This window comes from Pseudomonas sp. NPDC089547 (genome assembly GCF_050280665.1).
Classification (GTDB): domain Bacteria; phylum Pseudomonadota; class Gammaproteobacteria; order Pseudomonadales; family Pseudomonadaceae; genus Aquipseudomonas.
The window spans coordinates 1-55,343 of the sequence record NZ_JBNNVS010000010.1 but is presented as its reverse complement, the minus strand read 5'-3'; the positions used below and the strand labels follow the sequence as shown (position 1 = coordinate 55,343).

Annotated in this window: 56 protein-coding genes and 1 pseudogene (1 of these 57 running past the window's edge); 35 read left to right on the top strand and 22 right to left on the bottom strand. The window is 60.9% G+C overall.

Annotation, left to right across the window (positions count from 1 at the left end; genetic code table 11):
• The 3 genes in view from recF to dnaA are tightly spaced (at most 40 nt apart) and all read right to left on the bottom strand, a layout consistent with a single transcriptional unit that may run on beyond the window.
• Window positions 1–734, bottom strand: the 5' portion of a protein-coding gene (gene recF, locus ACQKPZ_RS09590; protein ID WP_403200383.1) for a DNA replication/repair protein RecF. 370 nt of this gene lie to the left of the window's left edge; 734 of the gene's 1,104 nt are visible here — the first part of the coding sequence; it begins with the start codon at window positions 732–734; the stop codon falls past the left edge of the window.
• Between the two features lie 15 nt (window positions 735–749).
• Window positions 750–1,853 (bottom strand): DNA polymerase III subunit beta, encoded by a 1,104-nt coding sequence (gene dnaN, locus ACQKPZ_RS09585; RefSeq protein ID WP_016497344.1) that lies wholly within the window; start codon window positions 1,851–1,853, stop codon window positions 750–752.
• Between the two features lie 40 nt (window positions 1,854–1,893).
• The gene (gene dnaA, locus ACQKPZ_RS09580; RefSeq protein ID WP_391131841.1) at window positions 1,894–3,426 is read right to left on the bottom strand and encodes a chromosomal replication initiator protein DnaA; all 1,533 of its coding nucleotides are present in this window, start codon (window positions 3,424–3,426) and stop codon (window positions 1,894–1,896) included.
• 594 nt (window positions 3,427–4,020) lie between these two features.
• Here dnaA and rpmH point away from each other — a divergent pair.
• The 17 genes and pseudogenes from rpmH to ACQKPZ_RS09495 form a co-directional block, all read left to right on the top strand.
• A complete protein-coding gene (rpmH, locus tag ACQKPZ_RS09575) occupies window positions 4,021–4,155 on the top strand; it encodes a 50S ribosomal protein L34 (protein WP_003253163.1) in 135 nt (44 codons plus the stop codon).
• Window positions 4,156–4,168: 13 nt separating this feature from the next.
• Window positions 4,169–4,573, top strand: a complete 405-nt coding sequence (rnpA, locus tag ACQKPZ_RS09570) for a ribonuclease P protein component (RefSeq protein ID WP_391132041.1) — start codon at window positions 4,169–4,171, stop codon at window positions 4,571–4,573.
• The gene (gene yidD / locus ACQKPZ_RS09565) at window positions 4,566–4,811 is read left to right on the top strand and encodes a membrane protein insertion efficiency factor YidD (RefSeq protein WP_075046823.1); all 246 of its coding nucleotides are present in this window, start codon (window positions 4,566–4,568) and stop codon (window positions 4,809–4,811) included. The genes rnpA and yidD overlap by 8 nt, the downstream gene beginning before the upstream one ends.
• Window positions 4,812–4,813: 2 nt before the next feature.
• Window positions 4,814–6,496: a membrane protein insertase YidC gene (gene yidC, locus ACQKPZ_RS09560; protein ID WP_391131839.1), complete on the top strand. Its 1,683-nt coding sequence runs from the start codon at window positions 4,814–4,816 to the stop codon at window positions 6,494–6,496.
• Window positions 6,497–6,584: 88 nt separating this feature from the next.
• Window positions 6,585–7,955: a tRNA uridine-5-carboxymethylaminomethyl(34) synthesis GTPase MnmE gene (mnmE, locus tag ACQKPZ_RS09555; RefSeq protein WP_427537182.1), complete on the top strand. Its 1,371-nt coding sequence runs from the start codon at window positions 6,585–6,587 to the stop codon at window positions 7,953–7,955.
• 621 nt (window positions 7,956–8,576) lie between these two features.
• Window positions 8,577–10,469, top strand: a complete 1,893-nt coding sequence (mnmG, locus tag ACQKPZ_RS09550; protein ID WP_391131157.1) for a tRNA uridine-5-carboxymethylaminomethyl(34) synthesis enzyme MnmG — start codon at window positions 8,577–8,579, stop codon at window positions 10,467–10,469.
• A complete protein-coding gene (rsmG, locus tag ACQKPZ_RS09545; RefSeq protein ID WP_427537180.1) occupies window positions 10,466–11,116 on the top strand; it encodes a 16S rRNA (guanine(527)-N(7))-methyltransferase RsmG in 651 nt (216 codons plus the stop codon). The genes mnmG and rsmG overlap by 4 nt, the downstream gene beginning before the upstream one ends.
• Before the next feature lie 18 nt (window positions 11,117–11,134).
• Window positions 11,135–11,926 (top strand): ParA family protein, encoded by a 792-nt coding sequence (locus ACQKPZ_RS09540; protein WP_012274913.1) that lies wholly within the window; start codon window positions 11,135–11,137, stop codon window positions 11,924–11,926.
• A gap of 9 nt (window positions 11,927–11,935) precedes the next feature.
• A complete protein-coding gene (locus ACQKPZ_RS09535) occupies window positions 11,936–12,808 on the top strand; it encodes a ParB/RepB/Spo0J family partition protein (protein ID WP_427537178.1) in 873 nt (290 codons plus the stop codon).
• A gap of 149 nt (window positions 12,809–12,957) precedes the next feature.
• On the top strand, window positions 12,958–13,365 hold the full coding sequence (locus tag ACQKPZ_RS09530; protein ID WP_011536507.1) for a F0F1 ATP synthase subunit I: 408 nt from the start codon (window positions 12,958–12,960) through the stop codon (window positions 13,363–13,365).
• Window positions 13,366–13,381: 16 nt separating this feature from the next.
• Window positions 13,382–14,251, top strand: a complete 870-nt coding sequence (gene atpB, locus ACQKPZ_RS09525) for a F0F1 ATP synthase subunit A (protein ID WP_167063655.1) — start codon at window positions 13,382–13,384, stop codon at window positions 14,249–14,251.
• A gap of 144 nt (window positions 14,252–14,395) precedes the next feature.
• Complete coding sequence (gene atpE, locus ACQKPZ_RS09520) at window positions 14,396–14,653, top strand: F0F1 ATP synthase subunit C (protein ID WP_003097235.1); 258 nt, start codon at window positions 14,396–14,398, stop codon at window positions 14,651–14,653.
• A 56-nt stretch (window positions 14,654–14,709) separates the two neighbouring features.
• Entirely contained in the window at window positions 14,710–15,180 is a 471-nt protein-coding gene (locus tag ACQKPZ_RS09515) for a F0F1 ATP synthase subunit B (RefSeq protein WP_003253189.1), read from the top strand.
• Window positions 15,181–15,192: 12 nt separating this feature from the next.
• A complete protein-coding gene (locus ACQKPZ_RS09510; protein ID WP_003253191.1) occupies window positions 15,193–15,729 on the top strand; it encodes a F0F1 ATP synthase subunit delta in 537 nt (178 codons plus the stop codon).
• A 21-nt stretch (window positions 15,730–15,750) separates the two neighbouring features.
• Window positions 15,751–17,295, top strand: coding sequence for a F0F1 ATP synthase subunit alpha (atpA, locus tag ACQKPZ_RS09505; RefSeq protein ID WP_016712768.1), 1,545 nt, complete (start codon window positions 15,751–15,753; stop codon window positions 17,293–17,295).
• Window positions 17,296–17,343: 48 nt separating this feature from the next.
• Entirely contained in the window at window positions 17,344–18,204 is an 861-nt protein-coding gene (atpG, locus tag ACQKPZ_RS09500; protein WP_003253195.1) for a F0F1 ATP synthase subunit gamma, read from the top strand.
• 27 nt (window positions 18,205–18,231) lie between these two features.
• A pseudogene (locus ACQKPZ_RS09495) lies at window positions 18,232–18,771 on the top strand (F0F1 ATP synthase subunit beta); the annotation flags it as partial.
• 124 nt (window positions 18,772–18,895) lie between these two features.
• Here ACQKPZ_RS09495 and ACQKPZ_RS09490 read toward each other — a convergent pair.
• Window positions 18,896–19,828: a FecR domain-containing protein gene (locus ACQKPZ_RS09490; RefSeq protein WP_427537176.1), complete on the bottom strand. Its 933-nt coding sequence runs from the start codon at window positions 19,826–19,828 to the stop codon at window positions 18,896–18,898.
• Complete coding sequence (locus ACQKPZ_RS09485; RefSeq protein WP_427537173.1) at window positions 19,825–20,352, bottom strand: sigma-70 family RNA polymerase sigma factor; 528 nt, start codon at window positions 20,350–20,352, stop codon at window positions 19,825–19,827. Before ACQKPZ_RS09485 ends, ACQKPZ_RS09490 begins: the two co-directional genes overlap by 4 nt.
• Before the next feature lie 259 nt (window positions 20,353–20,611).
• On the opposite strand from ACQKPZ_RS09485, the gene ACQKPZ_RS09480 reads away from it, so the two are divergent.
• The 3 genes from ACQKPZ_RS09480 (at window position 20,612) to ACQKPZ_RS09470 (ending at window position 23,419) form a co-directional block, all read left to right on the top strand.
• Window positions 20,612–21,205, top strand: a complete 594-nt coding sequence (locus tag ACQKPZ_RS09480; RefSeq protein WP_427537376.1) for an N-acetyltransferase family protein — start codon at window positions 20,612–20,614, stop codon at window positions 21,203–21,205.
• Window positions 21,202–21,561, top strand: coding sequence for a cupin domain-containing protein (locus tag ACQKPZ_RS09475; RefSeq protein WP_427537171.1), 360 nt, complete (start codon window positions 21,202–21,204; stop codon window positions 21,559–21,561). The genes ACQKPZ_RS09480 and ACQKPZ_RS09475 overlap by 4 nt, the downstream gene beginning before the upstream one ends.
• Window positions 21,562–21,910: 349 nt before the next feature.
• Window positions 21,911–23,419 carry an ABC transporter substrate-binding protein gene (locus ACQKPZ_RS09470; RefSeq protein ID WP_427537169.1) on the top strand — a complete coding sequence of 503 codons (1,509 nt, stop codon included), beginning with the start codon at window positions 21,911–21,913 and terminating at the stop codon, window positions 23,417–23,419.
• A 342-nt stretch (window positions 23,420–23,761) separates the two neighbouring features.
• On the opposite strand, the gene ACQKPZ_RS09465 is transcribed toward ACQKPZ_RS09470, so the two are convergent.
• Window positions 23,762–24,067: an NIPSNAP family protein gene (locus ACQKPZ_RS09465; RefSeq protein ID WP_427537167.1), complete on the bottom strand. Its 306-nt coding sequence runs from the start codon at window positions 24,065–24,067 to the stop codon at window positions 23,762–23,764.
• Between the two features lie 157 nt (window positions 24,068–24,224).
• On the bottom strand, window positions 24,225–24,785 hold the full coding sequence (locus ACQKPZ_RS09460) for a hydrolase (protein ID WP_427537165.1): 561 nt from the start codon (window positions 24,783–24,785) through the stop codon (window positions 24,225–24,227).
• A 201-nt stretch (window positions 24,786–24,986) separates the two neighbouring features.
• On the opposite strand from ACQKPZ_RS09460, the gene ACQKPZ_RS09455 reads away from it, so the two are divergent.
• From ACQKPZ_RS09455 to ACQKPZ_RS09445, 3 genes are all read left to right on the top strand, one after another.
• Complete coding sequence (locus ACQKPZ_RS09455; RefSeq protein ID WP_427537163.1) at window positions 24,987–25,964, top strand: threonine/serine dehydratase; 978 nt, start codon at window positions 24,987–24,989, stop codon at window positions 25,962–25,964.
• The gene (locus ACQKPZ_RS09450; RefSeq protein WP_427537161.1) at window positions 25,961–26,908 is read left to right on the top strand and encodes an ornithine cyclodeaminase family protein; all 948 of its coding nucleotides are present in this window, start codon (window positions 25,961–25,963) and stop codon (window positions 26,906–26,908) included. The genes ACQKPZ_RS09455 and ACQKPZ_RS09450 overlap by 4 nt, the downstream gene beginning before the upstream one ends.
• A gap of 158 nt (window positions 26,909–27,066) precedes the next feature.
• The gene (locus tag ACQKPZ_RS09445; protein ID WP_391136161.1) at window positions 27,067–27,576 is read left to right on the top strand and encodes a ProQ/FinO family protein; all 510 of its coding nucleotides are present in this window, start codon (window positions 27,067–27,069) and stop codon (window positions 27,574–27,576) included.
• A gap of 48 nt (window positions 27,577–27,624) precedes the next feature.
• Here ACQKPZ_RS09445 and ACQKPZ_RS09440 read toward each other — a convergent pair whose 3' ends face one another.
• The 3 genes from ACQKPZ_RS09440 to ACQKPZ_RS09430 form a co-directional block, all read right to left on the bottom strand.
• Window positions 27,625–28,131 carry a GNAT family N-acetyltransferase gene (locus ACQKPZ_RS09440; protein ID WP_391136241.1) on the bottom strand — a complete coding sequence of 169 codons (507 nt, stop codon included), beginning with the start codon at window positions 28,129–28,131 and terminating at the stop codon, window positions 27,625–27,627.
• 119 nt (window positions 28,132–28,250) lie between these two features.
• The gene (locus ACQKPZ_RS09435) at window positions 28,251–29,435 is read right to left on the bottom strand and encodes a M20 aminoacylase family protein (protein ID WP_427537159.1); all 1,185 of its coding nucleotides are present in this window, start codon (window positions 29,433–29,435) and stop codon (window positions 28,251–28,253) included.
• A 1-nt stretch (window position 29,436) separates the two neighbouring features.
• Window positions 29,437–30,738 carry an MFS transporter gene (locus ACQKPZ_RS09430; protein WP_427537157.1) on the bottom strand — a complete coding sequence of 434 codons (1,302 nt, stop codon included), beginning with the start codon at window positions 30,736–30,738 and terminating at the stop codon, window positions 29,437–29,439.
• Window positions 30,739–31,112: 374 nt separating this feature from the next.
• Here ACQKPZ_RS09430 and ACQKPZ_RS09425 point away from each other — a divergent pair, with 374 nt between their 5' ends.
• Window positions 31,113–32,243: a porin gene (locus ACQKPZ_RS09425; protein WP_427537155.1), complete on the top strand. Its 1,131-nt coding sequence runs from the start codon at window positions 31,113–31,115 to the stop codon at window positions 32,241–32,243.
• Here the strand turns inward: ACQKPZ_RS09425 and ACQKPZ_RS09420 are convergent.
• The 3 genes from ACQKPZ_RS09420 to ACQKPZ_RS09410 all read right to left on the bottom strand — a co-directional run bounded on the left by ACQKPZ_RS09420 (window position 32,220) and on the right by ACQKPZ_RS09410 (window position 33,960).
• Window positions 32,220–33,158, bottom strand: a complete 939-nt coding sequence (locus tag ACQKPZ_RS09420) for a LysR family transcriptional regulator (RefSeq protein WP_427537153.1) — start codon at window positions 33,156–33,158, stop codon at window positions 32,220–32,222. The genes ACQKPZ_RS09425 and ACQKPZ_RS09420 overlap by 24 nt on opposite strands.
• Window positions 33,159–33,215: 57 nt before the next feature.
• The gene (locus ACQKPZ_RS09415; protein WP_427537151.1) at window positions 33,216–33,716 is read right to left on the bottom strand and encodes a peroxiredoxin; all 501 of its coding nucleotides are present in this window, start codon (window positions 33,714–33,716) and stop codon (window positions 33,216–33,218) included.
• A gap of 103 nt (window positions 33,717–33,819) precedes the next feature.
• Window positions 33,820–33,960, bottom strand: a complete 141-nt coding sequence (locus ACQKPZ_RS09410; protein ID WP_427537150.1) for a hypothetical protein — start codon at window positions 33,958–33,960, stop codon at window positions 33,820–33,822.
• Window positions 33,961–34,376: 416 nt separating this feature from the next.
• On the opposite strand from ACQKPZ_RS09410, the gene ACQKPZ_RS09405 reads away from it, so the two are divergent.
• The 7 genes from ACQKPZ_RS09405 to ACQKPZ_RS09375 all read left to right on the top strand — a co-directional run bounded on the left by ACQKPZ_RS09405 (window position 34,377) and on the right by ACQKPZ_RS09375 (window position 42,394).
• Complete coding sequence (locus ACQKPZ_RS09405; protein ID WP_427537148.1) at window positions 34,377–35,306, top strand: LysR family transcriptional regulator; 930 nt, start codon at window positions 34,377–34,379, stop codon at window positions 35,304–35,306.
• Between the two features lie 405 nt (window positions 35,307–35,711).
• Entirely contained in the window at window positions 35,712–37,121 is a 1,410-nt protein-coding gene (locus tag ACQKPZ_RS09400) for a circularly permuted type 2 ATP-grasp protein (RefSeq protein WP_427537146.1), read from the top strand.
• Window positions 37,122–37,124: 3 nt separating this feature from the next.
• The gene (locus ACQKPZ_RS09395; protein WP_391136188.1) at window positions 37,125–38,075 is read left to right on the top strand and encodes an alpha-E domain-containing protein; all 951 of its coding nucleotides are present in this window, start codon (window positions 37,125–37,127) and stop codon (window positions 38,073–38,075) included.
• A complete protein-coding gene (locus tag ACQKPZ_RS09390; RefSeq protein WP_427537144.1) occupies window positions 38,072–38,851 on the top strand; it encodes a transglutaminase family protein in 780 nt (259 codons plus the stop codon). The genes ACQKPZ_RS09395 and ACQKPZ_RS09390 overlap by 4 nt, the downstream gene beginning before the upstream one ends.
• A gap of 71 nt (window positions 38,852–38,922) precedes the next feature.
• Window positions 38,923–39,645 carry a peptidase gene (locus tag ACQKPZ_RS09385; protein ID WP_427537142.1) on the top strand — a complete coding sequence of 241 codons (723 nt, stop codon included), beginning with the start codon at window positions 38,923–38,925 and terminating at the stop codon, window positions 39,643–39,645.
• A 217-nt stretch (window positions 39,646–39,862) separates the two neighbouring features.
• Entirely contained in the window at window positions 39,863–40,999 is a 1,137-nt protein-coding gene (locus ACQKPZ_RS09380) for an MFS transporter (protein WP_427537140.1), read from the top strand.
• 45 nt (window positions 41,000–41,044) lie between these two features.
• Window positions 41,045–42,394 carry a D-serine ammonia-lyase gene (locus tag ACQKPZ_RS09375; RefSeq protein ID WP_427537138.1) on the top strand — a complete coding sequence of 450 codons (1,350 nt, stop codon included), beginning with the start codon at window positions 41,045–41,047 and terminating at the stop codon, window positions 42,392–42,394.
• A gap of 177 nt (window positions 42,395–42,571) precedes the next feature.
• Here the strand turns inward: ACQKPZ_RS09375 and ACQKPZ_RS09370 are convergent, their stop codons facing one another.
• From ACQKPZ_RS09370 to ACQKPZ_RS09330, 9 genes are all read right to left on the bottom strand, one after another.
• Complete coding sequence (locus ACQKPZ_RS09370; RefSeq protein ID WP_427537374.1) at window positions 42,572–43,186, bottom strand: hypothetical protein; 615 nt, start codon at window positions 43,184–43,186, stop codon at window positions 42,572–42,574.
• A gap of 578 nt (window positions 43,187–43,764) precedes the next feature.
• The gene (locus ACQKPZ_RS09365; protein ID WP_427537136.1) at window positions 43,765–44,718 is read right to left on the bottom strand and encodes a PDR/VanB family oxidoreductase; all 954 of its coding nucleotides are present in this window, start codon (window positions 44,716–44,718) and stop codon (window positions 43,765–43,767) included.
• Window positions 44,715–45,746: a Rieske 2Fe-2S domain-containing protein gene (locus ACQKPZ_RS09360; RefSeq protein ID WP_391136210.1), complete on the bottom strand. Its 1,032-nt coding sequence runs from the start codon at window positions 45,744–45,746 to the stop codon at window positions 44,715–44,717. Before ACQKPZ_RS09360 ends, ACQKPZ_RS09365 begins: the two co-directional genes overlap by 4 nt.
• A 28-nt stretch (window positions 45,747–45,774) precedes the next feature.
• Window positions 45,775–46,590 (bottom strand): SDR family NAD(P)-dependent oxidoreductase, encoded by an 816-nt coding sequence (locus ACQKPZ_RS09355; RefSeq protein WP_427537134.1) that lies wholly within the window; start codon window positions 46,588–46,590, stop codon window positions 45,775–45,777.
• A 27-nt stretch (window positions 46,591–46,617) separates the two neighbouring features.
• Window positions 46,618–47,034 (bottom strand): VOC family protein, encoded by a 417-nt coding sequence (locus ACQKPZ_RS09350; RefSeq protein ID WP_427537132.1) that lies wholly within the window; start codon window positions 47,032–47,034, stop codon window positions 46,618–46,620.
• Window positions 47,035–47,066: 32 nt separating this feature from the next.
• Window positions 47,067–48,122: a C45 family autoproteolytic acyltransferase/hydolase gene (locus ACQKPZ_RS09345; protein WP_427537130.1), complete on the bottom strand. Its 1,056-nt coding sequence runs from the start codon at window positions 48,120–48,122 to the stop codon at window positions 47,067–47,069.
• Window positions 48,119–48,958: a polysaccharide deacetylase family protein gene (locus tag ACQKPZ_RS09340; protein WP_427537128.1), complete on the bottom strand. Its 840-nt coding sequence runs from the start codon at window positions 48,956–48,958 to the stop codon at window positions 48,119–48,121. Before ACQKPZ_RS09340 ends, ACQKPZ_RS09345 begins: the two co-directional genes overlap by 4 nt.
• Window positions 48,959–49,062: 104 nt before the next feature.
• A complete protein-coding gene (locus tag ACQKPZ_RS09335; protein ID WP_427537126.1) occupies window positions 49,063–50,691 on the bottom strand; it encodes an APC family permease in 1,629 nt (542 codons plus the stop codon).
• A 408-nt stretch (window positions 50,692–51,099) separates the two neighbouring features.
• On the bottom strand, window positions 51,100–51,567 hold the full coding sequence (locus tag ACQKPZ_RS09330) for an Lrp/AsnC family transcriptional regulator (protein ID WP_264359558.1): 468 nt from the start codon (window positions 51,565–51,567) through the stop codon (window positions 51,100–51,102).
• Between the two features lie 202 nt (window positions 51,568–51,769).
• Here ACQKPZ_RS09330 and ACQKPZ_RS09325 point away from each other — a divergent pair, with 202 nt between their 5' ends.
• The 4 genes from ACQKPZ_RS09325 to ACQKPZ_RS09310 form a co-directional block, all read left to right on the top strand.
• Window positions 51,770–53,134, top strand: a complete 1,365-nt coding sequence (locus tag ACQKPZ_RS09325) for a glutamine synthetase family protein (RefSeq protein ID WP_427537124.1) — start codon at window positions 51,770–51,772, stop codon at window positions 53,132–53,134.
• Between the two features lie 22 nt (window positions 53,135–53,156).
• Window positions 53,157–54,467, top strand: coding sequence for an NAD(P)/FAD-dependent oxidoreductase (locus tag ACQKPZ_RS09320; RefSeq protein ID WP_427537122.1), 1,311 nt, complete (start codon window positions 53,157–53,159; stop codon window positions 54,465–54,467).
• On the top strand, window positions 54,467–55,246 hold the full coding sequence (locus ACQKPZ_RS09315; protein ID WP_427537120.1) for a gamma-glutamyl-gamma-aminobutyrate hydrolase family protein: 780 nt from the start codon (window positions 54,467–54,469) through the stop codon (window positions 55,244–55,246). The genes ACQKPZ_RS09320 and ACQKPZ_RS09315 overlap by 1 nt, the downstream gene beginning before the upstream one ends.
• Window positions 55,233–55,343: hypothetical protein (locus ACQKPZ_RS09310; RefSeq protein ID WP_427537371.1), on the top strand; the 111-nt coding region annotated here is incomplete at its 3' end. The genes ACQKPZ_RS09315 and ACQKPZ_RS09310, both read left to right, overlap by 14 nt.

Below are 55,343 nucleotides of genomic sequence, written 5' to 3'. Positions count from 1 at the left end.
TGCTGATCGCGAAGGAGAGAGGAGGCGAGTACTTCTTGCAGTTCCCGGTCCTTGTCCCAGCCTCGGTAGTAGCTCAGGGTCAACCCGTCCAGCTCGACCAGTTCGCTCAGGGTTCGCTCGAAGACGGGCTTCAAGGCCTTGATGTAATTGCGACGGTATTCATCTATTTCCGCGCTGGCCAGGCACAACTCCCGGTCCCAGGCGGCTTGCGAAGCTGGGTCAAGTGTACCATGCCGCAACCATGAGTTCCGCTGCCGCAGCGCCTTCTGCAGCCGTTGCCAGGCTGGCAGAAAACGAGGTTCCACGTGGAACACACCCCAATCCAGGAATTGGCGGCGGATCTTAGGGGCGCCTTCCAACAGGCGGAAACTGTCTGGATTGATAAGCTGAAGCGGTAGCAACTCCGCCAGTTGCGCAGCGCTGCGAGCATTTTGCCCATCAATTCGAATCGAGAACTCCCCCTGGCGCTCCCGAGACACACCCAGTTTACTGGTGCCTCCCTCGGTCAACTCCACTTCGCCGAATACGGTACACGCAGGCTGTTCGTATTGAATAACCGGATTCAGACGGGTACTGCGAAATGAGCGAGCCAGCCCAAGCAGATGCACGGCTTCAAGCACGCTGGTCTTGCCACTGCCGTTGGCGCCGTAAAGGATGTTGATGCGGGGGGAGGGTGAGAGTGTCACCGGGTGCAAGTTGCGCACCGCGGTGACCATGATACGTCGAAGGGACATGTCGCCTGCTACAGGTTACAGGCGCATCGGCATGACAACGTAGGAAGAATCGTCATTGCCAGCTTCCTGCAGCAGGGCACTGCTGTTGGAATCAGACAGAATCAGACGAACTTGCTCAGTAGTCATAACGCCCAGCACGTCCAGCAGGTAGCTGACGTTGAAGCCGATTTCCAGCGAGCTACCTTCGTAGTCCACGCTGATTTCTTCTTCCGCTTCTTCCTGCTCGGGGTTGTTGGCCTGGATCTTCAACTGGCCAGCAGCCAGTTGCAGGCGAATACCACGGTATTTCTCGTTGGAGAGAATCGCAGTACGGCTGAAGGCTTCACGCAGGGCCTGACGGTCACCGACCACCAGTTTGTCGCCGCCTTTGGGCAGTACGCGCTCGTAGTCCGGGAACTTGCCGTCCACCAGCTTGGAGGTAAAGGTGAATTCACCGGTAGTGGCACGAATGTGATGTTGGCCCAGAACAATGCTGACCATGCCTTCCGGGTCGGTCAGCAGGCGCGCCAGCTCCAGAATACCTTTGCGCGGCACGATGACCTGGTGGCGATCTTCCTGCTCGATCGGCGCGGTCATGGAGCACAGCGCCAGACGGTGACCATCAGTGGACACTGCGCGCAGGGTATTACGGGAAACCTCCAGCAGCATGCCGTTGAGGTAGTAACGCACATCCTGCTGAGCCATGGCGAAGCTGGTGCGCTCGATAAGGCGGCGCAGCTTGCTCTGTTCAAGATTGCAGGTCAGCGACCCCGGGCCTTCTTCCACAGTCGGGAAGTCATTGGCTGGCAGGGTCGACAGGGTAAAGCGGCTGCGGCCGGCCTTTACCAACAGTTTCTGCTCGTCGACCTTGATATCGATCAGGGCGTCGTTCGGCAGGCTTTTGCAAATGTCCATCAGCTTGCGCGCCGGCACAGTGATTTCGCCAGGCTCGGCCGGCTCTTCCAGTTGTACGCGGCCTACCAGTTCGACTTCCAGGTCGGTACCGGTCAACGACAGTTGCTGGCCTTGCACGACCAGCAGTACGTTGGACAGGACCGGCAAGGTCTGACGGCGCTCTACGACACCGGCGACCAGTTGCAGGGGTTTCAACAGGGCTTCGCGTTGAATGGTGAAATGCATGGTCTAGTCCCTTGCCTTCAATTAGCTGCGCAGACGGCCATCAGGTCGTCAGCGTCCGCAGCAGGTTCTTGTAGTCCTCGCGGATGTCCGCGTCGGATTCCTTCAATTCGTTGATCTTGCGGCAGGCATGCAGCACGGTCGTGTGGTCGCGGCCACCAAACATGTCGCCGATTTCCGGCAAACTGTGGTTGGTCAGCTCCTTGGAAAGGGCCATGGCCACCTGGCGCGGGCGTGCGACAGAGCGCGAACGACGCTTGGACAACAGATCAGAGATCTTGATCTTGTAGTACTCGGCGACGGTGCGCTGAATGTTATCCACACTGACCAGTTTGTCTTGCAGCGCCAACAGGTCTTTCAGCGACTCGCGGATCAGCTCGATAGTGATATCGCGGCCCATGAAGTGCGAGTGCGCGATGACCCGTTTCAGTGCACCTTCCAGCTCACGTACGTTGGAACGAATACGTTGAGCAATGAAGAAGGCCGCATCATGCGGTAGCTCGACCTTGGCCTGGTCAGCCTTCTTCATCAGGATGGCCACGCGGGTTTCCAGCTCTGGTGGCTCGACAGCCACCGTCAGGCCCCAACCAAAGCGCGACTTCAAGCGCTCTTCCAGGCCTTCGATCTCCTTTGGATAACGGTCAGAGGTAAGGATTACCTGCTGGCCACCCTCAAGCAGGGCGTTGAAGGTGTGGAAAAACTCTTCCTGAGAGCGCTCTTTGCGGGCAAAGAACTGGATGTCGTCGATCAGCAACGCATCCACCGAGCGGTAGAAGCGCTTGAATTCGTTGATGGCGTTGAGCTGCAGGGCCTTGACCATGTCTGCGACGAAACGCTCCGAATGCAGGTACACGACCTTGGCGTTCGGGTTCTTCTTCAGCAGGTGGTTACCCACAGCATGCATGAGGTGGGTCTTACCCAAGCCTACGCCACCGTAGAGGAACAGTGGGTTGTAACCATGCTTGGGGTTATCAGCCACCTGCCAGGCAGCTGCACGCGCCAGCTGGTTCGACTTACCTTCGACGAAGGTGTCGAAGGTGAAGGTGCGGTTCAGGTAGCTGGTGTGCTTGAGCGCACCTTCAACCTGCACGGTGCGCTGTTCGGTCCGGGCGCTGCTGGCGGGTGCCGTTGCCGGCTCGGCCATGGCATCGAAGCTGTCACGCGAGGACTGCTCGGCCAGTTCATTGACCAGCACAGGCTCCACGGCCGCAACAGTAACCGGCTCGACCGCCGCCACTGCCGGCACGGCTTTTGGCGCCTGGCTTTGCGCCAGCGAAGCTGCCACAGCTGCACTGACCGGCGCGTTGGGCGCAGCGCGTGGGGCCGAGCTGCGGCGGCTGCCTATTAACAAGGAAAGGGCAGGCGCGATACCGCTGCCGTTTTCACCCAACAGCTCGAGCAAACGGCCCAGGTACTTTTCATTGACCCAATCGAGAACGAAACGGTTAGGCGCATAGACGCGCAACTCGTCGCCTTCGGCTTCGACCTGTAGCGGACGGATCCAGGTGTTGAATTGCTGGGCAGGCAGTTCATCGCGCAGAAGCTCTACGCACTGCTGCCAAAGTTCCACTGACACGGATATCCCCTGAGTTTGAAAGCCGGATGAGGCAAAAGCAAACCGCCATTGTACCGGTCGAGCGATCAGTTATCCACATGTGGACACGTTAGGATCCATGACAAAACAGCCATTTATCGACCAAAACGGCTTCACCGGACTGTGAATAAGCTCTGTGGATAACCCGGCATGAGGGCTATGCACAACCCTGAGTCCTGACCTGTTGATAACTCACCTGTGGGTAAGTGGTGTTTTAATCCACAGGTTTCGACCACGATCAAAACAAGCGCAGCACCGCTTGAGAACAACGTTATGAAACTCTGTACATCACGTGTTTCAGGGCCTGCACGCTGTTATCCACAGAAGGTTATCCACTTAAGATTTATAAGTTCTTCAGAAAAGCTTTTTATATGTCTCTTCTTTTTTTCATGTTGTCCCTTCCTCGTGTGTCCGATCAAGCACTCTTTGGCGATGACCGAACCTGCACCGTCCATCCCGTGCTCTATATGGAAAGGCTGGTTGGAAATTGACCTATGGGCTTGCTTTCTCTAGAATCGCCGGTCTCTTAAAAAGGGGGCCATCCCGGCCCGTCGTCGACAAACCAGGTAACACGCCATGAAACGTACTTTCCAACCAAGCACCATCAAGCGCGCCCGCACCCACGGTTTCCGTGCCCGTATGGCTACCAAGAACGGCCGCGCTGTTCTGTCGCGTCGTCGTGCCAAAGGCCGTAAGCGTCTGGCCATTTGATTTTTCGGCACAGGTGGTGAGTCAGGACTTCAGTCGGGAAAAGCGACTGCTTACACCCCGACATTTCAAAGCGGTCTTCGACTCCCCAACCGGCAAGGTTCCAGGGAAAAACCTGCTGATCCTTGCTCGCGAGAACGGTCTCGATCACCCACGGCTTGGCCTGGTGATCGGCAAGAAGAGCGTCAAGCTCGCTGTTCAACGCAACCGCCTCAAGCGCTTGATGCGCGATTCCTTTCGTCTTAACCAGCAATCGCTTGCTGGCCTGGACATCGTGATCGTCGCGCGCAAGGGATTGGGTGAAGTAGAAAACCCGGAATTGCACCAACACTTTGGCAAGCTCTGGAAACGCTTGGCTCGCAGCCGGCCAACCCCAGCAGTCACCGCCAATTCCGCAGGGGTAGACAGCCAAGATGCGTAAACTGGCACTCGTTCCGATCCAGTTTTACCGTTACGCCATTAGTCCTCTGATGGCCAGTCACTGTCGTTTTTTCCCCAGTTGCTCCTGTTACGCTTATGAAGCCATCGAAAACCATGGCCTCTGGCGTGGTGGGTGGCTGGCCGTTCGTCGCCTGGGGCGTTGTCATCCGTGGAATGACGGCGGTTTCGACCCCGTTCCACCCGCTCCTTCCTCCCGAACTTCTTCGATAGCCGAGTAATCATGGATATTAAACGCACGATCCTGATCGCCGCGCTGGCAGTCGTGTCCTACGTCATGGTCCTGAAGTGGAACGATGACTACGGCCAGGCTGCCCTGCCGACTCAGAATACTGCTGCCAGCACTGTTGCTCCGGGCTTGCCCGATGGCGTACCGGCCGGTAACAACGGCGCCAGTGCCGATGTACCGAGCGCCAACGCCGAATCGAGCCCTGCCGAGCTGGCACCTGTCGCACTCAGCAAGGACCTGATCCGGGTCAAGACCGACGTCCTGGAACTGGCTATCGATCCAGTTGGTGGTGACATCGTCCAGTTGAACCTGCCGAAGTACCCACGCCGTCAGGACCACCCGAACATCCCGTTCCAGTTGTTCGACAACGGTGGTGAGCGTGTTTACCTGGCACAAAGCGGCCTGACCGGTGCCAACGGCCCGGATGCCCGCGCCAGCGGCCGTCCACTGTATGCCGCCGAACAGAAAAGCTACCAACTGGCCGACGGCCAGGAACAACTGGTGGTTGATCTGAAGTTCAGCGACAACGGCGTCAACTACATCAAGCGCTTCAGCTTCAAGCGCGGTGAGTACGACCTGAACGTCAGTTACCTGATCGACAACCAGAGCGGCCAGGCCTGGAGCGGCAACATGTTTGCCCAGCTCAAGCGTGACGCCAGTGGCGATCCGTCCTCCAGCACTGCCACCGGCACTGCAACCTACCTGGGTGCAGCCCTGTGGACAGCTTCCGAGCCTTACAAAAAGGTCTCGATGAAGGACATCGACAAAGGTAGTTTGAAAGAAAATGTGTCCGGCGGCTGGGTTGCCTGGCTGCAGCACTACTTCGTGACCGCCTGGATTCCGGCAAAATCGGACAACAACGTTGTCCAGACCCGCAAGGACAGCCAGGGCAACTACATCATCGGCTACACCGGCCCGGCCCTCAGCGTACCTGCAGGTGGCAAGGTCGAAACCAGCGCCATGCTGTACGCCGGCCCGAAGATCCAGTCCAAGCTCAAAGAGTTGTCCCCAGGCCTGGAACTGACCGTCGACTACGGCTTCCTGTGGTTCATCGCCCAGCCGATCTTCTGGCTGCTGCAACATATCCACAGCCTGCTGGGTAACTGGGGCTGGTCGATCATCGTGCTGACCATGCTGATCAAAGGCCTGTTCTTCCCGCTGTCGGCTGCCAGCTACCGCTCCATGGCGCGCATGCGTGCCGTAGCGCCGAAGCTCGCTGCGCTGAAGGAACGCTTCGGTGACGATCGCCAGAAGATGTCCCAGGCGATGATGGAGCTGTACAAGAAAGAGAAGATCAACCCGCTGGGCGGCTGCCTGCCGATCCTGGTGCAGATGCCGGTATTCCTGGCCCTGTACTGGGTACTGCTGGAAAGCGTGGAAATGCGCCAGGCCCCTTGGATGCTGTGGATTACCGACCTGTCGATCAAGGATCCGTTCTTCATCCTGCCGATCATCATGGGCGCCACCATGTTCATCCAGCAGCGCCTGAACCCGACGCCGCCGGATCCGATGCAGGCCAAGGTGATGAAAATGATGCCGATCATCTTCACCTTCTTCTTCCTGTGGTTCCCGGCTGGTCTGGTGCTGTACTGGGTTGTGAACAACTGCTTGTCGATTTCGCAGCAGTGGTACATCACCCGTCGTATCGAAGCAGCCACCAAAAAAGCTGCTGCTTGACCGGCTAGTACGCTAGCCTGTGAATAAAAAACGCCCCCTAGTGGGGCGTTTTTGCTATCTGTCGTTTTTGTCGTAGAGGCTTTCGAGCATGAACACTGTGCGTGAAACCATTGCCGCCATCGCTACCGCCCAAGGCCGTGGTGGTGTGGGTATTGTCAGGTTGTCCGGCCCGCTGGCAGGCAAGGCCGGGCAGTTGATCACCGGCCGTACCTTGACCCCTCGCCATGCCCACTATGGCCCGTTTCGCGATGATGAAGGGCTGGTGTTGGACGAGGGCATTGCGCTGTTCTTCCCCGGGCCGAACTCGTTCACCGGTGAAGATGTGCTTGAACTGCAGGGGCACGGTGGTCCGGTGGTCCTGGACATGCTGCTTCAGCGCTGTGTACAAGTCGGCTGCCGCCTGGCACGGCCAGGGGAATTCAGCGAGCGTGCCTTCCTCAACGACAAGCTCGACCTGGCCCAGGCAGAAGCTATCGCTGACCTGATCGAGGCCAGCTCCAGCCAGGCGGCGCGCAATGCCCTGCGCTCGCTGCAAGGCGAGTTCTCCAAACGTGTACACAGCCTGACCGAGGCGCTGATTGCCCTGCGCATCTACGTCGAGGCGGCTATCGACTTTCCTGAGGAAGAGATCGACTTCCTAGCCGATGGCCACGTGCTGTCGATGCTCGATGCAGTGCGCGGCGAGTTATCCACCGTGCAGCGTGAGGCCGGGCAGGGTGCCTTGCTGCGTGACGGCATGACTGTGGTCATCGCCGGCCGGCCGAATGCCGGCAAGTCGAGCCTGCTGAACCAGTTGGCCGGCCGGGAAGCGGCAATTGTCACCGATATCGCCGGCACCACCCGGGACATCCTGCGCGAACATATCCACATCGACGGGATGCCGCTGCACGTGGTCGATACTGCGGGTTTGCGTGATACCGACGACCATGTGGAAAAAATCGGCGTGGAACGCGCCCTGAAGGCCATTGGCGAGGCTGACCGTGTGTTGCTGGTGGTCGACTCCACTGCACCCGAAGCCAGCGACCCGTTCGCGCTGTGGCCGGAGTTTCTCGATCAGCGGCCTGACCCGGCCAAGGTTACGCTGATTCGCAACAAGGCCGACCTGAGTGGCGAGCGGGTGGGGCTGGAACAGTGCGATGACGGGCATGTGACCATTACCCTCAGCGCCAAAGGCGACGATACAGGGCTGCAACTGCTGCGCGACCATCTGAAGGCCTGCATGGGTTACGAACAGACTGCAGAGAGTGGTTTCAGTGCCCGCAGGCGCCATCTGGATGCCTTGCGCCAGGCCAGCGAGCATCTGGAGCACGGCCGTGCTCAACTGACCCTGGCGGGCGCAGGGGAGTTGCTGGCAGAGGATTTGCGCCAGGCACAACACGCGCTTGGGGAAATCACCGGAGCATTCAGCTCGGATGACCTGCTGGGGCGGATTTTCTCCAGCTTCTGCATCGGCAAGTAATCCACAACCAGGCAAAACCAATAGCCGCTCCTTCGGGAGCGGCTTTTTTTTGCATGAAATTCTTACTGAGCAAGGCGAACTGAGCACCTGTGGGAGCGGGCGCGCCCGCGAAGAGGCGCATAAAACCTCCAAAACCCTATGGATGGACCGACGCTTTCGCGGGCATGCCCGCTCCCACCTTGTCCGCGCCAGCCTGCTGCTACAAAAATTTTTTCACCCAGCAGCGAAATCTGCTTTCAGGAGCCCTGTGGAAAACCCCGCTTCAGCTCCGTTGATAAGCGGGCTTTTTTTCTGAGGGAAAATCCGGCTGTGGGTAAAGTGGCATTTAATCCACAGGCTAAATCGCGTTATCCATAGCCCTCATGGCACTCCAGCCACAGGGTTTAATTTCTCTCTACACAGCATGAATACTGAGCTACAGATGTTTATCCACAGACAGACATGTGCATAAGAATAAACATAAAAACAAAGCTTTTATAAATTTCTTCATGTGATTTCTGTTGTTTGCCACTCATCCACAGACTGGTCAAAATTTGCTCAGATGGTTTCTTTAAAGGGGGTGAAGTCCCTATACTTGGCCGCTTACCTTCTCTATTCGCAAAAACAGGCACGAGGTGCGTGGTGGATTTCCCTTCCCGTTTTGAAGTGATCGTCATCGGCGGCGGCCATGCCGGTACCGAGGCTGCGCTTGCGTCTGCACGCATGGGTGTGAAAACCCTGCTGTTGACCCATAACGTGGAAACCCTCGGTCACATGAGCTGCAACCCCGCCATCGGCGGTATTGGCAAAAGCCATCTGGTCAAAGAGATCGATGCCCTCGGCGGCGCCATGGCGCTGGCCACCGACAAGAGCGGCATCCAGTTCCGCGTTTTGAACAACCGCAAGGGCCCGGCCGTACGCGCCACCCGTGCACAGGCCGACCGCGCCATCTACAAGGCAGTGGTGCGTGAAATCCTGGAAAACCAGCCGAACCTGTGGATATTCCAGCAGTCCTGCGACGACCTGATCGTCGAACAGGACCAGGTCAAAGGCGTGGTGACTCAGATGGGTCTGCGTTTCTTCGCCGAATCGGTGGTGTTGACCACCGGTACCTTCCTTGGCGGCCTTATCCACATTGGTTTACAGAACCATTCCGGCGGTCGCGCCGGTGATCCGCCTTCGATTGCCCTGGCCCACCGCATGCGTGAACTGCCGCTGCGCGTCGGTCGCCTGAAAACTGGTACACCGCCGCGTATTGATGGCCGTTCGGTGGACTTCTCGGTCATGACCGAGCAGCCAGGCGATACGCCGATCCCGGTGATGTCGTTCATGGGCAATGCCGAGATGCACCCACGTCAAGTGAGCTGCTGGATTACCCACACCAACGCGCGCACCCACGAGATAATTGCCTCCAACCTTGACCGCTCGCCGATGTATTCGGGCGTGATCGAGGGCGTCGGCCCGCGCTACTGCCCTTCGATCGAAGACAAGATCCACCGCTTCGCCGACAAGGAAAGCCACCAGGTGTTCATCGAGCCGGAAGGCCTGACCACCCACGAGCTTTACCCCAACGGCATTTCCACTTCGTTGCCGTTCGACGTGCAGCTTGAGTTGGTGCGTTCGATTCGCGGTATGGAAAACGCCCACATCGTGCGCCCGGGCTACGCCATCGAGTACGACTACTTCGACCCGCGTGACCTCAAGTACAGCCTCGAGACCAAAGTGATCGGTGGCCTGTTCTTCGCCGGGCAAATCAACGGCACAACCGGTTACGAAGAAGCCGGCGCACAAGGCTTGCTGGCGGGTACCAACGCTGCACTGCGCGCGCAAGGCCGCGAAAGCTGGTGCCCGCGTCGCGATGAAGCGTACATCGGGGTACTGGTCGACGACCTGATCACCCTGGGTACCCAGGAGCCGTACCGCATGTTCACTTCGCGTGCCGAGTACCGCCTGATCCTGCGTGAAGACAACGCCGACCTGCGCCTGACCGAAAAAGGCCGTGAACTGGGCCTGATCGATGACCAGCGCTGGGCCGCCTTCTGCGCCAAACGCGACGGCATCGAGCGTGAGGAACAGCGCCTGAAGTCGACCTGGGTGCGCCCGAACACCGAGCAAGGCCAAGCCATTGTGGATAAGTTCGGCACCCCGCTGAGTCACGAGTACAGCCTGCTCAACTTGCTCGCGCGCCCGGAAATCGACTATGCCGGCCTGATCGAGGCAACCGGTGGTGAGACGATTGATCCACAGGTCGCCGAACAGGTCGAAATCCGCACCAAGTACGCCGGCTACATCGACCGCCAGCAGGATGAAATCGCCCGCCTGCGTGCCAGTGAAGACACCGTCCTGCCTGTGGATATCGACTACTCGACAATTTCCGGCCTGTCCAAGGAGATCCAGGGCAAGCTTGGCCAGACCCGTCCGCAAACCCTGGGCCAGGCCTCGCGCATTCCTGGCGTGACACCGGCGGCGATATCCCTGTTGCTGATTTACTTGAAAAAACGCGGCGCTGGCCGCGAATTGGAGCAAAGCGCTTGAGTTCCCTGGTCACCCCGCAACACGCCGAAGAGTTGTCCACAGGTGCGCGCCAGCTCGGTGTCGAGTTGGGCCCCGAGCATCACGAAAAACTGCTCGGCTACCTGGCCCTGCTGATCAAATGGAACAAAGCCTACAATCTCACCGCCGTGCGCGACCCGGACGAAATGGTGTCGCGCCATCTGCTCGACAGCCTCAGTGTCATGTCGTTTATCCACAGCGAGCGTGACAACTGGCTGGATGTCGGCAGCGGCGGTGGCATGCCCGGCATCCCGTTGGCTATCCTGCACCCGCACAAGCGTGTGACGGTGCTGGACGCCAATGGCAAGAAGACCCGCTTCCTGACCCAGGTGAAAATGGAGCTGAAACTGGACAACCTCACGGTTATCCACAGCCGGGTCGAAGCCTTCCAGCCGGCACAACCGTTCGACGGAATCATCTCCCGCGCCTTCAGCAGCATGGAGAACTTCACCAACTGGACCCGCCATCTGGGCGACACCGGGACGCAATGGCTTGCAATGAAGGGGCTGCATCCTGCCGATGAACTGGTAGCATTGCCCGCAGACTTCACAGTGGAAAGCGAACAGGCCCTGACCGTTCCGGGTTGCCAGGGCCAGCGCCATCTGCTGATACTGCGCCGCAAGGCATGACTGGGAACACGCGCATCAATGGCTAAGGTATTCGCAATCGCGAACCAGAAAGGTGGTGTAGGCAAGACCACCACCTGTATCAATCTCGCCGCCTCGCTGGCTGCGACCAAGCGTCGTGTGCTGCTGATCGACCTCGATCCGCAGGGCAACGCCACCATGGGCAGTGGTGTGGACAAGCACGAGCTCGAGCACTCGGTCTACGACCTGTTGATTGGGGAGTGCGACCTGGCTCAGGCCATGCATTACTCCGAGCACGGTGGCTTCCAGTTGCTGCCGGCCAACCGGGACCTGACCGCCGCCGAAGTGGTGCTGCTGGAAATGCAGGTCAAGGAAAGCCGTCTGCGCAACGCCCTGGCACCTATCCGCGAGAACTACGACTACATCCTCATCGACTGCCCGCCGTCGTTGTCGATGCTGACGCTCAACGCCCTGGTCGCTTCCGATGGCGTGATCATCCCCATGCAGTGCGAGTACTACGCACTGGAAGGTCTCAGCGATCTTGTGGATAACATCAAGCGCATCGCTGCCCGGTTGAACCCGGAGCTGAAGATCGAGGGCTTGCTGCGGACCATGTACGATCCGCGGCTGAGCCTGAACAACGATGTTTCGGCGCAGCTGAAGGAGCACTTTGGTCCGCAGCTGTACGACACGGTGATTCCGCGCAATATCCGCCTGGCCGAGGCCCCGAGTTTCGGCATGCCAGCCCTGGCTTACGACAAGCAATCGCGCGGCGCGCTGGCATATCTGGCCCTGGCTGGGGAACTGGTTCGCCGTCAACGCCGTCAATCACGCACTGCACAAACAACTTAAGGAATCCGTATGGCCGTCAAGAAACGGGGTCTCGGACGTGGGTTGGATGCACTGCTCAGTGGTCCTTCCGTCAGCGCGCTCGAAGAGCAGGCTGTAAAGATCGACCAGAAAGAACTGCAACACCTGCCGGTCGAGCTGATCCAGCGCGGCAAATACCAGCCGCGCCGGGACATGGACCCGCAGGCGCTGGAGGAACTCGCGCACTCCATCCGCACTCATGGCGTCATGCAACCGATCGTGGTGCGCCCGATTGGCGACAACCGCTACGAAATCATCGCCGGTGAGCGCCGCTGGCGTGCAACCCAGCAGGCCGGCCTGGACACGATCCCGGCCATGGTCCGTGAAGTGGCCGACGAAGCCGCCATTGCCATGGCGTTGATCGAGAACATCCAGCGCGAAGACCTCAACCCGCTGGAGGAAGCCCTGGCGCTGCAGCGCCTGCAGCAGGAATTCGAGCTCACCCAGCAACAGGTGGCTGACGCCGTGGGCAAGTCGCGGGTAACCGTGGCCAACCTGCTGCGCCTGATCACCCTGCCCGAGGCAATCAAGACCATGCTCGCCCACGGCGACCTGGAGATGGGTCACGCCCGTGCATTGCTCGGTCTTGAAGAAAGCCGACAGGAGGAAGGGGCGCGTCATGTTGTCGCACGCGGCCTCACCGTGCGCCAAACCGAGGCACTGGTGCGTCAGTGGCTCAGCGACAAGCCTGATCCGGTCGAACCGAGCAAACCTGATCCGGATATCGCACGCCTTGAACAGCGGCTCGCAGAGCGCCTGGGCTCGGCTGTTCAGATCCGTCATGGCAACAAGGGCAAAGGCCAGTTGGTTATTCGTTACAACTCGCTTGACGAGTTGCAAGGCGTGCTTGCTCACATCCGCTGAAACAATTCCTGTTGTAGCGCGCAGTCGGAAATCACTACCGAAGAGTTGAATAGGGGTTAAACCACCCCTATACTCTGCGCGCATTTTGTCGGCACAAATTATGCCAAGTCATTACTGACTTGTTGGTCGACTTCCGAGGAGCAGTTGTGATGGAAATCCGCACGCCAAACCGCCTGCCTTTCCATCGCTGGGCGGTTTTTCCGGTACTGCTGGCTCAATTTGTCGTACTGCTGCTGGCAACCTTGGTGTTGTGGCAGTGGAAAGGGGTAGTCAGTGGATACTCAGGCCTTTGCGGAGGTTTGATTGCTTGGCTGCCCAATGTGTATTTCGCCTGGAAGGCTTTTCGCTTCAGCGGAGCTCGGGCGGCACAAGCCATCGTCAAGTCGTTTTACGCGGGCGAGGCAGGCAAGATGATTTTGACGGCAGTGCTTTTTGCACTGACCTTCGCAGGAGTGAAGCCACTGGCGCCGTTAGCAGTATTCGGCGTCTTCGTGCTGACCCTTTTGGTCAGCTGGTTCGCGCCCCTGCTGATGAATAAAAGACTTTCGAGACCTTAGGGCGTTTGAGGCAACCATGGCAGAAGAAACCGCTTCGGGTTATATCCAGCACCACTTGCAGAACCTGACCTATGGTCAATTACCAGACGGCAGCTGGGGCTTCGCCCATTCGGCTGCAGAAGCCAAGGCAATGGGCTTCTGGGCGTTCCACGTGGACACCCTGGGTTGGTCCGTCGCGCTGGGTCTGATCTTCCTGTTCATCTTCCGCATGGCGGCCAAGAAGGCGACTTCCGGCCAACCTGGCGGCTTGCAGAACTTCGTGGAAGTGATGGTCGACTTCGTCCATGGCAGCGTGAAGGACTCCTTCCACGGCCGTAGCCCGGTAATTGCACCACTGGCGCTGACCATTTTCGTCTGGGTATTCCTGATGAACGCCGTCGACCTGGTTCCGGTCGACTGGATTCCTCAGCTGGCCATCCTGATTTCCGGTGACCCGCACATTCCGTTCCGCGCCGTGTCGACCACCGACCCGAACGCGACCCTGGCCATGGCCTTCTGCGTGTTTGCCCTGATCATCTTCTACAGCATCAAGGTCAAGGGCCTGGGCGGCTTCATCGGCGAGCTGACCCTGCACCCGTTCGGCAGCAAGAACATCTTCGTTCAGATCCTGCTGATTCCGGTCAACTTCCTGCTGGAATTCGTCACCCTGATCGCCAAGCCGATCTCGCTGGCACTGCGTCTGTTCGGCAACATGTACGCCGGCGAACTGGTGTTCATCCTGATCGCGGTCATGTTCGGCTCCGGCCTGCTGTGGCTCAGCGGCCTGGGTGTGGTGCTGCAATGGGCGTGGGCTGTGTTCCACATCCTGATCATCACTCTGCAAGCTTTCATCTTCATGATGCTGACCATCGTCTACCTGTCGATGGCGCACGAAGATAACCATTAAGACCGCCTGGCGTGTCTGATAGCCTTCCCCGCCTGTTTGGGGGGAGGGCTTAAAAAGTCCGCAAGGGCATGCTGTACCAAACGATTTGTTTTACCGCTTCAACTTAAAAACCTAACCAATACGACGTAAAAGTCGGGAGGAAAGATGGAAACTGTAGTTGGTCTGACCGCTATCGCTGTTGCTCTGCTGATCGGCCTGGGTGCTCTGGGTACCGCCATTGGTTTCGGCCTGCTGGGCGGCAAATTCCTGGAAGGCGCTGCTCGTCAACCAGAAATGGTTCCGATGCTGCAGGTTAAAATGTTCATCGTTGCCGGTCTGCTCGACGCCGTAACCATGATCGGTGTTGGTATCGCTCTGTTCTTCACCTTCGCGAATCCGTTCGTTGGTCAGATCGCCGGCTAATCACTCGTCACCACGAGTTGATGGCTGTATGAATTAAGACCGAGCGAGGTGTTGGCGTGAACATTAATGCAACCCTGATTGGCCAATCCGTTGCTTTTCTGATTTTTGTACTCTTCTGCATGAAGTATGTATGGCCTCCGGTCATCACTGCCCTGCAAGAGCGCCAAAAGAAGATTGCCGACGGCTTGGACGCTGCCAACCGCGCAGCTCGCGACCTGGAGCTGGCCCAAGAGAAAGCGGGTCAGCAACTGCGTGAAGCTAAAGCCCAGGCAGCCGAAATCATTGAGCAAAGCAAGAAACGCGCTGCTCAGCTTGTCGAGGAAGCCCGTGAACAGGCCCGCGTCGAAGCTGACCGTGTGAAGGCTCAGGCTCTGGCCGAGATCGAACAGGAACTGAACAGTGCTAAAGACGCCCTGCGTGCCCAAGTGGGTGCCCTGGCCGTTGGCGGTGCTGAAAAGATCCTTGGCGCCACAATCGATCAAAACGCGCATGCGGAGCTGGTTAACAAACTGGCCGCTGAAATTTAAGCGAGGGCGATCATGGCAGAACTGACCACGTTGGCCCGACCTTACGCTAAGGCTGCCTTTGAGCATGCCCAGGCCCATCAGCAACTGGCCAATTGGTCAGCCATGCTCGGCCTGGCTGCTGCGGTGTCGCAAGACGACACCATGCAGCGCCTGCTCAAGGCCCCGCGACTGACGAGCGCAGAAAAGGCCGCCACGTTCATTGACGTGTGCGGTGACAAGTTCAATGCACAGGCACAGAATTTCATTCATGTTGCCGCGGAAAACGACCGTCTCCTGCTTCTGCCGGAGATTGCCGCTCTGTTCGACCTGTACAAGGCCGAGCAAGAGAAGTCCGTGGACGTGGAAGTCACCAGTGCCTTCGCGTTGAACCAAGAACAGCAAGACAAACTCGCCAAGGTTCTCAGTGCACGGTTAGGCCAGGAAGTGCGCCTGCACGCGTCGGAGGATGCCAGCCTGATTGGCGGCGTCGTCATCCGCGCTGGTGACCTGGTAATCGATGGCTCTGTTCGCGGCAAAATCGCGAAACTGGCCGAAGCATTGAAATCTTGAGTTTGAAGGGGCAGCAGAGCAATGCAGCAACTCAATCCTTCCGAAATTAGTGAAATCATCAAGGGCCGCATCGACAACCTCGATGTGAGCTCCCAAGCCCGTAACGAAGGTACCGTTGTTTCGGTATCCGACGGTATCGTGCGGATCCACGGTCTGGCCGACGTCATGTACGGCGAAATGATCGAGTTCCCTGGCAGCGTATTCGGCATGGCCCTGAACCTGGAGCAAGACTCCGTAGGTGCAGTGATCCTGGGTGCATACGACACCCTCGCCGAAGGCATGAGCGCCAAGTGCACCGGCCGTATCCTGGAAGTTCCGGTTGGTAAGGAACTGCTGGGTCGCGTCGTTGACGCACTGGGCAACCCGATCGACGGCAAAGGTCCTCTGGGCAACACCCAGACCGACGCAGTTGAGAAAGTAGCTCCAGGCGTGATCTGGCGTAAGTCGGTAGACCAGCCTGTACAGACTGGCTACAAGTCCGTCGACGCCATGATCCCTGTCGGCCGTGGCCAGCGCGAGCTGATCATCGGTGACCGTCAGATCGGCAAGACCGCCATGGCCATCGACGCCATCATCAACCAGAAAGACTCCGGTATTTTCTGTGTTTATGTTGCTGTCGGCCAGAAGCGTTCCACCGTTGCCAACATCGTTCGCAAGCTGGAAGAAGCCGGCGCCCTGGCCAACACCATCGTGGTCGTTGCCAGTGCTTCGGAATCCGCCGCACTGCAGTTCCTGGCGCCATACGCCGGCTGCACCATGGGCGAGTTCTTCCGTGACCGCGGTGAAGATGCCCTGATCGTTTACGATGACCTGTCCAAGCAGGCCGTTGCCTACCGTCAGATCTCCCTGCTGCTGCGCCGTCCACCAGGACGTGAAGCGTACCCAGGCGACGTGTTCTATCTCCACTCCCGTCTGCTGGAGCGTGCATCGCGCGTTTCGGAAGAGTACGTCGAGAAGTTCACCAACGGTGCTGTGACTGGCAAAACCGGTTCCCTGACCGCTCTGCCGATCATCGAAACCCAGGCTGGCGACGTTTCCGCGTTCGTTCCGACCAACGTGATTTCCATCACCGACGGTCAGATCTTCCTGGAATCGGCCATGTTCAACTCGGGCATCCGCCCTGCAGTGAACGCCGGTGTTTCGGTATCCCGCGTAGGTGGTGCCGCTCAGACCAAGATCATCAAGAAGCTGTCCGGTGGTATCCGTACCGCTCTGGCTCAGTACCGTGAACTGGCTGCATTCGCCCAGTTCGCCTCCGATCTGGACGAAGCGACCCGCAAACAGCTGGAGCATGGTCAGCGCGTAACCGAGCTGATGAAGCAGAAGCAGTACGCGCCAATGTCCATCGCGGACATGGCCCTGTCGCTGTATGCCGCTGAGCGTGGCTTCCTGACTGACGTAGAAGTCTCCAAGATCGGTAGCTTCGAGCAAGCACTGATCGCCTTCTTCAACCGTGATCACGCTGAACTGATGGCGAAGATCAACGTGAAGGGTGACTTCAACGACGAAATCGACGCTGGCCTGAAAGCCGGTATCGAGAAGTTCAAGGCCACCCAGACCTGGTAAGCCGCAGCGGGGGCCCAGGCCCCCGCTTGCTAACCTGATAGGTGATACATGGCAGGCGCAAAAGAGATTCGCAGTAAGATTGCGAGCATCAAAAGCACGCAAAAAATTACCAGCGCCATGGAGAAAGTGGCGGTCAGCAAGATGCGCAAGGCACAAATGCGCATGGCTGCTAGCCGTCCTTACGCGGAGCGTATCCGCCAGGTGATCGGACATCTGGCCAACGCCAACCCGGAATACCGCCACCCGTTCATGATCGAGCGCCCTGTAAAGCGCGCCGGTTATATCGTGGTGAGCAGTGACCGTGGTCTGTGCGGTGGCTTGAACACCAACCTGTTCAAGGCCCTGGTCAAGGACATGAGCGCAAACCGCGAACAGGGCGTGGAAATCGACCTGTGCGTGATCGGCAGCAAGGGTGCGACTTTCTTCCGCATCTTTGGCGGCAACGTTGTAGCCGCGATCAGCCACTTGGGCGAAGAGCCATCGATCAACGATCTGATCGGCTCCGTCAAAGTGATGCTGGACGCCTACCTGGACGGCCGTATCGATCGCCTCTCCGTGGTTTCGAACAAGTTCATCAACACCATGACCCAGAAGCCAACGGTCGAGCAATTGGTACCGTTGGTGGCAACCCCGGATCAGGATCTCAAGCATCACTGGGATTACCTGTACGAACCCGACGCAAAAGAGCTGCTGGACGGCTTGATGGTGCGTTACGTGGAGTCGCAGGTATACCAGGCGGTGGTCGAGAACAACGCTGCTGAACAAGCGGCCCGGATGATCGCCATGAAGAACGCCACAGACAACGCCGGTGATTTGATCAAAGAGCTTCAATTGATCTACAACAAGGCGCGTCAGGCTGCGATCACCCAGGAGATCTCGGAAATCGTCGGCGGCGCTGCCGCGGTTTAACGGTTCAAAAATTCAGAGGATCCAGCTATGAGTAGCGGACGTATCGTTCAAATCATCGGCGCCGTCATCGACGTGGAATTCCCACGTGACGTCGTGCCGAGTGTTTACAACGCGCTGAAAGTACAAGGCGCGGAAACCACCCTGGAAGTTCAGCAGCAGCTGGGCGACGGTGTGGTTCGTACCATTGCGATGGGCTCGACCGAAGGCCTGAAGCGCGGTCTGGAAGTCGTTGACTCCGGCGCTGCCATTTCCGTTCCAGTTGGTAAGGCCACCCTGGGCCGTATCATGGACGTACTGGGCAACCCGATCGACGAAGCCGGCCCGATCGGCGAAGAAGAGCGTCGCGGTATCCACCAGCCAGCGCCTTCGTTCGCTGACCAGGCAGGCGGCAACGACCTGCTGGAAACCGGCATCAAGGTTATCGACCTGGTTTGCCCGTTCGCCAAGGGTGGTAAGGTTGGTCTGTTCGGTGGTGCCGGTGTCGGCAAGACCGTAAACATGATGGAACTGATCCGTAACATCGCCATGGAACACAGCGGTTATTCCGTGTTCGCTGGTGTGGGTGAGGTACTGGCGGGTGGGGTGAGGCGTGGCATGTCTGCTCCTTCAATTGCCATTGGCAGGCTGTTTGAAGGGAAAGCACGAACGAGTTTTAAAAATCGACAATGGCATCGAAACTTTTTTTCAGGTTTTACGAGAAGCGAACCCAGTAGCGGGTGCGTGTTTCCATTTTCAGCTTCAGCGCCTGGCCGATGACAAGCAACGTGCGCTCCATATCGTCCAAAGGGAATACACCGGAAACGCGCACGCCGGCCACTGCATCGCTGCATCGTATGAAACCTGTCCGATAGCGCTCCAGTTCACGCAAGGTTCGGTCAAGTCGCCAGCCGTCCACTACCAGAAGGCCATGGCTCCATTCGCTTTCACTCAGGTCAGCGGGCTGTGGTGCAAGCAGTTGGGTGTTGTCAAAGTCCAGGCGCATGCCAGCCTGGACGATGGTTGCCTGGTTGCGGCTGTCGTTACGCACAGCCACCGCATGCTCCAGTACGGTCAGCCGAGTGCGGTCGCTCATTAGCCGGACATTGAAGCGGGTCCCCAAGGCTCGCATGTCACCGTGCGAACTGCGCACATGCAAAGGGCGGGAATCAGCTGCGGTTTCCACGAGGATTTCACCCGCGTGCAACACAATAAGCCGATTTTCGGCGTCGTAGCGAATGTCTGCGGCAGAGGCCGTATTGAGATGAAGCCGAGTACCGTCGGCAAGGGTGAGACTACGACGCTCACCCACGCGGGTGCGCAGGTCTGCAAACCATTCCGGCGCCTGCATGTAACCACCGCCAAGGACGGTTGCCGTCCCCAAGCCAAGCATCAACCCCTTCAGCAGCGCACGCCGCCCCATGGTACTCGCGTCCTGGCTCAGCGTTTGCCGAGCCAGCGCTGCCGGGACGCCTTGCAAGCGGCACTGTAAACGCTCTACCCGCGACCACGCCCACTGGTGCATAGGGTCAAGCCGAAGCCAGTCTTCCAGCTGACGACGTGTGACCAGGCAGTCTGGCAATTCGCCTAATCTGGCATGCCATTGTGCGGCGGCGCGCAAGGCCAAGTGCCGATCGGACAAGCTCATGCTTCTGAGTCCAGCTCGAAAAACAGGCAACGTTCAGTTGCCTTGGCAATGTACTTGGTGACGGAGCTGACCGAAACATTCAAGCGTTCAGCGACCTCTCTGTAGCTGAGGCCGTCCAGTTGAACGAAGAAAAATGCTTGCCGTACCTTGCTGCCCAGGCCATCGAGCATTGTGTCCAGTTGCATCAGTGTTTCCAGGACGATCAGACGGTGCTCGGGCGAACACTCCTGTGATGCCGGCTCGTTGGCCAGGTACTCCAGATACGCTTGCTCCAACTGGCGGCGACGGAGTTGATCGATCATCAACCGCTTGGCCACGGTCGCAAGATAACTCCGAGGCTCTTGAGGAATGCGGGTCAACGCACCGCTGATCAACCGTACGAAGGTGTCGTGAGTGAGGTCTGCTGCACGCTCGTTGTCACCCAGGCGCCTGCGTATCCATCCCGTCAGCCACTGACTGTGATCACGGTAAAGGCTGTGAATGTCGTCGCCAATCGAGGCAGGCGGTTGCGGCCCGTTCGACATCCTTGGCTCCTCGCGATCATCAATGCAGATAAGAATTGATCGCGATTGTAATCAGCCAATGAAATTTTGGAAACAACAAATCCAGAAGGGAGCACTGCCCGCGCGGCGCATCGCGGCCGGCGCAAGCGTGGGCCAGCGTCGCACGTCGTGCGTAGGGTGTCGCCCTGAGCATGATGGCAGCCTTTCAACCCGCCTACCCTGCCCTGTCAAAGGCGTGATCCTTGAAAACCAGCCACCCGATCCCATGGAAGTACCTTGCATGTCTATCGACTTCAGACCCGCTCAAGCCTCGGACGCGCACGATATTGCGCGCTTCTTCCAACTGACATCGGAGGGCATGGCCGATTACATCTGGAGCAAGCTTGCCGCACCTGGCGAAGCATTGCTGAGTGTCGGTGCATCTCGCTATGCCAGGGAACAGGGCGACTTTTCCTACAAGAACTGCCTGATGGCCACGTTCGACGGGCGCGTCATCGGCATGATGCATAGCTACGCCTTGCGCGAAACCGCTGACAGGCCTGTCGAGACAGACCCGGTCCTCGCGCCTTATTCCGACATGGAAATACCTGACACCTTGTACATCTCCAGCCTGGCCCTGGATGAGGCCTGGCGCAGCCAGGGGCTGGGCGCGCAGTTTCTTCGCCACGCCCAGCAGCGCGCCGAGGACGCTGGCCTGGATGGGCTATGCCTGATCGATTATGCAGAAAACCACGGTGCACGCCGCTTCTACGAACGTCACGGTTTTCAGATTGTTAAAACCTGCCAGATCGTTGCGCACCCGATGCTGGGCGTAACCGGTGAAGCCTATTTGATGTATCGCCCTACCCACACTCTGCTCGAGAAAAAACCATGAACAAGAAACTGACCGTGTTCCGCGAACTGAACATCCAACCGGTTCGCGACCTTCCCTTTTTTGAAGAAGTCCTGGAAGGCACACCGCATACGCTGACATCCAGGTTCTATCACGATGAACAGCAAGGTCGCATTTCCGGAGAATGGGAAGCCAGCATCGGCGCGTGGCGCATCGACTACAAAGTCTGGGAGTTCTGCCATGTGCTGAGTGGATGCTGCGTCATCGAGCTTGAAGGTTGTGCCCCTGTCACCCTGGCCGCTGGCGACACGTTCATTATCGAACCGGGCGCCAAGGGCAAATGGACCGTGCTGGAAGACATGAAAAAGAACTTCGTGATCCTCTTGCCCGCGAACTAGGCACGGGTTCGCGTTTCATCGAGCGCAGCGCAAGAGCAGTTTGCAGTTACGGCAATGCCTGATGGGGCTGGTGCCACGGGCTATTACGAGCGCTGCAGACCACCGCCATGGCGCGTGATTGCTGGCACCGCATCAGTAATGCCACAATGCCGCGCCAAGCCTTGCACGCTAAACGATAAGCGCGATTCACGGACCCTCCACTATGCCCAGCCTCCGTAGCTGCTCCAACACACCAGGTCAGCCGCGCAGACATCTGTTGGGTCGGCTGCGTGGGGTACTGTGTTTTGTGCTGTTCTCGGCTCAGGCAGCATGGGCGAGCCCGGTCACCCAGCAGAATGGCGCGCTACAGGTGGTTGATGTACAGCTGCGCTGGAAACACCAGTTTCAGTTCGCGGGCTATTACGCCGCCATCGCACAGGGCTATTACCGCGAAGAAGGCCTGGAGGTGCGCTTACACGAGGGTGGTCCCAATATCACCCCGGTTGAAGAAGTGCTTTCCGGGCGCGCCCAATATGGTGAAGCCAACAGCGAACTGCTTTTCGCACGCCTGCATGGCAAGCCCTTGGTCGCGCTTGCTGTGATTTTTCAGCATTCCCCCTCTGTGCTGCTGGCTCGCACCGACGAAGGGGTACACACCGCGCACGACCTGATCGACAAGCCGGTGATGCTGATGGATGCACAGACCGATGCCGATTTCCTTGCGATGTTCCGCAGCGAGGGTATACCCCTCGAAAAACTGCAACTGCTGCCCAGCAGCTTTCAGGTTGAGGACCTGGCCAATGGCAAAGTGACGGCCTTCAATTCGTACTCGACCAACGAGCCCTTCTACCTGCAACAGCGCGGTGTAGCGTACAACGTCATCTCACCCGTCACTTACGGGATCGACTTCTACAGCGACATCCTGTTCACCACGCAAGCCGAAATTGATGAACATCCACAGCGGGTCGAGGCTTTGCGCCGCGCCACGCTGCGTGGCTGGCGCTACGCGATGGACAACCCCCAGGAAATCATCAATCTGCTGCTCGATGAGTACTCGGTGGAGAAAAGCCGTGCGCACCTGGAGTTCGAAGCTCAAGCCATGCGCCCACTGGTGCAATCCGACTTGATCGAGATCGGGCATATGAACCCGGGGCGCTGGCAACGTATGGCTGAAACGTTCCTCGATCTGGGCATGGTCGACAGCATCGACGGCCTGGAAAACTTCATCTACGACGCCAACCCGCCACAGCTTGTCGAGCGGCTGCGCAAGACGATTGTGCTGATCAGCATTGGCGGCGTGCTTGTGCTGATGTTCACCCTGGTGCTGTTGAACACCCAGCGCCATCTGCGCAACGAGATCAAGTTACGCAAACGCGCTGAAGAGGAAGTCCGCAAACTGGCCTTCCATGACAGCCTGACCGGCTTGCCCAATCGCAACAGTTTCATTCCCTTCGTCGACCAGAAGCTGCTTGGCGCCAAGCGCCGTGGAGAGCATCTGGCCCTGTGCTATATCGACTTGAACAACTTCAAGCAGATCAATGACTGTTTTGGCCACCAGGCGGGCGATGCCGTGCTGGTTCATGTAGCCGCGGCCATCAAATCCCATATTCGCGAGTTCGAAATCGCCGCGCGCATGGGCGGCGATGAATTTGTCCTGCTGCTTGATGGCGCACATCACAAACACGATATCCAGCGCATCACCCAGGAAATCTGCAAGGCTGTCGAGCTGCCCATGCCTTGGAAAGGCAAGCAGATCAAGGTCAGCGCCAGCCTGGGTGTGGCCTGGTATCCGGAAGATGGCGAACAACTCGACGAACTGATGTTCAAGGCCGATACCGCCATGTTCCAAAGCAAAGCCAGTAACGCTGCGCAGGCCTGAGCTGTTTTACGAACAGCGCCTTGGGAAAGACGCTTATGGCGATTGAATGGATAGGCAGCTGCCGGTCGTGATTGACGGCTTTCGACCCATTGCAGACACTGAAAAATTACTGGGTTCGTGAGCACGACTCGCACACTGTGGGAGCGGGCGTGCCCGCGAACACCGGCGCAGCCGGTGCCAGGCTCCGCGTTGGATTCTTCGCGGGCGCGCCCGCTCCCACAGAGTGCGCGTCGCACTTCCGAACCCGTTATCGCTCACCGGCTGCAATGGGTCGAAAGCAGTCACTCTTGCACGCAAGCTTGCGCCCCTTTATCTGGATTAGTTGATACACCCCGGTTTGCCTCACTCCAACACAGGGCGAAGAAAGCTCCGCTCGTAACTAACAATAAATTTCAACTCGCAAGCTTCCGCCACTAAACGCTGACCTTCAGCATCCTGCGCAGCCTCCAGGCGATAGCGCTCGTAGTCGCAAAGGCTGGCGAAACTGAACAGGCAGTAAGCGACGTTATTGGCCCCTTCCGCCGGCAAGAAATACCCGTGATGCTGCCCACCCATACGGGTTACCACCGCAATCCAGGCGCGCGAATAACGTTCGAAGGCATCAACTTGATAGGGGTCGATGATGTATCGGACATGGCAGGTAATCATGAAATCGCTCCTTGATCAGAGTGCCTGATTTTATGGGGTACCTGCGCTTGGTCAAGCGTGACTGATTCCGAATGCTCCAGATCCCAGCCCGCCATGTCCAGATGGCCTTGCAGGTTTGCCGCAAGCACGGTGTGGCGACATGTGCGCCGGTAAACAGCTAAGGCTGCTCGCCCGCCAGGAAGGCTTTGCTGATTTCCCGGAACTGTTCGTGGCTGGCGCTACGCAGCAGTTCGAATACGACCATTTCCCGAGTGACTACCTGAACACCCAACGCCGCCATGCGCTGGAGCGCCGCAAGGTGGTTTTGCGCCGTGCGGCTCGACGTGGCGTCGGCGACCACGAACACCTGCTTGCCGCTGGCCACGAGGTCCAGCGCAGTCTGCAGCACGCACACATGGCTTTCGATACCACAGAGAACGACCTGCCCGCGCTGCATCAGCGATGGTGGCAGGCAGTCGGCGGGTACGCAGGAAAAATGCAACTTTTCCACCACCGGCGCCGAGGCGCAGGCCTCTTTCAACCGTGACAGGGTCGGGCCCAAGCCCTTCGGGTACTGCTCGGAAAACACCACAGGCAGCGCCAGCCTGGTGCAGGCTGCCACCAGCCACTCGATCCGTGCAGTGAGGCGCTCGGCCTCATGCATGGCGCCAATCAGTTTTTCCTGTACATCAACAACCAGCAACGTCGCCTGGCTTGCATCAATCAAAGCACCGCTCATAAAGCACCTACCCTTTTGTTGTTGTCAGTACCGGTCACAGCACCGCGCTGTTGGCCTTCAGCTTCGCAATCTGCCCGGCAGTGTAACCCGCAGCCTGCTCAAAATCGGCCAGGAGAAAAAACACTTGGATTTTGAAGGTGCTTGCAAGAAATAGACTAACAGTCTACGGTAGACATCTATTCCACTTAGGGTTCTGCAAAAATGGCTGTTGACGCCAGTTACCTATTATCGCTTTACAAGGCGATTACCGAAGCTCACCAGGCGCTGCGCCCGCAAGTGAGTGTTACCCCGCTAACCCACAGCGCCCGGCTGTCCGCAATGACCGGGTGCACAGTCTTGCTCAAATGCGAGCACCTTCAGCACACGGGCTCGTTCAAGTTCCGCGGAGCCAGCAACAAACTCCGGCTGCTGCCCGAAGCTCAGCGCAAGCTGGGGGTGATCACTGCTTCATCAGGGAACCACGGGCAAGGCCTGGCGCTTGCCGGGAAAATGCTCGGCGTACCGGTCACGGTCTACACCACCACTTCTGCATCCTCGTACAAGCTGGACGCCATCCGGGCCCTCGGCGCCGCCATCGTCGGCCTGGATACGGATCCGCTGAGCGTCGAGCTTGAAGCTGCCCGTCAGGCTCAGGTCCAGCGCATTCCTTTTGTGTCGCCGTACAATGACCCCGAAGTCATCGCAGGCCAGGGTACGATCGGCATCGAGCTGTTTGAGCAAGCACCGGACCTTGACGCGGTATTCGTCGCCGTTGGCGGTGGCGGGATGATTTCAGGCATCGGTGCAGCGCTTCGCGCACTGAACCCGAACATCGACATCATCGGTTGCTGGCCAGCCAACGCCCCAACCCTGCAGAAATCGCTTGAGGCCGGCGAGATCATAGAAATGCAGGAGAAGGACACGCTGTCCGATGGCACTGCGGGTGGCGTCGAACCTGGCAGTATCACGTTCCCCCTCTGCCAGAGCCTCATCACCCGCACCGTGCTGGTCAGCGAGCAAGCGATCAAGGCAGCGATGCGCGATGTCGCCAGCGCTGAGCGCTGGATCATCGAAGGCGCAGCGGCCGTTGCCGTAGCCGGCATGCAAAAGCTGGCGGGTGAATACCAAGGCAAGCGCGTCGCGGTGGTCATTTGCGGCCGTAACATTGTGCTTGAAAAGTTCCTGGGGGCCGTTCAATGAAGGTCTACAGCAAAGCGCAAATCATCGCTCGGCTTGACCTGGAGCTCGCCGTACGGCGCCTTGAAGAAGGCTTTATCGCTTTCTCGGCGGGCAAGGCCCAGGTGCCCCCGGTTCAAGCATTTGCGTTCACCGAGTCGAATGGCGACTGCTGCGTGAAGTCGGCTTATCTGGAAGGTAGCGACACCTTTACCGTGAAAGTGTCGACGGGTTTCTATGACAACCCGTCAAAAGGCCTGGAAAGCAACGATGGCCTGATGTTGGTGCTGTCTGCCACCACCGGGCAGCCGCTTGCACTGATGCAGGATGAAGGTTGGCTGACGGGTATCCGCACCGCTTTGGCCGGCCGTATTGCTGCACGCTTGCTAGCCCCCAGCAACGTGACCGCCATCGGCATCCTTGGCACGGGCATGCAGGCACGCCTGCAGCTTGAGCAACTGCGCGCCGTCACGCCTTGCAGGAAAGTGGTCGTCTGGGGCCGTGATGAGCCCGGGCTCGATGCGTACAAGGCCTTCGCGACCGGGTTGGGGTATCAGGTGCAAACGACCCGAAACGCGGCGGATGTCGCCCGCGCAGCTAACCTGATCGTCAGCGCAACGCCCTCTCGCGAGCCGCTGCTGATGCGCGAATGGGTACAGCCTGGTACGCATATCACAGCGGTTGGCGCCGACGCTGCGGGCAAACAGGAACTCGACGCAGCGCTCGTCGCCCGGGCAGACCGCATCATCGTCGACTCGCTTCGCCAGTGCAGCCAATACGGCGAAGTTTCACACGCACTCAAGGCCGGTTTGATCAGCGACAGCCAACTGGCGGAACTGGGTGCGCTGCTTGCCGGCCAAGTGCGCGGGCGTGACAACGACCATCAAATCACCTTGGTCGATCTGACGGGTGTAGCTGTTCAGGATGCCCAGATTTCGCGCTGTGCATTGGCCTGCATGGAAGGCTGAGAGACACAAACGTCACCAGCATTACCAACCATGCAGCCTTAATCAGGCTGCTTGGTATCCCCATGAAAAATGGGTATTCATCCTGTTTATGCTGATCTGTAGCGCTATATGGAATATCCTTGCGCCACGCAATCAACTTCGAAGCAGTGAATTGAACGATGGGTTTTGAACAACTAGCCGAGCTACGTGACCGCCTGCGGGCAGAAAAGGTGCAGGAAAAGGCCGATACCGCGAAACAGCCAAAGCGCAAGCCCGCCCCAAAGGCGAAGCCTCGTGAGCAGGATCCGGCGGTGGCAGCGATCTGGCCGTTGCAAAAGCACTTTCCGCTGGCCTTCCCAGTGAACCCGGCGCCCAAGGTGCCGCTCAAGGAAGGTATTTTCAAGGATGCCGAGCAACACCTGGAACTGCTTGGGTTAACCCCTGAACAGCTCAAGCTGGGCATCTCGACCTGGTGCCGGGGCAGCCGATACTGGGCAAGCATGGTAGAAAATGCGCCGCGCCTGGACCTGAATGGCCAACCCGCTGGCACGGTGACCGCCTCTCAGGCGATGTATGCCAAGCAGCAAGCATCGCGCCAGCGCAGCCAGGACCGCCGTAACCGTGAAAAGGCCAAAGCACGTGCTGCGGCGCCGGCCGCCGATAGCGCAGTGGAGCAGGCTACGGACTAAACCAGGTCGCAAGCACCCCGGCCTGGTTTTTTCCGCTTCATGATCCGCTCATTCCGTGGCGTTGAAAGCAGGGTGGTATTCCACCACCCCCGCTGGAAACCCACCACGGAATGAAAGCGCCTGGAAATACGCCTGAGGAACGCCAGGCAGCACCAACCCTGTGTTCGCAATGAAGCCGAAACGGCTGTAGTAAGCAGGGTCGCCAAGCACCACACAGCCGGCTGCACCCTGCTTTTGCAAATCGCTCAACGCAGCCTTCATCAGGGCAGCGCCAACACCCCGGCCTTGCCAGGCAGGCAGCACGGATATGGGCCCAAGCCCGTACCAACCCGCTGCCCCCGTAGACACGGTCACTGGAGAGATCACGACGTGCCCGACGACTTGATCTTCGTCCACCGCTACCAGCGAGACAATCAACTGCCCAGCTTCACGTAGAGCATCGACAATGAATTGCTCGGTGTGACTGGAGTGCTCTGCCTGCTCGAACGCAGCCACAGTCACTGCGGTAATCTGCTTCAGGTCTTCAGCGCGCTCGTCACGGATTTCCAGTTTCATGATGATTTCTCTCAAGAGTCTGGGCCGATCATAACGCGCACTGCGTCGGCAGTGCCTGTCGACAGCAGTTTTGAGCCCAAAACTGCCGCCAACCGGCGACATGGATCAATGAATCGGCATCAAGCCAGGTAGTCCTCAACCCACTTCACCCAACACTCGGCCCCAATCTTCACCAATGCATCGTTGAAGTCGTAGTGTGGGTTGTGCACCGAACACCCATGAAACTCGCCCGTGCCGTTGCCCAGCATGAAGTAGCAGCCAGGCCGTGCCTGCAACATGTAGGCGAAGTCTTCGGTACCCATCACCTTCTTCGGCATCTTGTCCAGCAGCGCCCCATCGGCGAAAAGCGGCCTCAGGCTTTCACGCAGCAGCGCGCTCTCGTGATTGCTGTTGCACAACGCAGGCGCCAGCTGGGTGAACTGCACCTCGATCTGCACGCCAAAGCTTTCGGCGTGCCCCTTCACCAGGGCTTCAATGCGGCTGTTGATCTTCTGCTGGGTCTCGGCCGTGTCGGTGCGCACGCTCAGCAGCATGCAGGCCTCGTCGGGGATGATGTTGTAGACGGTACCGGCCTGGATCATGCCGATGCTGATCACGGCATATTCCTCCACGCTCAGGTTGCGCGACTTGATGGTCTGGATGCCACCGATCAGGCTGTTCAATGCCATCACCGGGTCCACCGAAAGCTCGGGCATCGCACCGTGCCCACCTTTGCCGGTGATACGAATGCTGACGCGCTCGGAGGACGCCATGGTCGGCCCCGCCTGCACCACACAGGTCCCCACCGGCATGCCGGGCATGTTGTGCAGCGCATACACCGAGTCACACGGGAAGCGCTCGAACAGGCCATCGTCGATCATCGCCTTGGCCCCGGCCAAGCCTTCCTCGTCCGGCTGGAAGATCACGTTCAGCGTGCCGTTGAAGTTGCGCGTGGCCGCCAGTTGCGCAGCAGCTGCCAGCAGGATGGCGGTATGCCCGTCATGGCCACAGGCATGCATACGGCCAGGAATTTTGCTGGCATGTTCGAAGGGGTTCTTTTCGCTCATGGGCAAGGCGTCCATGTCGGCACGCAAGCCGATGCTGCGCGGGCTATCCCCCACTTTCAGCACCCCGACCACGCCATGCCCGCCTACGTTACGATGCACTTCATAGCCTGCAGCCTGAAGCTTTGCGGCCACCAGCGCCGCCGTATCGGGCGTGTCGCCGCCAAGTTCTGGCGCGGCGTGGATCTGCCGACGGATCATGACGAACTCATCCAGCTCTGCTGGCGAGCGCCGTGGTTCATTGCTCTGAAAAGTGCCCATGTCACTCGCATCCTTTGTTTTCAGGGAAGTATTTGAGGCAGGCCAGGCTGACAGCGCCCCCGGCCAGCAGGAAGTAGGCCGGCGCCAGCGGGGTGCCCAGTGCGGCAATCAGCCAGGTCGCCACCAGCGGCGAGAAGCCGCCGAAAATCGTTACCCCCAGGCTGTAGCTGACCGAGGTGCCGAAAGAGCGCCGTGCTTTCGGGAAACCCTCCATGATCAGCGCAAAGAACGCTCCGGCACCGATGCAGGTCGGCAAGATCAGCACCGCCACGCACATCATGGCCAGGCCCATGTGCTGCACCTGCCCAAGCAGGTAGAACACCGGCAGCGTCAGTACCACCGGGGCGGCAACCGTCCACCCAAGCAGGCGCTTCCTGAGTTGATACTTGTCGGCGAACTTGCCGGCCAACGGGCAGATGATCGCCATGCAGCCGCTGCTGATACAGGCGATTGCCATCGCGCTGCCCGCCGGGTAATGCAAGGCGGTGGTCAGGTAGGTGGGCATGTAGAACACGAACAGGTACATGCCGATGGTCGAGCTGGCCATCAGGCCAATGCCTTGGGCGATACGTTTGAGCAATTCGGCGTCCAGCCGCTGTTCGGCCTTGTGCGCAGGGGCGGCCTCATGGGTTTCAGGTAAACGCGTGCGGATGTACCAACCGACCGGGCCGATCAGCAGGCCGAAAATGAACGGGATGCGCCACCCCCAGCTTTCCAGCGCAGCAGGGTCGAGCGCCTGGCTGAGGGCAAAGCCGAAGCCGGCCCCGACCAATGCCGCATACCCTTGGCTGGCGGCCTGCCAGCTGACGTTCTGGCAGCGGTTGCCGACCGCACAGGATTCCATCAGGAATACCGACGCGGTACCGACCTCCCCGCCCGCCGACATGCCCTGGATCAGCCGCCCGGCCACCAGCAGCAGCGTTGCGAAGATACCGATCTGTGAATACGTCGGCGCAAAGGCAATCATTGCAGTACCCAAGGTCATCAGCCCGATGGTCAGGCTCAATGCGGCCTTGCGCCCGCGCCGGTCGGCGTAGCGGCCGATGACCATCGCCCCGACCGGGCGCATCAGGAAACCGACGCCAAAGGTGGCCAGTGACATCAGCAACGACGCCATCGCCGAGTCGGAGGGGAAGAAATGCTTGCCGATCAACACAGCGAAGAAGCTGTAGATGGTGAAGTCGTACATTTCCAGCGCGTTGCCCAGCGAGCAGGCAATCAAGGTCTTGCGTGAGGACGATGCCTGCGCGGCTGAGGACGCGCCCGTCTGCATGCGGGTCGGTGCGGGTAGCGGTGTAGTCATTGTTATCTCCGATGGCAAATCGCGGCATGCAGCGAATATCGGCCAATCGGGGGCTCAACACACTTGCAGTTTGGGCATGTGGCTAACCAATGGTTAATTGACCGGGCCGGTCGTTGACCAATTTGCCCTAAGCCGGCGCACAGATTGCCTTGCCCGAGCGCGGCGCCCCAATAACGCTCGGCCCGCAGGCCTTGGCGCATGGCCTTGCGCCGTGGTCAAAGCCTGTCTGGAACAGACGTTTCCGCCAACCCCAAGGGCCCCGCCAGGCCTCGATTAACCAATCGGCATGACATGGCCGAATAAGCAATCACACTGCAACGGGTTGTTCACCGACGCTACAGCCACCACATCACTGTGCTGGCCTGGAGTCGTGAATGAACACTCGCATTACGTCGTTGCTGTTGATGATCCAAGGGGCATGCCTTACCGCGCAGGCGCAGGCCGAGGGCTTTCCCACGCTCGGCCGGATTGCGCCGGGTTTCGGTTACTACGGGGTGGATATCGGTTTCGATGACAAGCTCAAGGTCTACGGAACGCTGGATGCATTCGCCAGCTATCACGACTCGCAACACCACTCGGGCTATCGCCTGGCGGGCGGCGGCGCATGGACCAACAAGCTCGGGCTGTACGCCCGCAAGGGGCTGACCCCCGACACCGTGCTGGAACTCGACGTAGAGGAAGGCTTCAACATCAATGGCAAGGCCCTGGAGGGCACCTGGGACACCATCGGCAGTCTGCGCCTGGCAACCGTTGCCCTGCGCTCACGCACACTGGGCAAGCTTGAATTCGGCAAGACCTACAACATGGGCACGCCCACCTACGCCGACCCGTTCCTGGCCACCTATGGTTCGCCCTACACCTACCTGGCCCTGCCTGCCGCCGGCAAGGGTGCCTATTACCTGGACATGCGCCCCAAGCACACCTTGGCCTACACCAGCCCGAACATGAACGGTTTTACCGTCGGCACCGCGCTCAGTTTCGGCTTCGACGATGCGGCAAGCGCCGGGCGCACAGTGCGCGGTGGCGGTACCAGGCTGCAATACCGCAACAGCAAGGTAATGCTCCTTGCCTCATACAACCTCTACTACAGCGACCCGTGGGACGATGCTGGCACCTCGCGCCAGACGGCCAACTACTTCAAGAGCCTGTCGGCGTTCTACGATTTCGGCCCGCTGGCCACCAGCCTGACCTGGCAACGCCAGGACGTGGACCAGGCCGGCACGCCTGATACCACGCTGTACACCTTCGGCGTGATGGCGCCAGTGGGCGAGCTGGATGTGCTGCGCCTGGCCGTGATGCAGCGCAAGGTCACGGCCCACGACAAGGACGCAACAGGGGTGATGATCGGCTATGACCACTTCATCAACCCACGCTGGGCCGTGTACGGACGCCTCGGCATGATCGCCAACCAGCGTGCGTCATCGGTGACCTACGCCGGCACCCCGGTGGACCAGGTTGGCGACAACCCGAGCAACGTCTCGCTAGGCATGTACTATCACTTCTGACGCCACTGCACGGGTTTGCCTGAGCACCTGCCCGCGCAAGCTGTGGAACAGCTCCTGGGCAGGTGCCGTAAGGCTATGGCGGTCGATGCAGACCAGGTTGATCGGGTAATCCGGAATCAGCTCCTGCACCGCCATGGCCACGTACTCGCAATCCACGCCAAAGGTGAACCCCTGGTCCACGGCCAACTCGCTGATGGTCATCAACGACTCGGTGTTCTTCAGCAGCTTGAGGGCCATCATCACCGAGGTGCATTCCACGGTGTTCTGGGGTACCCGAAGGCCGTTGGCCTCGAATAGCTGGTGAAACTGCGAAGCCTGGTCGGATAGCTCGTCCAGGCTGATCCAGTGGGCGTACTGCAAGGTGCGCAGTGACCTGGCAAACTTTTGCTGGTTCGACGCGTGGCAGATCACCCTGCCCTTGATGCTGCCCAGCGCCTCCCAGTCCAGGCTCAGCCGGCTCAGCGGTTGCTGGGAGGTAATGGCAAAGTCCAGGCTGCCATCGCGCAGCCGTTGCAGGATCTGGCTGGGTCGCAGGTCGGTGATGGTGATCTTCACCCGCGGGTACTTGCGCCGGAAGGCCAGAATGCTTTCATCGACCCCATCCAGCATCGCCGTCAGCGATGTGACCCCGATAGACACCGCACCCAGCGCAGCATCCTGAATGCTCGCGGCCTCGATCTGCAAGCGCCGGATACTCTCCACCACCAGGTTGGCATGGCGGATGACGCGCTTGCCTTCCTCGGTAAGGGCCATGCCCTTGTGCGACCGCTGCAACAGGGTAAAACCGACCTCCCGCTCCAGCTCCTTGATCGAACGGCTCAGCGCAGGCTGGGTAATGTGCATGAGCTTGGAGGCTTCAAGGATACTGCCTGCGTTATGGATGGCGACCAGCGCCCTGAGTTGGTGAAGTTTCAACCGTCTTTACCTTGTTGTTATCGGGTCGGTCTGGACTGCTGGGGTTGCAGGATGGAATCAGCGCAGCGCAGTCAGCACGCTCGCTGCATCACTGACCTCGAACTTGCCGGGCGCTTCGACCGCAACATGTGTAACCACCAGGTTATCGACCACCATGGCATAGCGCAGCGAACGGCGCCCCATGCCGCGAGCCGACAGGTCCTGGATCAGCCCCAGTGCGTCGCTGAACTCACCGTTGCCGTCGCCGATCATCTTCACCGCTTCGCCCACGTGCAGGCTGCTGCCCCAGGCGTTCATGACAAAGGCATCGTTCACCGAAACGCAGAGAATTTCGTCAATACCGGCTGTGAACAACGCAGGTGCTGCAGCGACATAACCCGGCACGTGGCGTTCCGAACAGGTAGGCGTGAACGCCCCCGGCAAGCCGAAGATCACCACTTTTTTCTGCTTGCAGCGCTCGTGAACTGAAAAGGCATTCGGGCCAATTGCGCAGGCGCCTGCGTCGTTGTTGTATTCGTAAAGCTTGACGTCGGGCAGTTGCTCACCAGTCTTGATCATCATGGTCTCCTGGGTGCGTTGAAGGATGGGCGCGATATGATGCCGCAGTCCACCAAGCCAGGTACACCGTGCTTGCAGCATTGCCTCCCGATTGCGTCGCAACTCAAGGGACCAATATCGCCTGCGCATGGTCAATGGCGGGAATCGGCACCTCGCCCCGTTGAATGGACAGCCATTCGCGCATGCGCCCGGTGTCGAAGATCTGGCCCTCTTCCATCATTACCAGGATGAGCGCTTGGGACATTCGGTAACAACCGCATTGGGCACAATGGCGCTCTTCCCATCCCTGGGTGCACTCGACAGACTGCGCCTGTCCTGCGCAGATCAGACAACTCATGTAAGCCTCCTGTTGTTCTTGTTGCATGGAGGGTGGTAGCAATGCCAGGGGAATAATCACTGGCGCCGAATCGACATGAGATTTTCGTGCCAACTCCAGAATTCTTGCAGCCCTGTTCGCGGCACAAGGCTGCTCCAACTGCGTTTCGCCATGGTCTTCGGCGTTGCGCGGTGCCCGCGAAGAGGCCAGTGCAGACGCTTGATCATGAGCAGCACTAAAAAAACGGTGAATTATCTTCAATACCTTTCATACAACGGCCCTGTCTAGAATGCCCCCCATGACCGCGCGGCCGCACCTCTTTCGAGTGACCCAGATTTTTACCCATGATCGATCTACGCCACCTGCGAACCCTCCACGCGCTGCGTGAAACCGACAGCCTGCACGAGGCCGCCGAGCGCCTGCACCTGACCCAGTCAGCCCTGTCGCACCAGTTTCGCGACATGGAAGAGCGCGTCGGCATGCCACTGTTCTTGCGCAAATCCAGGCCTGTGCGTTTCACCAGTGCCGGGCTCAAGCTTTTGCAGTTGGCGGATCAGGTGCTGCCGCAGATCCGCAATACCGAACGGGACCTGGGCAAACTGGCCGGGGGGTCGGCCGGGCGGCTGCACATCGCCATCGAATGCCACAGCTGCTACCAGTGGCTGATGCCTTCGGTGGATGAGTTCCGCGGCGCCTGGCCAGAGGTGGAGCTGGACCTCGCTTCCGGTTTTTCCTTCGCGCCACTGCCCGCTTTGGAGCGCGGCGACCTGGATCTGGTGGTCACCTCCGATCCGGTGACACTGGCGGGTATCAGCTACGTGCCATTGTTCGGTTACGAGGCACTGCTGGCGATCGACAACCATCACCCCTTGCGCCACAAGCCTTACCTGGAGCCGGCGGACATCGCCAGCCATACGCTGATCACCTACCCGATCGAACACGACCGGCTGGATATTTTCACCCGCTTCCTCGACCCAGCCAATGTCGAACCGGCGCAGGTACGAACTTCGGAACTGACCGTGATGATGATGCAACTGGTGGCCTCCGGGCGCGGCGTTTGCTGCCTGCCGAACTGGGCAGTGCACGAGTACAGTTCGCGTGGCTATGTCACCGCCAAGCGCCTTGGCGAACAGGGCTTGCAGGCGAACTTGTACGCGGCGTTGCGCAGCGACATGCTGGAAGTGCCGTACGTGCGTGATTTCCTGCTGACGGCCAAGGACATATCCTTCACCACGCTGGCAGGTGTGAGCGTGGCTTCAGATTCGCTTCGCTAAAGACCGGGCGGCCGCTGCGCCGGCCCCGCCTGAGCCTGTTCAGCAAACCGGGCAAACGTGACATCTGCACTGCACGCCCCACTTTAGGTCAATACCCATGACCGAATGCAAAGCGCCCCCTTTTGATGCGCGATACCCCTGTCCAGGCGCCGCCTGGCCATGATCACGGCAAGCAGTGCCCCCGCCTGAAGCCGAACATTTTCAACGTTTCGCGCCCGTTTTCCCGTTTCTCCCACAGCGCACGCCCCTTCCGGCACCTTCATTGCAAAGGCAGTTCGTGCGCATGACGCACTGGCACCCCCTTGCAACCGAGGCTCAAGACACCCACCGACCCCAGCAAGGCAGCACCCTCAAGAACCCATAGAACGGCAATGAAGCTGCCGGCAACGGCGGCAAGGAGTGGGTATGTCCCGGGCTTTTTTCAATGAAATGTACGAAGCGAACGGCAATTGCCGCCCGCATTACCAAGAGTTCGCCCGCTGGCTGGCAAATACCCCGCTGGAGTTGCTGGAGCAGCGCCGGCGGGAGGCAGACCTGCTGTTCCACCGGGCCGGCATTACCTTCACCTTGTACGGCGACAGCCAGGATACCGAGCGCCTGATCCCCTTCGATATCATCCCGCGCAGCATCCGCGCCAGCGAGTGGCGCACGGTCGAGCGCGGTTGCATCCAGCGTGTGCAGGCCCTGAACCTGTTCCTGCAGGACATCTACCACGACCAGCGCATTCTCAAGGCCGGGATCATCCCTCCCGAGCAAGTGCTGGCCAACGAGGGTTACCAGATCGCCATGCAGGGGCTGGACCTGCACCGTGGGCTGTACGCCCATATCGCCGGTGTCGACCTGGTGCGTGACGGCGATGGCAGCTACTTCGTGCTGGAAGACAACCTGCGCACCCCCAGCGGCGTCAGCTACATGCTCGAAGACCGCAAGATGATGATGCGCCTGTTCCCCGAACTGTTCGCCGCCCAGCGCATCGCGCCCATCGACCACTACCCCAACCTGCTGCTGGACACGCTCAAGAGCGCCAGCCCGCTGGACAACCCCACGGCTGTGGTACTCACCCCGGGCCGTTTCAACAGTGCCTATTTCGAGCATGCGTTCCTGGCCCGGGAAATGGGCATCGAGCTGGTCGAAGGCGCGGACCTGTTCGTGCGGGACGAGCATGTCTACATGCGCACCACCGCTGGCCCCCAGCAGGTGGACGTGATCTACCGTCGCCTGGACGACGACTACCTCGACCCGCTGTCCTTCAACCCGGACTCGACGCTGGGCGTTCCCGGGCTGATTTCGGTGTACCGCGCCGGCAACGTGGTGCTGGCCAACGCCGTCGGCACCGGTGTGGCCGACGACAAGTCGATCTACCCCTATGTCGACGACATGATTCGCTACTACCTCGGCGAAGAGCCGATCCTCAACAACGTGCCCACCTGGCAATGTCGCAAGCCAGCGGACCTGGCCCATGTCCTGGCCCACCTGCCCGAATTGGTGGTCAAGGAAACCCAGGGCTCCGGCGGCTATGGCATGTTGGTAGGGCCCGCGTCGACCCGCGCCCAGATCGACGACTTTCGTGCGCGCATCAAAGCCCGCCCGCATGCCTATATCGCCCAACCCACCTTGTGCCTGTCGACCTGCCCGACCTTTGTCGACAGCGGCATCGCGCCGCGTCACATCGACCTGCGCCCGTTCGTGCTTTCGGGCAGCGAAACCCGCCTGGTGCCCGGCGGCCTGACGCGCGTGGCGCTGACAGAGGGCTCGCTGGTGGTCAACTCGTCGCAGGGCGGCGGTACCAAGGACACCTGGGTGGTGGAGGACTGAACCATGCTTTCGCGAACCGCTTCCGACCTGTACTGGATGTCCCGTTACCTTGAACGTGCGGAAAACCTCGCCCGTATGCTTGAGGTCAGCTATTCGCTGTCGCTGATGCCCCAGGCCGGGCGTAGCGACGGCCATGCCGAGCTGGCGATGTCGCTGCTGGCATCTGGCACGCTGGACGACTACATCCGCCGGCACACCGAGCTCGACACCGAGCGCATGCTGCACTTCTTCGCCCTTGACGCGACCAACCCCAGCAGCATCTATTGCTGCCTGCAGGCCGCCAGGACCAACGCCCATGCGGTGCGCGGCCGCATCACCGCCGACATGTGGGAGAACATCAACGCCACCTGGATCGAGATGCGCAACATCGCCAGCAATGGCCTGGGGCGCTATGGCATCAGCCAGTTCTGCGACTGGGTCAAGGAGCGCTCACACCTGTTCCGCGGCGCCACCTCTGGCACCATCATGCGCAACGACGCCTACAGTTTCATCCGCCTGGGCACGTTCCTTGAGCGCGCAGACAATACCCTGCGCCTGCTCGATGCGCGCTATGAAATGTTCGGTGAAGCCTCCGAAGAAGTCAGCGACGATTCCGCCCGTGGCTATTACCAGTGGAGCGCCCTGCTACGCGCACTGACTTCGTACGAGGCCTTCAACGAAATCTATCGCGCCGCCCCCAGCGCTCGCCCCGTATCGGAACTGCTGTTGCTGCGGGTGGACGTGCCACGCTCGCTGCATGCCTGCATCGAGGAACTGGACCTGATCCTGGCCGGCCTGCCCGGCAGCAGCGGGCGCGCTGCCCAACGCATGGCCGCCGAACTTAACGCGCGCCTGCGCTACACCGCCATCGACGAAATCCTCGACGCGGGCTTGCACCCCTGGCTGAGCGACTTCATCGGCCGCATCAACCAACTGGGCCAGGCGGTCCACCACTCCTACCTGGAGGTTGTATGAAACTGTCCATTCGCCACGACACCACCTACAGCTACGCCAGCGACGTCAGCAACAGCATCCAGTTTCTACGCCTGACGCCACGCAGCAGCGCACGCCAACGCATCAATGAATGGCAGCTGGGGCTGCCCTGCAAGGTAAACAGCCAGATCGATCCGTACGGCAACATCCTGCATGTGCTTACCCTGGACAAACCCCACGGCCACCTCGCCCTTACCGCCAGTGGCCAGGTAGAAATCGACCCGGATTGCGAGCAGGAAACCGAAGGCCAGTCGCCCCTGCCCTTCCTGCGTGACAGCCGCCTGACCCTGGCCGATGACACACTCAAGGCTTTCGCCACCCGGCAGTGCGGCAAGCATCGCGACCGGGCGGCACTGACAGGGCTGATGCAGGGCCTGGCCGCGCATATGCCGTACAGCCCGGGGTCGACTTCCGTGGGTACCACCGCGATCGAAGCGTTCAACGGGGGCGCCGGGGTCTGCCAGGACCACACCCACGCGTTCCTGGCCTGCGCACGCAGCCTGGGGGTGCCGGCACGCTATGTGTCGGGTTACCTGTGCACCGAGGACGAGCAGCACCTGGCCAGCCACGCCTGGGCCGAAGCCTGGATCGACGACGCCTGGTACAGCTTTGACATCACCAACCGCCTGACCCGGCCAGAGCGTCACCTGAAGCTGGCGGTCGGCCTGGACTACCTCGACGCCTGCCCGGTCAGGGGGGTGCGCCGCGGCGGCGGCGTCGAATCGATGCAGGCCAGCGTCCACGTCCATCGCCAGTGACAACCTTTGCAGGCCGGCCTTGGCGCGCGGGTGCGGCAAGGCCACTCCAACCGCAACACAAGGGAAACCGCATGACTTACTGTGTCGCCATGCATCTTGAGGACGGCCTTGTCTTCATCAGCGACTCACGCACCAACGCCGGCATCGACCAGATTTCCACCTTTGCCAAGCTGTTCGTGTTCAGCGTACCGGGCGAGCGGCTGATCGTGCTGCAGACCGCAGGCAACCTGGCGACCTCACAATCGGTGGTGAACCTGTTGCAGCAACGCACCCAAGGCAGCGGTTCGCACCTGCTGAACGTTGCCACGCTCTACGATGCAACGGTGCTGGTCGCCGACACCCTGCGTGAAGTGGTCAGCCGTGACCGCAGCAAGCTTACCGCCGATATCGACCTGAGCAGTTCATTCATTGTCGGCGGGCAGATCGCTGGCGGACCCATGGCTATCTACAACGTCTACGCACAGGGCAACTTCTTCCAGGCAACGCCGGACACCCCGTTCCTGCAACTCGGCGAAAGCAAGTACGGCAGGCCAATACTCGACCGCAACCTGGATTACCGCACACCGCTCGATGAAGCACTGCGTTGCGGCCTGATTTCGTTCGACTCCACCATTCGCAGCAACCTGTCGGTTGGCATGCCGCTGGACTTGCTGGTGTACCGCAAAGACAGCCTGGAAAGCATGACCCGCAAGCGCATCACCAGCGACGATGCCTATTACCAGCAGATTCGCAGGCAATGGAGTGACGGGCTGAAGACGCTGCTGGCCCAGCTGCCAGCGCCGCCGTATGGCTGAATGAGGGAACTGTTCAAGATCTCTGCTGCCTGTACCGGCCTCTTCGCGGGCTCGCCCGCTCCCACAGGTACGGTGCAAGCCTTGAAGGCTGTGGTGACCCTGTGGGAGCGGGCGAGCCCGCGAAGAGGCCGGTACAGGCAACACGTCAGTGACGCCAATTGCGATGTTCGAGACGCCGTGGGTTATCCTGCGCTCTCGCCCCTGTCACGAGACTGACATGTCGTCCGCTGCCATCCCGGTGCAAACCCACCGCGCCGACCGAGACTCCCGCAACACCGCCCAGGTGCTCAGCCTGTGCCTGCCCAGTGACGTATTGCTCTACCTGTTGCTGCCCATGTACGCCGCCGACTTCGGCGTAACCCTGGTCGAAGCCGGCGTGCTGCTGGCGGCCAACCGCCTGGTGCGCATCCTCGGCTACGGCTGGGTGGTACGTTTCTACGCCCGCCATGGTGACCGCGCCGCTTGCAGCCTTGCCGCCTTCGCCGCTGCGGTGTGTGCGCTGGGCAACGCAACGCTGTCCGGTTTTGCCGCACTGCTGGTGCTGCGCCTGGTATGGGGTTTGTGCTTTGCCACCTTCAACCTCAGCACCCAGACCCTCGCCACCGCTGAAGCACAGGGTGCGGCGCGTCGGGCCGGGCGTTCGCGGGCGACCATTTCCATCGGCCCCATGCTGGCCTTGCCGCTGGGTGCGCTCATGGCCCAGGCCTACGGCCCGCGCAGTGTGTTCTTCGTGCTCTGCGTCTGCGCCCTGTTCGGGCTGTGGCGCGCCCGCGCCCTGCCCACCCAAGGCCACCCGGTCGCCAACCGCAGCGGCCGCCGCCTGCGGCTGCCAGATAGCATCGCCACCTGGTCCTTCATCGAAGGGGTGACCCTGGACGGCCTGTTTATCTTCGGCCTCTCGCTGTACGCGCAAACCCACCTCGGTGAATCCGGCGTGCTGGCGGCGGGTGTGCTGATGGCGGTGCGTTACCTGAGCGAAATGCTCTTCAGCCCCTTCGGCGGGCGCCTGGCCGACCGTTTTGGCCCGCTGCGCATGCTGGTGGTACTGTCACTGGCCACGTCGCTGGCGCTGCTGCTGTTCGGCAGCCACTGGCTGTTCATCGGCGCGTTCTTCGTGCTGGTGCTGCGCGCCCTGCAACTGCCGCTGGTGATGACACTGGTCGCCCTGCGCAACCCGCAACAGCGTATCCAGGCACTGGCCGGCAACGCCGTGTGGCGCGACATCGGCGCCGGGCTCGGGCCGATGCTTGCGGGTGTGTTGCTGCCACAGGTTCCGGCGATCTGGGCGTATGCAGGGGCGGCACTGGCGGTTGCGGTGGCAGCCTTGAACTGTGCCTGGTCGGCGCGGCATTGAGCGCACCGTCTCTAATTGAGCGAATACTGCACGACAGGTGAAACCATGATTCACGGAAAAACCCTCCAAGCCTGGGAACAAAGCCACCCGATCATCACCGATCTGGTCGCCCTGAAAGAAACCAGCTGGTTCAACCCAGGCATTGCCAATGCGTCAGCAGCACTGAGCGACGTGGGCCTGACGGCTGAAGATGTGCAAGCCACAAGCGAGCGGCTGCTGAGGTTCGCACCCTACCTCGCCACAGTGTTCCCCGAAACGGCAGCTACCGGCGGTGTGATCGATTCGCACATCGCCCCACTGCCGCAGCTTCGCCAGCACCTGATCGAAGAAGGGGCTTTGCAGAACGTGGGTAGCCTGTGGCTCAAGGCAGACAGTGACCTGCCCATTTCGGGCTCCATCAAGGCTCGCGGCGGCATTCATGAGGTGCTCAAGCACGCCGAGGACCTGGCCTTGGCGGCAGGCCTCATCACGCCCTCCGATGACTATGCCGTACTGGCCAGTGAGCAGGCTCGCGCGTTCTTCAGCCAGTACAAGATCGCCGTAGGCTCGACCGGCAACCTGGGGTTGTCGATCGGCATCATGAGCGCCAAGCTGGGCTTTCAGGTCAGCGTGCACATGTCGTCCGACGCCAGGCAGTGGAAAAAGGACAAGCTGCGCGCCAATGGCGTAACGGTCGTTGAACATGCGTCGGACTACAGCGTGGCCGTCGAGCAAGGGCGCCAGCAGGCGGCATCCGATCCCAGCTGCTATTTCGTTGACGACGAGAATTCCCCCCAACTCTTTCTGGGCTATGCCGTAGCCGCCGAGCGCCTGGCTCGACAATTTGACCAGGCCGGCATCCAGGTAGACGCCGACCATCCGCTGTTCGTCTATCTGCCCTGCGGTGTTGGCGGTGGCCCTGGTGGTGTGGCCTTCGGTTTGAAGCTGGTATTCGGTGATGCGGTGCACTGCGTGTTCGCCGAGCCCACCCACTCGCCCTGTATGCTGCTGGGCGTGTACACCGGCCTGCACGATGAAACCAGTGTGCAGGACTTCGGCATCGACAACATCACCGCCGCCGACGGCCTGGCGGTCGGGCGCCCGTCCGGGTTTGTCGGCAAAGCCATGCAGCGGCTGATTGATGGCTACTACACCGTGACCGACGAAGAACTGTACCGCCTGATGGTGATTGCCTTCGAGCAGGACAAGGTCAAGCTGGAACCGTCTGCGCTGGCGGGCGTACCCGGCATGGCGCGTGTATTACAATCCCCGGCGTACCTGACGCGCCTGGGCTTTACCCCGGCCCAGCTGCAAAATGCTACTCACCTGGTATGGGGAACGGGCGGAAGCATGGTGCCAGAAACCGAGTTTGATGCTTATCTGGCGAAAGGCCGCGCCCTGCAGAAGCGCACCTGAGTGACGGTAAACGCCTGTTCGCGGTCATATCGACCTGGTGCTGAGATGCTGATCGACTGGCTGGTCAAAGAGGTATGCGCTGGCCTGTAGAGCGGCCTTGCGTCGCGACAGGGCTGCGAAGCAGCCTAATCGTGACGCAAGGTTTTTATTCGCGCCGCCGTTGCAGGGGCACCTCAATCAGCAAGGAATGCCCGCCAGCGGCCAGACCGGCGCTTGCGTCGCTTTGGACATGTTGCGTTTTCGCGCCCACTGGGTCAGCGCGGCCATCAGGGCAAAGCCGAGCAGGATCATGACCGGATAAGCCAGCAGCAACTCGGTCAGCGAGTACTTCCAGGCCAGTGGCCGACCGACACCCAACATTGCCGCATACAACCAGGACACACCCGATAGTGCGCCGGAGAACAGTGCGAACATACGCACGCCGATATTCAGGTCAAGCAAAGAGCCCGCCTTGAGCAATGCCGGCAAGATATAACGATGCAACAACATGCCATTGAACGTCAGCAGCAGCACAATAATAACTTTGGCGTGAAGTTTCGGATTGGCAAAGTAACTCATGCCTTTTTCAAGGTAGTCGATACCGATGACGGCGGCCCCGGTGAGCCACAAGAATATCAAGGCGTTCGTTACAGACTTCTGCAAACGCGCCATATGCCTACCGTCATGCCCGGCCTGTTGATGCCCCTTCAACAAGTCCCTGACCATCTCGGCATCGCTGGCGAACACCAGCCCGATGGCGATGCAGCAGGCCAGCAAATGAACATAAATAACCGACAACCGCACCAGCTCCATGGATTCTTTCTGCCCGAACAGGCTAATAATTGTATTAAACTCCACGTCGAATTCTCCACGTAATGCATTAGCGCTAGAAGGCCTTGCTACAGGCGTGCGAACAGCCTGATCACAACAGCATGACCCAATTCATATCGTTAATTGAAACAGCGGATTGATACTTCGATACACAGCGGCTCAACCGTTGAGCCTCGGTTGGGCATAGGCATTACTCCATTATCAGAGGCAATAAAAATCCCCATGTGCATCCCTGCGGCGCACATGAGGTTGAAGGTTTATAACTTCCTGAATGAGTGCGAGGTGCAGTGCCAGACAAATACACCTGCTGGCAAATATGAGCCATCAGCAGGGAAATCGTTCATTGTTTGAACAAAAGCACCGACCAGCGGTATTTAAAGTCGCATTAGTTAGCCTGCTAACTTCTTGCAAGCTGACCGAATGGATAAATTTTTCTGGCTACTGGATCCAAACTTTGCAACGGGCGTTAACGGCTCTACTTCGTTGCTCGCAGTTTGTTGTTTGCCACCCCGAGGCCATTCTTAGTCAGCAATGGGGCCGCTTTTGCAGCCCCGTTATCTTCAAAGGTCCAACGTCAGCGTTGGCGTGCGTGCCCGCGACACACAAAGCATCATCACATCGCCACGGGCCCGCTCGCTTTCACTGAGCAGCATGTCACGATGATCGGGCACGCCATCCAGCACCCTGGTCTCGCACATGCCGCACACCCCTTGCTCACAAGATGACGCCACCGTATGCCCGGCGGCGCGCAGGGCGGCCATGATGGTACAGCCGGGCTCAACCAGCACCTCGCCACCGCTGCGCGCCAGGATCACTTTGAAGGTGCCCTCACACGCGGCGGCTGGTGGCGGCGCAGCCGGGGCAAAACGTTCAAGGTGCAGTTGCCCCTCCAGCCCTGCGGCTGCAAAGCGCGTACTCAACGCATCGAGCAGCGCTGCCGGCCCGCAGCTGTAGACGTGCTGCCCGGCGCGAGCGGCAGCAACCACGGCATTCAGGTCGAGCAAGCCAACCTCATCGGCCGGCAAAATCTCCACCCGCCCGCCGCCCAGCGCGCGCAGCTCTTCAGTAAAAACCATCGACCGCCGTGAGCGGCCGCCATACAACAGCTGCCACTGGGCCCCTGCACGTTCGGCGGCACGTGCCATGGCCAGGATCGGGGTGATGCCGATGCCACCGGCCACGAACAGGTACGGCCCCTCACCCAGCGGGAAGGCATTGCGCGGACCACGAATGGCCAACCGCTGGCCGAGGTGCAAGGCGCCGTGCACCTCCCGCGAGCCGCCACGGCCGGCCTCTTCCAGCAACACCGCGATGCGCAGGCGGCGGCGATCGTCAGGGTCGCCGCACAACGAGTACTGGCGCACCAGGCCCGAGGGCAGCAACAGGTCAACGTGCGCCCCGGCGCTCCAGGCGGGCAGCGGCTGATCAGCCGTCAGCTCCAGCGAGATCACCCCGTCGGCTTCCAGCCGCAGGCAGCTGACGATGACCTCGACGCAATCGCCCCCGCTGCTCACGACAACACCCGCTGGCTTTCTACCAGGCGCACCGGCTGGGCCTGGCCGCGCTCGATGAACTCGCGGAACGCGCGGCGGTAGTTAAGCGTGTACAGGTCGGCAGGCACGGAATGCTCCACGGCCTTGGCGTCCCAGTCGATCTCCGCCGGGGTGATGGTCGCGGCCACCGGCAGGTCTTCCAGGTACAGCAGTTCCTCCACCCGCAGGCACTCCTGCAAATCGCCGCCCGTGTAGTTGCGGTCGTTGGCCACTCCCCAGAAGATCTTCACATGCTCGTAGGATTCCGGGCACGGGAAGCCGGCAACCACGCGCTTGCCCAGGCGCTCGTAGTCGTAGGTGATGGCCACAAGCCCCGGGGCGACAATGTGGTAGTTCATCATGCAGTCGCCATCGTTGGCCCACTCGCCTTCGCAGGCCTGCAACGGGCGGTCCATCCAGATGTCCAGCCCTTCCCGGCGCACGTTCAGCGGCTCCACCACCGGGTTGACATGCCCCATCATGCCGCGGTGAATGTAGGCAAAATGCGCCACATCGCCAAAGTTCTCGATGGCCACGGCCACGCCGGTTGGCGAATCCAGTGGCGCAGCTGCGGCCCACTCCAGGTCCAGCTCGCGCCATTCGGCCAGGTCGTAGAGGTCGAACAGTGGCTCCTCCAGCGCGGTCCACACATGGCCGTAGCGTTCCTGACAGGCGTAGGTATGAACCGCTGCGCCCTGGGGAATGCGGCACTGGTCTTCCAGCGACGGAATATGGCTGCACTTGCCGCTGTGGCCGCTGTACTGCCAGCCGTGGTAAGGGCAGGCGATGTTCTCTCCGTGCACCTCACCCAGCGACAGGTCGGCGCCACGGTGCGGGCAGCGGGCAGCCTGCACCACGGCTTTGCCGGAAGCGGTGCGGTACACCACCAGCTTTTCACCCAGCAGGGTGGCCGATTGGGGTGTGGCCAGGTCGCACGAGCGGGCGACCGGGAACCATTGGCGGCGCATGGCCTGTTCGGCGCGCTGGCGTTGGGTCAGTTGAAGGGTCATGGCGTTTTCCTCGTGATTTCTTGTTATGTCAGATGCCGACCAGCAGCGCCCCGCCGTTCACGGGGATGGCCTGGCCAGTGATGAAGGCCGCCTCGTCGCTGGCCAGGAAGGCCACCACGGCAGCAATTTCTTCGGGGTGCACCAGGCGGCCCAGAGGGATGGCGGCCTGCTCGGCGGCGATGTATTGCTCAGGGACCATGCGCGTCAGGATCGCACCGGGGGTAATGGCATTGACCAGGATGCCCTCGCCGACAAACTCCTTGGCCAGCGTTTTCATCAGGCCCAGTTGCCCGGCCTTGCTGACCATGTAGCCGTAGGAATGGCCATCCGGCACCTGGCCCCACTGCGAGTTGATGAAGATCACCCGTGGCGCGCAGCTTGCGCGCAGGTGCGCCAGCGCGGCACGGGTGAGGTACAGGGGCGCTTGCACGTTGATGGCCAGCAGCCGGTCGAAATTGGCATCGTCGGTGGCTTCAAGGCCGGTCATGGAGTAGATCAGCCCGGCGTTGTGCACCAGGATGTCGAGCCCACCCAGTGCTTCGGCTACCTGGGCCACCAGTTGCTCGCCCGCGGCACGGTCGGTGATGTCGCAGGCAAAGGGCAAGGCGCGGCCGCCGGCTGCCTCGACCTCGGCGGCCGTGTCGCGGGCCACCTCGGCGTCAATGTCGACCACCGCCACGGCAGCGCCGCGGGCGGCCAGCAGGCGGGCGTGGGCACGCCCTGCCCCGCGCCCGGCACCGGTAATCAGCGCCACCCGCCCTTCAAGGCTGCGCGCCTGGGGCGAAAGGTCGATAACACGCTGCGGCACTTGCCGGGTTGTTGCTTGGGTCTGGCTGGAAGACATGTTCAATACTCGTTGGCTGGCGGTGGTTCACACGGTCTTGTGCGGCTCGGTGACGTAAAGCATGTTGCCGTCCGGGTCGAACATCGGGCGGTAGCGGTACCGGGTGCCGTTGGGGTGCTGCCACTCGATGGGGTTGGCGGTGACCCACTCGACCTTGCCGTCCAGGTAAGCGATGGCTTCGTCGAGGTTCTCCACCTCGAAGGCAAACGAGTCGAATCCAGGCTTGTCTTCCAGGTTCACTGCGGTGCGGCGCTCTACGGGCGCGGTGCTGGTGGTGTGGAACAGGTACAGGGTGACGTTGCCCATTTCGATCGCGGCCCACTTTTCCTCGGCCACGTAGGGCAGGAAGAAGCCCAGGCCGAGGGCGCCGTGGTAGAAGTCGACCAGGCGCTGTACGTCGTTGCTGAGGATGTCCATGTTGTCGAGGCGTTTGAGCTTGAGCATGGGTATGGCTCCAGTGGGTTGGTTGAAAAGGTTTACAGGTGCCGGCACGGGCCGCCGGGCAGCGCACGCAGGGTGCCGGCGGGCACGTCCAGGCAAATGCTGGCCAGCGTTGCGTACTGGCCGGTTTCCGGCAGTGCCGGGTCGGGGTGGCAGCACAGCGCGCCGGTGCTGCCCAGGTGGCTGTTCAGCGCGCCGAGCAGGTCGCGGGCGCTGAGCTGCGTGCGCCCGGTGAGGCGCCGGCGCAACAGGTCGTGGCGCACCAGGGTGTCGGGATAGGCGGCAGGCTCGGTGTCGTAAGGGCGCACGGCATCGGCCAGAAAATGGTTGGTGTGGATCAGCAGCCCCCCTGCATCGGGGAACACCAGTGCCGGGCCGCCCGGGTGCAGTTCCACCGACACGGCAGCACTGGCGCCCCGCTCCGCCGCCACCAGGGTCAGTACGCTGGAAGCCGACACCGGTGCGGCGTGGCACACCTGCAACGCGTGGTTGATATCGGCGCAGCTGTCCAGCAACCAGCGCGACAGCACATGCACCGGCAGGCCAATGCACTCGCCATCGCGCTGGTGATGGAGGATGTTGAAATGCACGCCCAGGCCGCGGTCGTTCACCCCCGGTTTGCCGACGATGCCGTACTCCGTGACGGTGGTGGTCAGGCGCCCGTCGGCATGGGGGATCTCCCATACCAGCCACAGCCCGGCAAACTCGGCGTACCAGTCCCAGGTCTGGGCCGTGACTGGCGCACCGAAGGGGTCGGCCAGTACCACTGTCGAGCATTCGCCGCGCAGTTGCACACCCAGGTACGCCAGGATTTCAGTGCGCGCATTGATGGCGCCCACCTGCTCGGGTGCCAGCCCTGCACCCGCAGCAATACCCAGGATTTCTTCATGCAAGGGCGCAGCAAACGCGGCAATGGCCGCCAGCGCCTGGCCACCCAGGTCATGCAAATCGTAAGGGCGCTTGGCCACACGGGCGAACAGGGCTTCATAGGTGTTCACCGTCTGGCGTACCTTGCCGGCGAACACTTCACCGAACTCGCGGCCACGGTTGTACGGGGTGCACACCTGCGAGCGGAAGATCACCGGGCTCATGCGGCCCCCTTCACAAGCTGAGGCGCTACGTGCGCGGCCACCGCATCGAGGCGGGCAAACCACACGTCGCCATCGCTGACCATGCGCTCGACCAGGCGCTCGAGTTGCTCGAAGCGCGCAGCACGGCCGATCACCTCGGGGTGCATGGTGAAGCTGGTGTGACGGGCATCGCGGCGGGCCGATTCGTACTCGGCCAGCCAGGTGTCGAACAGCATGCGCGGGTGGCTGAAGTTGCCCCCGTTGTCGATGCCCCAGCCGAACATCGGGTAGTCGTCCAGCGACCAGTGCACCGGCAGTTCGAGGATCGAAGCCCCATTGCAGGTTTCCACGTAGGGGCGGTCGTCGCCCATGCAGCTGGAGTCATAGACAAAGCCATGGCGCAGCAGCAGCGCGAAGGTTTCCGGGGTCAGCTCCCAGGACGACGAGCGATACCCCGCAGGTTTCGGCGCCCCGGCACGGGCCAGGGCTTCCAGACCACGTTCCATCTCGTCCACTTGCTCCTGCACCGACACCTTGTCGCTGCGCAGGTGCATGTGGCCGTGGTGGCCGATTTCATGCCCGGCGTGCAGCAGGGTTTCGACCAGCTTCGGGTGTTGTTCGGCGGTGTAGCCCGGCACGAAGAAGGTAGCCGCAACACCATGGCGGCGCAGCAGTTCGAGGATGCGCGGCACCCCGCGGGTTACGCCGAAGCGGCCTTCGGACAAGCTGGTCAGGCGCCGGGCGAAGCTTGGGCTTTCGCCCAGGTAACCGGCTTCGGCGTCAACATCGAAGGTGAGCGACACGGCAGTGGACTTGTGCTGTGGCCAGTGCTGCCTGGCCTGGTAATCGGTTTTCATCGGCTTCTCCGGTGGTTCTTGGGCTTTACGTGGGCGCAGGCATCCCCTGGGCTGAACGCATGGAGCGCAGCCTGCACCCGGCTTGGCCGGTGGTTTCTAGAAAGTCAGATAACGGTGAGTTCGGCGCTGACCCACACCACGGCGGCCCCCAGCAGCAACGCCAGGTAAGGCCACAGGCCAGCCCGCGCATGAGGCAGGTCGATGTCGCGCCGCATGGATTCGGGGAACTGGCCCTTGTCCTGGATGTAGTGCCGGAAGATGAATACGGGCACGATCAACAGCGCCGCCAGCAGGCCGTTGCGCAAGGTGTTCTCACCCAGGAAGTTGGCACCGGCGCCCACGAATGCCAGGTCGATGAAGCCGCACAGCGCACCCAGGCCCAACAGCCAGGCCGAGCATTTGTATGGGCGCGGCCAGTTGGCGCGGTCCAGGCGGTGGATCCAGCCGGATTGCAGGTTGAGGAACACGAACAGCATGTAGCAGACATTGGAAATGGCCAGCACCGACATGTAGTTGGACATCAGCAACAGCACCACGTTGAAGCCCAGGTCGGTCCACATGGCCCGGGTCGGCGCACCGTGCTCGTTGACGTGCGACAGGTACTTGGGCAACCAGCCGTCCACCGAAGCCTGGTAGAGGGTGCGCGACGACCCCATCATCGCGGTCATCACCAGCAGCAGCACCGACAACACCATCATCACGATGATCACGTTGAACACCACGGCCCCGCCGCCAACGAAATGCGCCATGGCTGCGCCCACCCCGGAGCCGTCGACGATGGCCGGCGCCAGCATGCCCTCAAGGCCCAGCTTGCCCTGGAAGGTCAGCGGCACCACGATGAACATGAACAGGCACAAAAGGCCCGAAGCGAAGATGGCCTTGAAAGTGTCTTTTTGCGGGTCTTTGAATTCGCGGGTGTAGCACACCGCTGTTTCGAAGGCGAAGGTGGACCAGCAGGCCAGGAACATGGCGCCCATGGCCAGGCTGATGCCGGCCGCGTTCCAGCTGCCCATTACTGCAGCGCCCGACCCGTCGTGGCTCAGGGGCAGCAACGGCAGGAAATTGCTGGCCGGCATATCACCGGTGAACAGCGGCACCAGCGAGACCAGCAGCAAGGGCGCCAGCGAGGCAATGCCAAGGATGCGCTGCATCCGTGCCGCCGCCGAGGCGCCGCTGTGTTGCAGCCAGAAGGTGACCAGCATGAACAGCAGGCCCAGCACAAAGGTGGCGTTGATCCGCAAGGTCAGGCCTTCGGTGATGACGCCCAGGTCCAGCAGTTTGATTTGCCAGGTGTTCACCAGCGAATCAGCCGGGAACAGGCTGCTGAGCATGTAGCCTGCTGCCAGGCTGGTGCCCAGCGCCAGCATCGGCGACCAGGCCAGCCAGTTGCACCATACCGATACTGGCGCGACGAACTTGCTGTAGCGCACCCAGCCGAGCGCGCCATACACCGAAGCGCCGCCAGACTTGTGAGGGTAAAGGCCGGAAATTTCCGCGTAGGTAAAGCACTGCACGAAGCCGATCAGCATCGCCAGTACCCAGATGAACCACGCGGGCTGGCCGATGAACGCGGCCACCCCGCCGATGGTGAACAGCACGCTGACCGGTACGCCACTGGTCACCCAGAAAGCGTCCCGCCAGGTGAGGCTGCGTTGCAGCTGATGGCCAGAGCCCGACATGCCCGTCACCTCGCCAGCGGCCAGGTTGATTCCGTCCTGAGGAAGAGTACGCACGGCAAGACACCTCATTATTGTGATTGTAGTGGGCGACGCTGCGATGGGCAGATGGCAAGCCATATTTCTGCGCATGCGTAGAATAAGTAACTACAAAAATACGCAATGCGCAATCATTTGAAGATATTTTTAATGCATGCGCCATTCAGGGGCAAAGCTCACCACAACGGTGCATGCCTTCAAACGGTTGCGCCAGAGCACGCCGCCTTACCCTGTGGGAGCGGGCGTGCCCGCGAACACCGGCGCAGCCGGTGCCATCCACCGCGTCGTATTCTTCGCGGGCACGCCCGCTCCCACAGGGTTTAGCGACGCGCAGCGTGAACCAGAAATCCTTGCGCAACGCGCAAAAAAAACGGCCCACCGGGCAGGCCGGTGGGCCGTTGTCTGCAACACATGGGGGGCTGAGGCTCAGTCCCGCGGATCAAGGCTCGGCAAGGTAAACCGCAACTTGTGCACCTTCACTTCCTGCGTCGACTGCACCTCGTGCACACCCGGCAGGCTGCGCACGCGCTGCTGCAGGTTCCACAGGCTCTCATCATCACGGCACAGCACCTGCACGCAGATGTCGGCCACACCCATGATGGTCGACAGGTAGCTGACCTCGGTCCAGCGGCCCAGGGTGTCGATCACCCGGTCGTGGTCCTGCGGGGCAACCTTGACGAACAGCAGCGCAAGCTTTGCATGGCCCAGTTTGGACGGGTCGGTAAAGGCCAGGATCTGCACCACGCCCTGATCCTGCAGCCGCTTGACGCGGGTGCGGATGGTTGCCTCGGGTACCGAAAGCGTGCGGGCTATTTCGCGGAATGCGCGGCGGCCATCCATCTGCAGTTCGCGGACGATGCCCAGGTCGAGGTCGTCGAGGGTCGATATAGACATGTAAGGGGTTCCGTAGCGTGGCGCCGGGTAGAAATCGGCTGAAAGCCTACCAGATTCGCGGCAGGGCTTGTCGTCCCCGCCATGGCAGGATAGTTGGTGCGCAGCTTATCGAGCATTAACTGTTGCAATGCGCAACAGTATGCCCATATATTCTACGCAAACAACAACACAGCACGGCAACCGCCGTGACCGAGGCCTCCCCATGCACTTCGCGGACCTGCACGAAGCCCAGGATTTCCTGGCCCATAACCCCGATATCGAAATGGTCGAGCTGTTCATCCTCGACGCCAACGGCGTGCCCCGTGGCAAGCTGCTGCACCGTGAGGAGCTGCTGGCCGTGTACCAGGCCGGGCGGCCGCTGCCCAGCACCATCCTTGGGTTGACCTTGCACGGTGAAGACGTGGAAGACTCTGGCCTGGTATGGGATGTCGGCGATATCGACTGCCGTGCCTACCCGCTGCCCGGTAGCCTCGTGCGCCTGCCGTGGCGGCAGATTCCCACTGCCGCGATGCAGGTCAGCATGCACCCCGAACAAGGCATGCCGGCCAGCATTGCCGACCCACGTCACGTGCTGCTGCAAGTAATCGACGGGCTCAAGGCCGAGGGCTTTCACCCGGTGATGGCCTGTGAACTGGAGTTCTACCTGCTCGACGCCCGCCGTGACGAAAAGGGCCGCCCGCAACCGGCACGGGATGCCGACGGTGGGCGCCCGCAGGCCACCCAGGTGTATGGCCTGCGCGAGCTGGAGCAGATCGAACCCTTCCTCGCCGACCTGTACGCCGCCTGCAAGGCGCAAGGCATTCCGGCCCGCACGGCGATTTCCGAATATGCCCCCGGGCAAGTGGAAATCACCCTTGAACACGGCGATGCGCTCGCCGCCATGGATCAAGCCGTGCGCTACAAACGCCTTGTCAAAGGCGTGGCGCACAAGCACGGGATGCAGGCGTGCTTCATGGCCAAACCGTTCGATGACCTGGCAGGCACCGGCATGCACATGCATGTGTCGCTGGCCGACGTCGAGGGCCAGAACCTGTTTGCCAGCGAAGACCCCGCGGGTACCCCGCTACTGCGCCAGGCCGTGGGCGGCATGCTGGCCAGCCTGCTCGACTCGTTGTTGCTGTTCTGCCCTAACGCCAACTCCTACCGGCGCTTCCAGGCCAACAGCTATGCCCCGCTGGCGCCCACCTGGGGCTGTGACAACCGCACCGTCAGCCTGCGGGTGCCCGGCGGCCCGGCGCACACCCGGCATGTGGAGCACCGCATCTGCGGCGCCGATGCCAACCCGTACCTGGCGGCCGCCGCGATCCTGGCCGGTATCCACCGTGGCATCCGTGAACGCCTGGACCCGGGTGCGCCCGTCGAGGGCAACGGCTATGCCCAGGCCAAGCAGCTGCTGCCGACCGACTGGCTGACCTCGCTGCGCGCACTGGAAGGCTCCAGCTGGGCCCGCGATGCCCTGGGCCATGCGTTCCTGGGGGTGTACCTGAAGGTCAAGCAGGCCGAGTACCGCCAGTTCATGGGCGAAGTTGGCGAGCAGGACTGGCGCTGGTACCTGCACCAGGCATAACGGCGAACCCGGAGACCACCGCATGAATGCAGCACTGCACGTCAGGCCTGCGCCCGAGCGCTCGCCGTCCTATTACAGCGCGACGCTGAAAGAGGAAACCCACTACCCAACCCTGCGCGGTGAGGTGGATGTCGACATCGCCATCATTGGTGGCGGCTTTACCGGCATTGCCACCGCCGTGGAGCTGGCCGAACGCGGCTACCGCGTGGCCCTGGTCGAAACCCACAAGATCGGCTGGGGCGCCAGCGGGCGCAACGGTGGCCAGGTCACCGGCAGCCTGTCGGGCGACACCGCCATGGGCAAACAGATGCGCCGCTGGCTGGGCAACGATGTCGATGACTTCATCTGGCACCTGCGCTGGCGTGGCCACCAGATCATCGAGCAGCGCGTGGCCCGTTACGCCATCGCCTGCGACCTCAAGCGCGGCCACCTGCACGCAGCAGTCAAGCCTTCACACCTGGACGAACTGAAAGCTTCGTACGACGAAGCCTGCCGCCGCGGCATGGGTGAACAGGTAACCCTGCTGGACAGCGCCGGGGTAAACCAGCACCTCGACAGCCCGCTGTACTGCGGGGCGCTGAAGAACACCCGCAACATGCACCTGCACCCGCTCAACCTGTGCATTGGCGAAGCGCGTGCAGCCGCCAGCCTGGGCGCGCAGCTGTTCGAGCATTCCGAGGTGCTGGAGATCATCCACGGCCCACGCCCGGCGGTGGTTACCAGCGAAGGGCGGATCAACGCCACTCAGGTGATGCTGGCTGGCGACGTGTACCACAAGCTGGAAAACAAGCGGCTCAAGGGCAAGATCTTCCCGGCCATGGGCGGTATCGTTACCACCGCGCCGCTGGGTGAGCTGGCCGAGCGCATCAACCCGCAGGACCTGGCGGTATACGACTGCCGCTTCGTGCTCGACTACTACCGCCTCACGGCCGACAAACGCCTGCTGTTCGGCGGTGGCGCCAACTATTCCGGGCGCGACTCGCGGGATATCGCCGCCGAACTGCGCCCGTGCATCGAACGCACCTTCCCGGCCCTCAAAGGCGTGCCCATCGAGTTCCAGTGGAGTTGTGCCATGGGCATCGTGGTCAACCGCATCCCACAGCTGGGCAAGCTGTCGCAGAACGTCTGGTACTGCCAAGGTTATTCCGGCCATGGCGTAGCCACCAGCCACGTCATGGGCGAGATCATGGCCACCGCCATGACAGGCACACTCGAACAGTTCGACACCTTCGCCCGCTGCAAGCACATTCGCGTGCCGCTGGGGGATGTATTCGGCAACGGCCTGCTGGCAGCAGGCATGTGGTACTACCAACTGCTTGAGAGGCTGCGCTGATGGCCGCCCGCAAACCGCTGGTGGCGGTCAATGCCTGCGTGCGTCAGCTGGGCTTGCACCCCTTCCATATCGCCGGGGAGAAATACCTGCACGCCGTCGTGAAAGGCGCCGATGCACTGCCGCTGGTGGTGCCTGCCCTGCCCGGCCTGGTCAGCCCGGATGTGTTGCTGGCCAATGTCGACGGCCTGCTGCTGACCGGCTCACCGTCCAACCTCGAACCGCATCATTACGCAGGCCCGCGCAGTGCCCCGGGCACCTTGCACGACCCGCAGCGCGATGCCTTCAACCTGCCGCTGATTCGCGCAGCGCTGGCCGCCGGCGTGCCGTTGCTGGCGATCTGCCGGGGGTTCCAGGAGTTGAACGTGGCCTTGGGTGGCAGCCTGCATGCCTGTGTGCATGAGCTACCCGGCTATCAGGACCACCGCGAACCGGCAGACCAGCCCGTTGCCGTTCAATATGCCGCTCGCCAGCCCTTGAACGTGCTGCCCGGCGGCCTGCTCCACGCGGCCGGCCTGCCGACGCAGTGTCTGGTCAACTCGATCCATGGCCAGGGCATCGACCGCCTGGCCATGGCCCTGCGCGTCGAAGCCGTAGCCTGCGATGGCCTGGTGGAAGCAGTATCGGTACGTGATGCCGGTTTCGCCCTCGGCGTGCAGTTCCACCCCGAATGGCAGGTCACTGCCCATCCCCATTACCTGGCCATCTTCCAGGCCTTCGGCGCCGCCTGTCGCAAGCGCGCAGCGCAACGTTCACGAGGAACCCACCATGACATTGGCTGACAGGGAACAACGTGCCCAGCAACTGAAGATCGAAGGCCGTGCCTTCATCAACGGCGAATACACCGATGCCGCATCCGGTGAAACCTTCGAGTGCCTG

What these genes read in the sequence shown, in the direction of transcription:
- dnaN (WP_016497344.1), bottom strand. Translation starts at nt 1,853, where the DNA reads ATGCATTTCACCATTCAACGCGAAGCCCTGTTGAAACCCCTGCAACTG.
- rpmH (WP_003253163.1), top strand. Translation starts at nt 4,021, where the DNA reads ATGAAACGTACTTTCCAACCAAGCACCATCAAGCGCGCCCGCACCCAC.
- yidD (WP_075046823.1), top strand. Translation starts at nt 4,566, where the DNA reads ATGCGTAAACTGGCACTCGTTCCGATCCAGTTTTACCGTTACGCCATT.
- yidC (WP_391131839.1), top strand. Translation starts at nt 4,814, where the DNA reads ATGGATATTAAACGCACGATCCTGATCGCCGCGCTGGCAGTCGTGTCC.
- mnmE (WP_427537182.1), top strand. Translation starts at nt 6,585, where the DNA reads ATGAACACTGTGCGTGAAACCATTGCCGCCATCGCTACCGCCCAAGGC.
- ACQKPZ_RS09540 (WP_012274913.1), top strand. Translation starts at nt 11,135, where the DNA reads ATGGCTAAGGTATTCGCAATCGCGAACCAGAAAGGTGGTGTAGGCAAG.
- ACQKPZ_RS09535 (WP_427537178.1), top strand. Translation starts at nt 11,936, where the DNA reads ATGGCCGTCAAGAAACGGGGTCTCGGACGTGGGTTGGATGCACTGCTC.
- ACQKPZ_RS09530 (WP_011536507.1), top strand. Translation starts at nt 12,958, where the DNA reads ATGGAAATCCGCACGCCAAACCGCCTGCCTTTCCATCGCTGGGCGGTT.
- atpB (WP_167063655.1), top strand. Translation starts at nt 13,382, where the DNA reads ATGGCAGAAGAAACCGCTTCGGGTTATATCCAGCACCACTTGCAGAAC.
- atpE (WP_003097235.1), top strand. Translation starts at nt 14,396, where the DNA reads ATGGAAACTGTAGTTGGTCTGACCGCTATCGCTGTTGCTCTGCTGATC.
- ACQKPZ_RS09510 (WP_003253191.1), top strand. Translation starts at nt 15,193, where the DNA reads ATGGCAGAACTGACCACGTTGGCCCGACCTTACGCTAAGGCTGCCTTT.
- atpA (WP_016712768.1), top strand. Translation starts at nt 15,751, where the DNA reads ATGCAGCAACTCAATCCTTCCGAAATTAGTGAAATCATCAAGGGCCGC.
- atpG (WP_003253195.1), top strand. Translation starts at nt 17,344, where the DNA reads ATGGCAGGCGCAAAAGAGATTCGCAGTAAGATTGCGAGCATCAAAAGC.
- ACQKPZ_RS09490 (WP_427537176.1), bottom strand. Translation starts at nt 19,828, where the DNA reads ATGAGCTTGTCCGATCGGCACTTGGCCTTGCGCGCCGCCGCACAATGG.
- ACQKPZ_RS09485 (WP_427537173.1), bottom strand. Translation starts at nt 20,352, where the DNA reads ATGTCGAACGGGCCGCAACCGCCTGCCTCGATTGGCGACGACATTCAC.
- ACQKPZ_RS09480 (WP_427537376.1), top strand. Translation starts at nt 20,612, where the DNA reads ATGTCTATCGACTTCAGACCCGCTCAAGCCTCGGACGCGCACGATATT.
- ACQKPZ_RS09475 (WP_427537171.1), top strand. Translation starts at nt 21,202, where the DNA reads ATGAACAAGAAACTGACCGTGTTCCGCGAACTGAACATCCAACCGGTT.
- ACQKPZ_RS09465 (WP_427537167.1), bottom strand. Translation starts at nt 24,067, where the DNA reads ATGATTACCTGCCATGTCCGATACATCATCGACCCCTATCAAGTTGAT.
- ACQKPZ_RS09460 (WP_427537165.1), bottom strand. Translation starts at nt 24,785, where the DNA reads ATGAGCGGTGCTTTGATTGATGCAAGCCAGGCGACGTTGCTGGTTGTT.
- ACQKPZ_RS09455 (WP_427537163.1), top strand. Translation starts at nt 24,987, where the DNA reads ATGGCTGTTGACGCCAGTTACCTATTATCGCTTTACAAGGCGATTACC.
- ACQKPZ_RS09450 (WP_427537161.1), top strand. Translation starts at nt 25,961, where the DNA reads ATGAAGGTCTACAGCAAAGCGCAAATCATCGCTCGGCTTGACCTGGAG.
- ACQKPZ_RS09445 (WP_391136161.1), top strand. Translation starts at nt 27,067, where the DNA reads ATGGGTTTTGAACAACTAGCCGAGCTACGTGACCGCCTGCGGGCAGAA.
- ACQKPZ_RS09440 (WP_391136241.1), bottom strand. Translation starts at nt 28,131, where the DNA reads ATGAAACTGGAAATCCGTGACGAGCGCGCTGAAGACCTGAAGCAGATT.
- ACQKPZ_RS09435 (WP_427537159.1), bottom strand. Translation starts at nt 29,435, where the DNA reads ATGGGCACTTTTCAGAGCAATGAACCACGGCGCTCGCCAGCAGAGCTG.
- ACQKPZ_RS09430 (WP_427537157.1), bottom strand. Translation starts at nt 30,738, where the DNA reads ATGACTACACCGCTACCCGCACCGACCCGCATGCAGACGGGCGCGTCC.
- ACQKPZ_RS09425 (WP_427537155.1), top strand. Translation starts at nt 31,113, where the DNA reads ATGAACACTCGCATTACGTCGTTGCTGTTGATGATCCAAGGGGCATGC.
- ACQKPZ_RS09415 (WP_427537151.1), bottom strand. Translation starts at nt 33,716, where the DNA reads ATGATCAAGACTGGTGAGCAACTGCCCGACGTCAAGCTTTACGAATAC.
- ACQKPZ_RS09410 (WP_427537150.1), bottom strand. Translation starts at nt 33,960, where the DNA reads ATGTCCCAAGCGCTCATCCTGGTAATGATGGAAGAGGGCCAGATCTTC.
- ACQKPZ_RS09405 (WP_427537148.1), top strand. Translation starts at nt 34,377, where the DNA reads ATGATCGATCTACGCCACCTGCGAACCCTCCACGCGCTGCGTGAAACC.
- ACQKPZ_RS09400 (WP_427537146.1), top strand. Translation starts at nt 35,712, where the DNA reads ATGTCCCGGGCTTTTTTCAATGAAATGTACGAAGCGAACGGCAATTGC.
- ACQKPZ_RS09395 (WP_391136188.1), top strand. Translation starts at nt 37,125, where the DNA reads ATGCTTTCGCGAACCGCTTCCGACCTGTACTGGATGTCCCGTTACCTT.
- ACQKPZ_RS09390 (WP_427537144.1), top strand. Translation starts at nt 38,072, where the DNA reads ATGAAACTGTCCATTCGCCACGACACCACCTACAGCTACGCCAGCGAC.
- ACQKPZ_RS09385 (WP_427537142.1), top strand. Translation starts at nt 38,923, where the DNA reads ATGACTTACTGTGTCGCCATGCATCTTGAGGACGGCCTTGTCTTCATC.
- ACQKPZ_RS09380 (WP_427537140.1), top strand. Translation starts at nt 39,863, where the DNA reads ATGTCGTCCGCTGCCATCCCGGTGCAAACCCACCGCGCCGACCGAGAC.
- ACQKPZ_RS09375 (WP_427537138.1), top strand. Translation starts at nt 41,045, where the DNA reads ATGATTCACGGAAAAACCCTCCAAGCCTGGGAACAAAGCCACCCGATC.
- ACQKPZ_RS09370 (WP_427537374.1), bottom strand. Translation starts at nt 43,186, where the DNA reads ATGGAGCTGGTGCGGTTGTCGGTTATTTATGTTCATTTGCTGGCCTGC.
- ACQKPZ_RS09360 (WP_391136210.1), bottom strand. Translation starts at nt 45,746, where the DNA reads ATGACCCTTCAACTGACCCAACGCCAGCGCGCCGAACAGGCCATGCGC.
- ACQKPZ_RS09355 (WP_427537134.1), bottom strand. Translation starts at nt 46,590, where the DNA reads ATGTCTTCCAGCCAGACCCAAGCAACAACCCGGCAAGTGCCGCAGCGT.
- ACQKPZ_RS09350 (WP_427537132.1), bottom strand. Translation starts at nt 47,034, where the DNA reads ATGCTCAAGCTCAAACGCCTCGACAACATGGACATCCTCAGCAACGAC.
- ACQKPZ_RS09345 (WP_427537130.1), bottom strand. Translation starts at nt 48,122, where the DNA reads ATGAGCCCGGTGATCTTCCGCTCGCAGGTGTGCACCCCGTACAACCGT.
- ACQKPZ_RS09340 (WP_427537128.1), bottom strand. Translation starts at nt 48,958, where the DNA reads ATGAAAACCGATTACCAGGCCAGGCAGCACTGGCCACAGCACAAGTCC.
- ACQKPZ_RS09330 (WP_264359558.1), bottom strand. Translation starts at nt 51,567, where the DNA reads ATGTCTATATCGACCCTCGACGACCTCGACCTGGGCATCGTCCGCGAA.
- ACQKPZ_RS09325 (WP_427537124.1), top strand. Translation starts at nt 51,770, where the DNA reads ATGCACTTCGCGGACCTGCACGAAGCCCAGGATTTCCTGGCCCATAAC.
- ACQKPZ_RS09320 (WP_427537122.1), top strand. Translation starts at nt 53,157, where the DNA reads ATGAATGCAGCACTGCACGTCAGGCCTGCGCCCGAGCGCTCGCCGTCC.
- ACQKPZ_RS09315 (WP_427537120.1), top strand. Translation starts at nt 54,467, where the DNA reads ATGGCCGCCCGCAAACCGCTGGTGGCGGTCAATGCCTGCGTGCGTCAG.